The sequence below is a fragment of the Microcella indica genome, assembly GCF_013414345.1.
Lineage (GTDB): Bacteria > Actinomycetota > Actinomycetes > Actinomycetales > Microbacteriaceae > Microcella > Microcella indica.
Genome location: NZ_CP058670.1, coordinates 392,364 through 448,356 on the forward strand (window position 1 = coordinate 392,364; position 55,993 = coordinate 448,356).

At 69.3% G+C, this 55,993-nt stretch carries 53 protein-coding genes, 1 tRNA gene and 3 pseudogenes (2 of these 57 only partly in view); 32 read left to right on the forward strand and 25 right to left on the reverse strand.

The genetic code is table 11. The features are described 5' to 3' along the window. The 5 genes from HUJ41_RS01965 to HUJ41_RS01985 form a co-directional block, all read right to left on the reverse strand. Positions 1-193: the start of an ABC1 kinase family protein gene (locus HUJ41_RS01965; RefSeq protein ID WP_179873825.1), read on the reverse strand. Its footprint begins 1,430 nt before the window's first position; the window shows 193 of its 1,623 coding nt (coding positions 1-193); the start codon lies at positions 191-193; its stop codon lies beyond the left edge, outside the window. Positions 194-269: 76 nt separating this feature from the next. Then, positions 270-812 (reverse strand): PadR family transcriptional regulator, encoded by a 543-nt coding sequence (locus tag HUJ41_RS01970; protein ID WP_179873123.1) that lies wholly within the window; start codon positions 810-812, stop codon positions 270-272. Between the two features lie 124 nt (positions 813-936). Further along, entirely contained in the window at positions 937-1,935 is a 999-nt protein-coding gene (locus tag HUJ41_RS01975) for an LLM class flavin-dependent oxidoreductase (protein ID WP_179873124.1), read from the reverse strand. A 56-nt stretch (positions 1,936-1,991) separates the two neighbouring features. Next, the gene (locus HUJ41_RS01980; RefSeq protein WP_179873125.1) at positions 1,992-4,400 is read right to left on the reverse strand and encodes a glycoside hydrolase family 3 protein; all 2,409 of its coding nucleotides are present in this window, start codon (positions 4,398-4,400) and stop codon (positions 1,992-1,994) included. 29 nt (positions 4,401-4,429) lie between these two features. Next, positions 4,430-5,050 carry a TetR/AcrR family transcriptional regulator gene (locus tag HUJ41_RS01985; protein ID WP_179873126.1) on the reverse strand — a complete coding sequence of 207 codons (621 nt, stop codon included), beginning with the start codon at positions 5,048-5,050 and terminating at the stop codon, positions 4,430-4,432. Between the two features lie 87 nt (positions 5,051-5,137). Between HUJ41_RS01985 and HUJ41_RS01990 the strand changes: the two genes are divergently transcribed. Beyond that, complete coding sequence (locus HUJ41_RS01990; protein WP_179873127.1) at positions 5,138-6,430, forward strand: MFS transporter; 1,293 nt, start codon at positions 5,138-5,140, stop codon at positions 6,428-6,430. A gap of 12 nt (positions 6,431-6,442) precedes the next feature. Here the strand turns inward: HUJ41_RS01990 and HUJ41_RS01995 are convergent, their stop codons facing one another. From HUJ41_RS01995 to HUJ41_RS02025, 7 genes are all read right to left on the reverse strand, one after another. Next, positions 6,443-6,700 carry a hypothetical protein gene (locus HUJ41_RS01995; protein WP_179873128.1) on the reverse strand — a complete coding sequence of 86 codons (258 nt, stop codon included), beginning with the start codon at positions 6,698-6,700 and terminating at the stop codon, positions 6,443-6,445. 76 nt (positions 6,701-6,776) lie between these two features. Then, positions 6,777-7,082 (reverse strand): DUF7882 family protein, encoded by a 306-nt coding sequence (locus tag HUJ41_RS02000; RefSeq protein WP_179873129.1) that lies wholly within the window; start codon positions 7,080-7,082, stop codon positions 6,777-6,779. A 43-nt stretch (positions 7,083-7,125) separates the two neighbouring features. Beyond that, positions 7,126-7,956: an SDR family oxidoreductase gene (locus HUJ41_RS02005; protein ID WP_179873130.1), complete on the reverse strand. Its 831-nt coding sequence runs from the start codon at positions 7,954-7,956 to the stop codon at positions 7,126-7,128. Positions 7,957-8,092: 136 nt separating this feature from the next. Next, a complete protein-coding gene (locus tag HUJ41_RS02010; RefSeq protein ID WP_179873131.1) occupies positions 8,093-8,299 on the reverse strand; it encodes a hypothetical protein in 207 nt (68 codons plus the stop codon). Continuing rightward, on the reverse strand, positions 8,299-8,616 hold the full coding sequence (locus HUJ41_RS02015) for a DUF7882 family protein (protein ID WP_179873132.1): 318 nt from the start codon (positions 8,614-8,616) through the stop codon (positions 8,299-8,301). The genes HUJ41_RS02010 and HUJ41_RS02015 overlap by 1 nt, the downstream gene beginning before the upstream one ends. A 105-nt stretch (positions 8,617-8,721) precedes the next feature. Continuing rightward, positions 8,722-9,417 carry a cache domain-containing protein gene (locus HUJ41_RS02020; RefSeq protein ID WP_179873826.1) on the reverse strand — a complete coding sequence of 232 codons (696 nt, stop codon included), beginning with the start codon at positions 9,415-9,417 and terminating at the stop codon, positions 8,722-8,724. A 79-nt stretch (positions 9,418-9,496) separates the two neighbouring features. After that, positions 9,497-10,201: a FadR/GntR family transcriptional regulator gene (locus tag HUJ41_RS02025; protein WP_246299286.1), complete on the reverse strand. Its 705-nt coding sequence runs from the start codon at positions 10,199-10,201 to the stop codon at positions 9,497-9,499. A 241-nt stretch (positions 10,202-10,442) separates the two neighbouring features. On the opposite strand from HUJ41_RS02025, the gene HUJ41_RS02030 reads away from it, so the two are divergent. The 7 genes from HUJ41_RS02030 (at position 10,443) to HUJ41_RS02060 (ending at position 18,541) form a co-directional block, all read left to right on the forward strand. Next, positions 10,443-11,519: an ABC transporter ATP-binding protein gene (locus HUJ41_RS02030; protein ID WP_179873134.1), complete on the forward strand. Its 1,077-nt coding sequence runs from the start codon at positions 10,443-10,445 to the stop codon at positions 11,517-11,519. 46 nt (positions 11,520-11,565) lie between these two features. Then, positions 11,566-12,735, forward strand: coding sequence for a type 2 periplasmic-binding domain-containing protein (locus HUJ41_RS02035; protein WP_179873135.1), 1,170 nt, complete (start codon positions 11,566-11,568; stop codon positions 12,733-12,735). Between the two features lie 108 nt (positions 12,736-12,843). Next, on the forward strand, positions 12,844-13,758 hold the full coding sequence (locus tag HUJ41_RS02040; RefSeq protein WP_224744531.1) for an ABC transporter permease: 915 nt from the start codon (positions 12,844-12,846) through the stop codon (positions 13,756-13,758). A gap of 10 nt (positions 13,759-13,768) precedes the next feature. Beyond that, positions 13,769-14,581, forward strand: coding sequence for an ABC transporter permease (locus HUJ41_RS02045; RefSeq protein WP_179873137.1), 813 nt, complete (start codon positions 13,769-13,771; stop codon positions 14,579-14,581). A 50-nt stretch (positions 14,582-14,631) separates the two neighbouring features. Continuing rightward, positions 14,632-15,684 (forward strand): agmatine deiminase family protein, encoded by a 1,053-nt coding sequence (locus HUJ41_RS02050; protein WP_179873138.1) that lies wholly within the window; start codon positions 14,632-14,634, stop codon positions 15,682-15,684. Further along, positions 15,681-17,474: an amidase gene (locus HUJ41_RS02055; RefSeq protein WP_179873139.1), complete on the forward strand. Its 1,794-nt coding sequence runs from the start codon at positions 15,681-15,683 to the stop codon at positions 17,472-17,474. The genes HUJ41_RS02050 and HUJ41_RS02055 overlap by 4 nt, the downstream gene beginning before the upstream one ends. Then, complete coding sequence (locus tag HUJ41_RS02060; RefSeq protein ID WP_179873140.1) at positions 17,471-18,541, forward strand: Glu/Leu/Phe/Val family dehydrogenase; 1,071 nt, start codon at positions 17,471-17,473, stop codon at positions 18,539-18,541. The genes HUJ41_RS02055 and HUJ41_RS02060 overlap by 4 nt, the downstream gene beginning before the upstream one ends. A 6-nt stretch (positions 18,542-18,547) precedes the next feature. On the opposite strand, the gene HUJ41_RS02065 is transcribed toward HUJ41_RS02060, so the two are convergent. Then, positions 18,548-18,829: a ribonuclease E inhibitor RraB gene (locus HUJ41_RS02065; protein ID WP_179873141.1), complete on the reverse strand. Its 282-nt coding sequence runs from the start codon at positions 18,827-18,829 to the stop codon at positions 18,548-18,550. A gap of 261 nt (positions 18,830-19,090) precedes the next feature. On the opposite strand from HUJ41_RS02065, the gene HUJ41_RS02070 reads away from it, so the two are divergent. From HUJ41_RS02070 to HUJ41_RS02080, 3 genes are all read left to right on the forward strand, one after another. Beyond that, on the forward strand, positions 19,091-19,564 hold the full coding sequence (locus HUJ41_RS02070; protein WP_179873142.1) for an SRPBCC family protein: 474 nt from the start codon (positions 19,091-19,093) through the stop codon (positions 19,562-19,564). Positions 19,565-19,650: 86 nt separating this feature from the next. Then, positions 19,651-20,400 (forward strand): CDP-alcohol phosphatidyltransferase family protein, encoded by a 750-nt coding sequence (locus HUJ41_RS02075; protein WP_179873143.1) that lies wholly within the window; start codon positions 19,651-19,653, stop codon positions 20,398-20,400. 34 nt (positions 20,401-20,434) lie between these two features. Further along, on the forward strand, positions 20,435-21,319 hold the full coding sequence (locus HUJ41_RS02080) for an SMP-30/gluconolactonase/LRE family protein (protein ID WP_179873144.1): 885 nt from the start codon (positions 20,435-20,437) through the stop codon (positions 21,317-21,319). 3 nt (positions 21,320-21,322) lie between these two features. Here the strand turns inward: HUJ41_RS02080 and HUJ41_RS02085 are convergent, their stop codons facing one another. Continuing rightward, positions 21,323-21,640: a hypothetical protein gene (locus HUJ41_RS02085; protein WP_179873145.1), complete on the reverse strand. Its 318-nt coding sequence runs from the start codon at positions 21,638-21,640 to the stop codon at positions 21,323-21,325. A 35-nt stretch (positions 21,641-21,675) separates the two neighbouring features. On the opposite strand from HUJ41_RS02085, the gene HUJ41_RS02090 reads away from it, so the two are divergent. The 3 genes from HUJ41_RS02090 to HUJ41_RS02100 all read left to right on the forward strand — a co-directional run bounded on the left by HUJ41_RS02090 (position 21,676) and on the right by HUJ41_RS02100 (position 24,857). Further along, the gene (locus HUJ41_RS02090) at positions 21,676-22,518 is read left to right on the forward strand and encodes a putative RNA methyltransferase (RefSeq protein ID WP_179873146.1); all 843 of its coding nucleotides are present in this window, start codon (positions 21,676-21,678) and stop codon (positions 22,516-22,518) included. 265 nt (positions 22,519-22,783) lie between these two features. Beyond that, on the forward strand, positions 22,784-24,193 hold the full coding sequence (locus HUJ41_RS02095) for a sensor histidine kinase (RefSeq protein ID WP_179873147.1): 1,410 nt from the start codon (positions 22,784-22,786) through the stop codon (positions 24,191-24,193). A gap of 10 nt (positions 24,194-24,203) precedes the next feature. After that, positions 24,204-24,857 (forward strand): response regulator transcription factor, encoded by a 654-nt coding sequence (locus HUJ41_RS02100; RefSeq protein ID WP_179873148.1) that lies wholly within the window; start codon positions 24,204-24,206, stop codon positions 24,855-24,857. Positions 24,858-25,097: 240 nt separating this feature from the next. Here the strand turns inward: HUJ41_RS02100 and HUJ41_RS02105 are convergent, their stop codons facing one another. Beyond that, positions 25,098-26,342, reverse strand: a complete 1,245-nt coding sequence (locus tag HUJ41_RS02105) for a hypothetical protein (RefSeq protein WP_179873149.1) — start codon at positions 26,340-26,342, stop codon at positions 25,098-25,100. Between the two features lie 86 nt (positions 26,343-26,428). Between HUJ41_RS02105 and HUJ41_RS02110 the strand changes: the two genes are divergently transcribed. Both HUJ41_RS02110 and HUJ41_RS02115 read left to right on the forward strand, forming a co-directional pair. Continuing rightward, the gene (locus HUJ41_RS02110) at positions 26,429-30,175 is read left to right on the forward strand and encodes a DEAD/DEAH box helicase (RefSeq protein WP_431356473.1); all 3,747 of its coding nucleotides are present in this window, start codon (positions 26,429-26,431) and stop codon (positions 30,173-30,175) included. Between the two features lie 45 nt (positions 30,176-30,220). Further along, on the forward strand, positions 30,221-30,406 hold the full coding sequence (locus tag HUJ41_RS02115; RefSeq protein ID WP_179873150.1) for a hypothetical protein: 186 nt from the start codon (positions 30,221-30,223) through the stop codon (positions 30,404-30,406). A 6-nt stretch (positions 30,407-30,412) separates the two neighbouring features. Here HUJ41_RS02115 and mscL read toward each other — a convergent pair whose 3' ends face one another. From mscL to HUJ41_RS02130, 3 genes are read right to left on the reverse strand one after another with little or no spacing between them, the layout of a single operon-like run. Then, on the reverse strand, positions 30,413-30,832 hold the full coding sequence (gene mscL, locus HUJ41_RS02120; protein ID WP_179873151.1) for a large conductance mechanosensitive channel protein MscL: 420 nt from the start codon (positions 30,830-30,832) through the stop codon (positions 30,413-30,415). Between the two features lie 42 nt (positions 30,833-30,874). Next, complete coding sequence (locus HUJ41_RS02125; protein ID WP_179873152.1) at positions 30,875-31,228, reverse strand: FmdB family zinc ribbon protein; 354 nt, start codon at positions 31,226-31,228, stop codon at positions 30,875-30,877. A 30-nt stretch (positions 31,229-31,258) separates the two neighbouring features. Further along, entirely contained in the window at positions 31,259-31,837 is a 579-nt protein-coding gene (locus HUJ41_RS02130) for a 5-formyltetrahydrofolate cyclo-ligase (protein WP_179873153.1), read from the reverse strand. Positions 31,838-31,877: 40 nt separating this feature from the next. Here HUJ41_RS02130 and galU point away from each other — a divergent pair, with 40 nt between their 5' ends. From galU to HUJ41_RS02160, 6 genes are all read left to right on the forward strand, one after another. Further along, a complete protein-coding gene (gene galU, locus HUJ41_RS02135) occupies positions 31,878-32,762 on the forward strand; it encodes a UTP--glucose-1-phosphate uridylyltransferase GalU (RefSeq protein WP_179873154.1) in 885 nt (294 codons plus the stop codon). A 56-nt stretch (positions 32,763-32,818) separates the two neighbouring features. Further along, the gene (locus HUJ41_RS02140; RefSeq protein ID WP_224744532.1) at positions 32,819-33,469 is read left to right on the forward strand and encodes a GNAT family N-acetyltransferase; all 651 of its coding nucleotides are present in this window, start codon (positions 32,819-32,821) and stop codon (positions 33,467-33,469) included. Beyond that, positions 33,466-34,308 (forward strand): AraC family transcriptional regulator, encoded by an 843-nt coding sequence (locus tag HUJ41_RS02145; protein ID WP_179873155.1) that lies wholly within the window; start codon positions 33,466-33,468, stop codon positions 34,306-34,308. Before HUJ41_RS02140 ends, HUJ41_RS02145 begins: the two co-directional genes overlap by 4 nt. A 79-nt stretch (positions 34,309-34,387) precedes the next feature. After that, the gene (locus HUJ41_RS02150) at positions 34,388-34,786 is read left to right on the forward strand and encodes a DUF1761 domain-containing protein (protein ID WP_179873156.1); all 399 of its coding nucleotides are present in this window, start codon (positions 34,388-34,390) and stop codon (positions 34,784-34,786) included. A 70-nt stretch (positions 34,787-34,856) separates the two neighbouring features. Continuing rightward, positions 34,857-35,813 carry a hypothetical protein gene (locus HUJ41_RS02155; RefSeq protein WP_179873157.1) on the forward strand — a complete coding sequence of 319 codons (957 nt, stop codon included), beginning with the start codon at positions 34,857-34,859 and terminating at the stop codon, positions 35,811-35,813. Positions 35,814-35,872: 59 nt separating this feature from the next. After that, positions 35,873-35,945 (forward strand) — tRNA-Ala (locus HUJ41_RS02160). Between the two features lie 592 nt (positions 35,946-36,537). On the opposite strand, the pseudogene HUJ41_RS12715 reads toward HUJ41_RS02160, so the two are convergent. Both HUJ41_RS12715 and HUJ41_RS02170 read right to left on the reverse strand, forming a co-directional pair. Then, positions 36,538-37,575 (reverse strand): annotated as a pseudogene (locus HUJ41_RS12715) (recombinase family protein); the annotation flags it as partial. Between the two features lie 68 nt (positions 37,576-37,643). Further along, the gene (locus HUJ41_RS02170; RefSeq protein ID WP_179873158.1) at positions 37,644-37,823 is read right to left on the reverse strand and encodes a hypothetical protein; all 180 of its coding nucleotides are present in this window, start codon (positions 37,821-37,823) and stop codon (positions 37,644-37,646) included. Positions 37,824-37,957: 134 nt separating this feature from the next. Here HUJ41_RS02170 and HUJ41_RS02175 point away from each other — a divergent pair, with 134 nt between their 5' ends. Genes HUJ41_RS02175 through HUJ41_RS02190 form a run of 4 tightly spaced genes read left to right on the forward strand, consistent with a single transcriptional unit; the run spans position 37,958 to position 42,223 of the window. After that, positions 37,958-38,770: a hypothetical protein gene (locus HUJ41_RS02175; protein ID WP_179873159.1), complete on the forward strand. Its 813-nt coding sequence runs from the start codon at positions 37,958-37,960 to the stop codon at positions 38,768-38,770. 51 nt (positions 38,771-38,821) lie between these two features. Then, complete coding sequence (locus tag HUJ41_RS02180) at positions 38,822-40,303, forward strand: Eco57I restriction-modification methylase domain-containing protein (protein WP_179873160.1); 1,482 nt, start codon at positions 38,822-38,824, stop codon at positions 40,301-40,303. Next, complete coding sequence (locus HUJ41_RS02185) at positions 40,300-41,259, forward strand: BsuBI/PstI family type II restriction endonuclease (RefSeq protein WP_158039419.1); 960 nt, start codon at positions 40,300-40,302, stop codon at positions 41,257-41,259. Before HUJ41_RS02180 ends, HUJ41_RS02185 begins: the two co-directional genes overlap by 4 nt. 55 nt (positions 41,260-41,314) lie before the next feature. Next, on the forward strand, positions 41,315-42,223 hold the full coding sequence (locus HUJ41_RS02190; RefSeq protein ID WP_179873161.1) for a hypothetical protein: 909 nt from the start codon (positions 41,315-41,317) through the stop codon (positions 42,221-42,223). A gap of 140 nt (positions 42,224-42,363) precedes the next feature. On the opposite strand, the pseudogene HUJ41_RS02195 reads toward HUJ41_RS02190, so the two are convergent. Then, positions 42,364-43,611, reverse strand: a pseudogene (locus tag HUJ41_RS02195) (IS256 family transposase). A 361-nt stretch (positions 43,612-43,972) separates the two neighbouring features. Between HUJ41_RS02195 and HUJ41_RS02200 the strand changes: the two are divergent. After that, positions 43,973-44,197, forward strand: coding sequence for an SHOCT domain-containing protein (locus HUJ41_RS02200; RefSeq protein WP_308409692.1), 225 nt, complete (start codon positions 43,973-43,975; stop codon positions 44,195-44,197). Next, entirely contained in the window at positions 44,194-45,651 is a 1,458-nt protein-coding gene (locus HUJ41_RS02205) for a multicopper oxidase family protein (RefSeq protein WP_179873162.1), read from the forward strand. Before HUJ41_RS02200 ends, HUJ41_RS02205 begins: the two co-directional genes overlap by 4 nt. 65 nt (positions 45,652-45,716) lie before the next feature. Here HUJ41_RS02205 and HUJ41_RS02210 read toward each other — a convergent pair. Beyond that, positions 45,717-46,949 (reverse strand): annotated as a pseudogene (locus HUJ41_RS02210) (IS256 family transposase). A 113-nt stretch (positions 46,950-47,062) separates the two neighbouring features. Between HUJ41_RS02210 and HUJ41_RS02215 the strand changes: the two are divergent. Then, complete coding sequence (locus HUJ41_RS02215) at positions 47,063-48,364, forward strand: ISL3 family transposase (RefSeq protein ID WP_179872018.1); 1,302 nt, start codon at positions 47,063-47,065, stop codon at positions 48,362-48,364. Positions 48,365-48,591: 227 nt separating this feature from the next. Here HUJ41_RS02215 and HUJ41_RS02220 read toward each other — a convergent pair whose 3' ends face one another. Together HUJ41_RS02220 and HUJ41_RS02225 are read right to left on the reverse strand one after the other, a co-directional pair. After that, on the reverse strand, positions 48,592-50,574 hold the full coding sequence (locus tag HUJ41_RS02220) for an ATP-dependent nuclease (protein WP_218925623.1): 1,983 nt from the start codon (positions 50,572-50,574) through the stop codon (positions 48,592-48,594). Between the two features lie 593 nt (positions 50,575-51,167). Next, the gene (locus HUJ41_RS02225) at positions 51,168-51,992 is read right to left on the reverse strand and encodes an aldo/keto reductase (protein WP_179873164.1); all 825 of its coding nucleotides are present in this window, start codon (positions 51,990-51,992) and stop codon (positions 51,168-51,170) included. A 109-nt stretch (positions 51,993-52,101) separates the two neighbouring features. Between HUJ41_RS02225 and HUJ41_RS02230 the strand changes: the two genes are divergently transcribed. Together HUJ41_RS02230 and HUJ41_RS02235 are read left to right on the forward strand one after the other, a co-directional pair. After that, positions 52,102-52,797 carry an RraA family protein gene (locus HUJ41_RS02230; protein WP_179873165.1) on the forward strand — a complete coding sequence of 232 codons (696 nt, stop codon included), beginning with the start codon at positions 52,102-52,104 and terminating at the stop codon, positions 52,795-52,797. 121 nt (positions 52,798-52,918) lie between these two features. Continuing rightward, on the forward strand, positions 52,919-55,015 hold the full coding sequence (locus HUJ41_RS02235; protein WP_179873166.1) for a hypothetical protein: 2,097 nt from the start codon (positions 52,919-52,921) through the stop codon (positions 55,013-55,015). Between the two features lie 54 nt (positions 55,016-55,069). On the opposite strand, the gene HUJ41_RS02240 is transcribed toward HUJ41_RS02235, so the two are convergent. Continuing rightward, positions 55,070-55,369: a Dabb family protein gene (locus HUJ41_RS02240; protein WP_179873167.1), complete on the reverse strand. Its 300-nt coding sequence runs from the start codon at positions 55,367-55,369 to the stop codon at positions 55,070-55,072. Positions 55,370-55,440: 71 nt separating this feature from the next. Between HUJ41_RS02240 and HUJ41_RS02245 the strand changes: the two genes are divergently transcribed. Then, positions 55,441-55,993, forward strand: partial view of a hypothetical protein gene (locus HUJ41_RS02245; RefSeq protein WP_179873168.1) — the 5' portion only. 143 nt of this gene lie beyond the right edge of the window; 553 of the gene's 696 nt are visible here — the first part of the coding sequence; it begins with the start codon at positions 55,441-55,443; the stop codon falls past the right edge of the window.

Sequence of the window (55,993 nt, forward strand, 5' to 3'; positions counted from 1 at the left end):
CGAGGCGCGACGACAGGAACTGCCCGACCTTGATCATGAGCCCGCCCAGGTCGGTGGCCAGCGCGTGGAAGCGCCGGGCGAGCTTCTGCAGACGCCGGATGCGGCCCCGCGCCGCGAACCGCGCGAGCCCGAACCGCGGCAGCACGAGCTCGAACCACCACGCCTGCGCGAGAGCGCGCGCCGCGAAGCGCATGATGCGGCGGTAGCGTGCGCGCGAGGCACGATCGGCCGGCGGCGCCTCGAGCGCGCCGCGGGCAGACGTCACGCGCTCAGCCCTCGGCGAGGATCGCGTAGAGCGCTCGACGCGTCTCGTCGAGAAGCTTCGCCGCGCGCTCCTGCTGCTCCACCGTGCCGCTCTGCGCGACCTGCGAGGCGGCCTGCGCGAGCTTCACGCCCGCCTTCGGCAGTGCGCGCGAGTGCTCACCGAAGCGGGGCATGCGCGACTCCCAGCCGTGATCGCGACCCGTGTCGTGCCTGCTCTCGGAGGCCTCGGCTGCGACCGCGTGCCCGGCCTCGGTGAGGGAGTACACCCGACGCTCGTCGTGCTGCTCGCTGCTCACGAGACCCTCGTCGGTGAGCTGCTGCAGCATCGGGTAGACGGTGCCGGCGCTCGGGGTGCGCGAGCCGGGCATCCGGTCGCCGATCGCCTGCATGACCTGGTGACCGTTCTTCGGGCCGTCGATAAGGGAGACGAGCACTGCGGAGCGGATGTCGGCGTGCCCCATCATCGCCTCCATGTGGGGGCCGAACTGCTCGCGCAGGCCCTCCATGGCCTCCCAGAGGTCGAATCGGGGGTTCGTGGCGCTGCGCATGCGGAATCCTTCGTCTGCGGGGAAAGGCCGACGGTCGCGGTCTTGACCACAGTCAACGCCACCACGCTGAGACTGGGCTCGGTGCTGGTCGAGCGCGCGCTGTGCGCGCGTGTCCTCCGTCGGGTCAGTCGCGGGACGCCCACGCCTCGGCAGTGAGGCGCAGCGAGGCGAGGCGCTGCTCGAGGCTCATCGCCGCGTGCACGGTGATGAGCTCGTGAGCGCCGCAGTCGGCGGCGAAGGCGGCGAGCTGCTGGGTGACCGCGGTCGGAGAGCCCGACGCGGTGTAGCGGCCCATCGCGAGAATCTGCCGGCCCGCGGGGGTGTCCACGAGCACGTGCGACTCCTCCTCGGTGAACTCGCGCTCGCGCCCGCGGCTGAGGAACCGGCGCACGCGCTCGCGCTGCACGGCCTCGAGCTGAGTGGCTGCCGACTCTTCCGACTCCGCGGCGACGACGTTGATGGCCGCCATGGCGTGCGGCGTCGCGAGCTCGTCGCTCGGGGTGAAGCGGCTCGTATAGTGGGCCAGGGCCGCGTGCAGGGCATCCGGAGCGAAGTGCGAGGCGAAGGCGAACGGAAGGCCCAGCTTCGCCGCCAGGTCGGCGCCGAACATGCTCGAGCCGAGGATGTAGCGCGGCACGCGCGTGCCGCGGCCGGGGTACGCGTTGACGCCGCTCACCGGCAGCTCGTCACCGAGGTAGTGGCCGAGCTCGATGACGTCGGCGGGGAAGGATTCCGCCGATTCGGGCGTGCGACGCAGCGCGCGCAGGGTCACCTGGTCGGTGCCGGGCGCGCGGCCCAGACCGAGGTCGATGCGGCCCGGGTGCAGCTCGGCGAGCGTGCCGAACTGCTCGGCGATCACGAGCGGGGCGTGGTTGGGCAGCATGACGCCGCCCGAGCCGAGACGAATCGTCGACGTGTGCGCGGCGACGTGCGCGATGAGCACGGCCGTCGCGCTCGACGCGATCGCCGCCATGTTGTGGTGCTCGGCGTACCAGACCCGCCGATATCCGCTGCGCTCGGCCTCCTTCGCGACCGCGACCGTCTCCGCAAGCGCCTCGCGCACGGGGGCGCCCGTGCGGGTCGGGGCGAGGTCAAGGACGGAGAGGGGGAGGGGCTCGGTCACGGAGTCATCGTGGCACGGGTTCGCAGGTGCTTGCTGACCGGGTCCGTGGCAGTGGCTCAGCGCCGCGAGAGCAATGCCCGCAGCCCCGCAACCGGTTGCCGGTTCGCGAAGGCGAGCACGGCATCCACGTGCTTCCAGGCGACGCGGCCGCCCGACATCTGCGCGAGGCCGCGCACCGGCAGCTCGTCGACGGAGCGCTCGAGCATCGCGATCGTCGCCGGGTCGGCGCGGTCGGCGTCGCTCACCGGCATTGCCCGGCGCAGGCCCGCGCGCAGCCCGCGGCCCACGAGGGTCGCGCTCAGGTCGCCGATCGTGGAATCCCGCGTGAACGGGCGGTCGGCCTTCGGGGCCGGGATGCTGCGCCCCAGCCGAGCGGAGAACGAGGCGTCGCCTGCCGCCACCGCCGGGGTGCTCGGCGGCTCCACCGAGTCGACCGCGTCGCCCTCGAGCCGCACCGCGAGCGTCGCCTCGATGCGCTCCACCGAGCGGCCGACCTCCAGGTCGACCTCCCCGCGGGGCAGGGCCCAGTCGTGCCGGCGCACATCCCAGAACGCGAGGTCGTCGGCGCGCACCTCGACCTCGACCCGGCGGCGCTCGCCGGGTGCGAGGGTCACGTGCGCGAAGCCGACGAGCTCGCGGCGCGGGCGCAGCACGACGTCGCTGCGGTCGTGCGCGTACACCTGCACGACGTCGCTGCGCGCGCGGTCGCCCGTGTTCTCGACCTCCACGGCGACCGTGAGGCTGCCGCCTGGCGCGAGGGCGTCGCTCGAGGCGATCGCGCTCGACCACGCCGTGCTGCCGTAGCCGAGTCCGTGGCCGAACGGGTACTGCACTGCCACGCCCGCGGTCGTCGCGTGCCGGTAGCCGACGAAGAGACCCTCGCGGTACTGCACCTGGTGGGGGCCGCCGGGAAAGTACGGGTCGGCGGCGATGTCGTCGAGGCTCGCGAACCACGTCTCGGTGAGGCGCCCGGCCGGCTCGACCTCGCCGAGCAGCAGGTCGGCGACCGCGCCGCCCGATGCCTGACCGCCGAGGTGGGCGACGACGATCGCGTCGACCTCGTCGCGCCACGGCAGCGCGACGGGCGAGCCGAGGCTCAGCACGACGACCGTGCGGCGGGCGACCCCCGCGACCGCGCGCACGAGGGCGTTGTGCTGCTCGGACAGCTCGAGTGTGTCGCGGTCGAAGCCCTCGCTCTCGGCGGTCGGCGGGAGGCCGACCATGAGCACGGCGACCTCCGCATCGCGTGCCGCCGCGACCGCCTCCGCGAGGAGGACCGCGTCGGTTTCCGAGCCCGCGGGACTGGCGCCGAGGTCGTACCCGGGGGCGTACGTCACGTCGACGCCCGCCGTCGCGAATGCCTCGCGCGCAGTGGTGAGACGGGTCGGCGTGACGAGCGAGCTGCCGCTGCCCTGGTAGCGCGGCGACTCGGCGAAGGCGCCGATGAGGGCGATCCGACTGTCGCGCGCGAGGGGCAGAGCGCCCTCGTTGCGCAGCACCACGGCGCTCGTGGCGGCGGCGCGGCGCGCTAGGGCGTCGTGCGGCTCGAGCAGGGCATCCATCGTCTCGATCGGGGCCGCGGTGCGCGCTCGCTCGGCGCGACGGGCGAGGGCGGCGACGCGGCCGGCGCTGCGCGCCACATCCACGATGCTGAGCCGCCGCTCGTCCACGGCGGCGTGCACGAGCGGCTCGGTGCCGGCTCCGCCGGGCATCTCGAGGTCCATGCCCGCCGCGATGCCCGCGACGCGATCCGCCTCGGCCCCCCAATCGCTCATGACGAGCCCCTCGAAGCCCCACTCCGAGCGCAGGATCGTCGTGAGCAGCTCGCGCGAATCGGTCGCGTGCTCCCCGTTCACGAGGTTGTAGGCGGCCATCACGGTCGCGGGGGAGGACTGCTTCACGGCGCGCTCGAAGCCGCGCAGGTACAGCTCGCGCAGGGTGCGCTCGTCGACGATCGCGTCAATGACGAAGCGGCGGTGCTCCTGATTGTTGACGGCGAAGTGCTTGAGGCACGCACCGACGCCCGTGGTCTGGATGCCGCGCACCGACGCCGCCGCGAACGTGCCGGCCAGCAGGGGGTCCTCGCTCGAGTACTCGAAGTTGCGCCCACACAGCGGGTGGCGCTTGAGGTTCAGTCCCGGCCCGAGAACGACGTCGACGCCGAGGGCGCGCGCCTCGCGGCCCACGGCGGCACCGAGCTCCTCGAGCAGGGCGGGGTTCCAGCTCGCGGCGGTTGTGACAGCGGTCGGGAAGCACGTGCTGGGCGTGCTGCTCACGAGCCCGAGATGGTCACCGCCCTCGGGTTGCGCGCGAATACCGTGCGGCCCATCGCTGAGCATCGCCTGCGGGATGCCCCGCTCGGGCAGCGCGCGGGTGCGCCAGAAGTCGGCTCCGCTCAGCAGCGAGACCTGCTCGGCCAGGCTCAGCTCGCTCACGTCGTGATCGGTGGAGTGGTCGGTCGTCACGGGCGCTCCTCAGTGCTGGTCGGTGGTGCTCAGCGTGATTCGGGGGTGCTGAGCAGGCGCAGCAGCGCCGACAGGTGGGCGGGCATGTCGACGCTGTCGTCGTACAGCCACTGGGCCTGCAGACCGTCGATGGCAGCGAGCACGAGCGCGGCGGCCTGCTCGGGCTCGACATCGGCGCGCACGCTGCCGGACTGTTGCAGGCGCGCGACGGCGGTGGCGAGCATCCGCCGTAGCCGCGCGTAGCGCTCGGCGAAGAAGTCGTGGGCCGCGTGGCCGTCGTCGACGCCCTCGGTGGCGAGGTGGGCGAAGAGCCGCACGAGGCCTGCGCTCTCGGCGTTGCGGCGCACGACCGCGAGCAGTGGCTCCGCGAGCTCGTCGAGGGTCGGGTCATGGTCGTCGAGAGAGGCTGCGAGCGCGTGCTCGTCGACGCCGCCGCTGTCGAGCTCGTCCCGCCGACGCAACGCCTCGACGAGCAGCTCGTCCTTCGACGCGAAATAGTGCAGGAGCCCGTTGGAGCTCATCTGCACGGCGTCCGCGATTGCGGCGACCGTCGCCCCGGCGTAGCCCTCGGCCGCGATGACGCGCAGGGCGGCGTCGAGAATCTCGCGGCGTCGCTCGACGCCCTTCGCGTAGGGGCCGCGGGTGCTCATGGTGGGCGATGCTAGCGCTTGCGCGCGAAAACCGCATCCCATACTGTTTTGGCAGCGCGACGGTGCGCGACGAGAGTGAGCGAGACGATGACGTCGACGACGAACACGGGCCCTGAGTCGGTCGGGCCCGAGCAGGAAGCGCCCGCGGCGACGGGCACCGCGCGGCCGGGCATCCAGGGCCCCCTGCGGCGCCTGCTGCTGTGGTTCCTGCCCGGCACGCTCAGCATATACGTGCTGTGGGGAGCGATCCCCACGATTCTGCTTCCCCTCCAGGTAGAAGACATCGACCCGGCGGCGAAGGTCGCCAACCTCGCCCTCGTGACGACGATCGGAGCCTTCGCCGCGATGGTGGCCCAGCCCATCGCGGGGCGCATCAGCGACCGCACGCGCACACGCTACGGCCGCCGCGCCCCCTACCTCGTCGGAGGAGCGCTCATAGGCGGGCTTGCCCTGATCGCACTCGGGTTCTCGAGCTCCCTCATGCTCATCACGCTGTGCTGGGTGCTCGTGCAGATCTCCTTCAACATCGTGCAAGGGCCCTTCACGGCGATCCTGCCCGACCGCGTGCCCGCCGCCGTGCGTGGCACCTTCGCCGCCGTCATCGGCTCGATGACGATGCTCGGCGCCATCGGCGGGGCGATCCTCGCCTCGAGCCTCGCCGAGAGCATCCCCGTCGCCTACCTGCTGCTCGCGGGGTTCGCGATCGTCGTGCTCACGAGCTTCGTGATCGCCAACCCCGACCCGGACAACCGTGGCGAACCGGCGCCGCCGTTCCACGTGCGCAGCTTCCTCTCGACCTTCTGGGTCAACCCCATCGCCCACCCCGACTTCTTCTGGGCGTTCACCGGCAGACTGCTGCTGTACACGGGGTACTTCGCCGTCTCCGGCTACCTGCTCTACTTGCTGCAGGACTACATCGGGCTCGGCGACGACGCCGTCGGCCTCGTGCCGCTCGTGACCGCGGCCGGTCTGCCCGCCATCGTGCTCTCGATCGCCATCTCGGGCCCGTGGAGCGACCGAGTCGGGCGTCGCAAGCCCTTTGTCGTCGCCTCGTCGCTGCTCGTGGGCGCCGCCCTCATCGTGCCGTGGGTGTGGCCCACTCTCGAAGGCATGATCGCCTTCTCCGTGCTCGCCGGGCTCGGCTTCGGCGCCTTCCAGGCCGTCGACACGGCCCTTGTCTCGCAGGTGCTGCCGAGCGAGCACGCCCACGGCAAGGACCTCGGGGTCGTCAACATCGCCGCAACGCTGCCGCAGACCCTGGCCCCCGCAGTCGCGGGCAGCATCGTGCTGCTGTTCGGGTTCGCCGCACTCTTCCCCTTCGCGATGGTGCTCAGCGTGCTCGGGGCGATCGCCGTTCTGCCGATTCGCTCCGTGCGGTGAGGCGCACCGTCGTCAGAAGTCGAGCTCGAGGCTCTGAGCCCACCCGTTCTCGGGCGGCACCATGTCCAGTATCGGTTCTGACTGCGTGATCATCGCCCGCGAGTGCGGCGTCACGAGCACCTCGAAACTCTGGCCGCGCGTGTCGTCCACGTGGATGAAATTCCCGCCGCCGCGGACCGCCTCGACTATCTCTTCGGTGAGCGCCGCGACATCGATGTCGTCCCGCAGGGGGATGCGGTGCTCGTTGATCGTCAGTGTCACTGTCGTCATGGATGCCTCCGTCCGCGGGCCACGCTAACCCGTCAGCCTGACGAGGGACACACCTTGCTTTTTCGACGGTGAACGGCTAGCCGTCCTCGTGCTCGGGAGGCTCCTCGCTCAGGTGAACTCCGCCGGTTGCGGAGGACAGGATGAGCGACTCGACCCACTCGCGGTTGATGGCGGGTGCGCGCGATCCCGAGTAGCTGATGTGGATCGGCACGCCGTTATCGATCCACAGCGCGTGGCGACCGCTGCCTGCCGACGATGGCAGCGACCAGGTCAGGAAGAAGTTCTCGCCACGCCGGAGCTTCGTGCTGATGACGATCTGCACGTGCGCGAGCACGCGGTCGTCAAAGGAGAACTCGTCCATCTCGTACCGCAGTGTCCCCATGATTCCGATCCCCCTGACATTCGGTGAGTGCGACCGCCGCAGCTCACAAGTGCTTGCCCCCGGTGACGGGCACGACAGCTCCCGAGATATACGAGCCGCCGTCCGAGGCGAGCAGAACGTACGTCGCCGCGAGCTCCGCCGGTTGACCGGCGCGGCCGAGCGGCGTGTCCTGCCCGAACTCCTCCAGCTTTCCCTCCGGCCAGTCTGTAGCAGGAATGAGCGGAGTCCAGATCGGGCCGGGAGCGACGGCGTTGACACGGATGCCGCGTGGGCCCAGGTCATCGGCGAGTGCGCTCGTGAACGCGACCTGCGCCGCCTTGGTCATCGCGTAGTCGACGAGGCCCGCCGAAGGATTCGCCGCCTGGATCGACGACGTCGTGATGATGCTCGAACCCTCGCCGAGGTGCGGCAGAGCTTCGCGCGTAAGCCACATGAGCGAATACAGGTTGGTGCGGAAGACGCGGTCGAACTCCTCGGTCGTGATGGCGTCGAAACTCTCGCGGAACTGCTGGTACGCCGCGTTGATGACGAGGATATCGAGCCCGCCCAGGGCGTCGACCGTCGTCGCGATGATCATGCGGCAGGCGTCCTCCTGCTGAACATCAGCGGGGATGAGCGTCGCCCTGCGCCCGGCCGCCTCGATCTGGTCGGCCGTGACGCGTGCGTCCTCCTGCTCTTCGGGCAGGTAGACGATCGCGACGTCGGCCCCTTCGCGTGCGAACGCGATGGCCACCGCGCGACCGATGCCTGAGTCGCCTCCCGTGATCAGGGCGCGTCGGCGGTTCAGCTTGCCTGCGCCGACGTAGCTCGACTCGCCGTGGTCGGGAGTCGGCGTGGTCGCCGTCGTCGTGCCGGGTTGCTCTTGCTCTGCCATACGGGGCTCCTGACTACCCTCGAGATACTCGACGAGCACTCAGAGTCTACGCTGGCATGGCCCCCGTTCGGGGGACAACATTTCCGGGCCCCCTTGACAGCGGGCGCTCAGGAAGGGCGGGGCCCAGAAGAGCGGGTCACTCCGGATCGCTCGAGTCGACGAGGCCGATCGGAACGCCGCGGTCGACGAGGATGTCGGCCTTCTGCAATTGGCCTCGGCCGTGGTTCACGCGCAACCAGCCCGGCGCTCCCGTCGCAAGAATCGTGGCGATCTCCTCCTGAAGCTCCGTCGCGTGGCGGGCGACGACGTACTCTTTGCCGTCGTAGTGGATGGTCGTGCGCATCAGGACTCATCCTCGCTCGGCACGGGCGGCTCGGGAAGGATGTGGAGCCCCGCGGGAGTGTTGGCCGAGAGCATGAGGTCGTCGACCCAGGTGCGGTTGATCGACGGGGGCCGGCTGCCGAAGAACTTGAACGAGATCGGAATCGTCGGGTGCACCCAGATCACGCTGCGGCCGTTGCCGATCGAGGCATCGTCCTTCCAGCTGAAGTAGAACGCCTCGTTGCGGCGCAGCTTCGCACCGATCACGATCTGCAGGTGCGCAAGCGTGCGGTCATCGAAGTCGGCCGACAACGTCGAGTCGTAGGTCAGTGTGCCCATGGTGCCCCCCGGTACTGGGTTGATGTGTGAGCATGTCTAGCGGGTGGAGCGCCTCGGCGGCAAGTTGCGTCGCTCACCACGACAGGCAGCTCTCGGCCGGCGATCTCAGTGCAGCAGCACCTCGAGAGCCATGCCCGGGCAGGGGTGCCGCTCGAAGGCGTCGAGGTCGCTTCCCCGCAGGGTGTCGCCGGTCTCGCGTCGCGCATCGGTCGACAGCAGCACGCGCCCGACGCCGTTGATGATCGTCACGTGGGCGTCGAAGACGGCGAGCCGTGGCGTGAGGTCGTGCTCGACCCTGTCGATGAGCAGGTCGAGCCCCGCGACGCCGACGAAGTCGTCGTCGATGGCGACGGGAGCGGCGACCGTGATCGTGTACTCGTCGCTGCACAGGTAGTCCACGTAGGGGCCGGCGACGTGCGCCTCGCCCGTCGCCTGCGGCACCCGGTACCACTCGAGCTCGCTGTAGTCGATGTGCTCCTTGTTGACCGACTGGCTCGCGAGCACGAGCTTGGTGCGCTCGGCGCCCTGCCACCAGGCGAGGTGGCTGCCGGCGTCGGCGAGCGAGTCGAGGGCGGCGATGAAGCCGGCTCCGTACACGGGCAGCTCGAGCGAGTCGAAGGTGCGGTGCGCGTAAGGCTCGACGAGGTCGTCGAGCTTCTCGCTCGTGAACGGCCCGGCAGCGCGTGCCGCGGCGATGTCGGCGGCGAGCAGCGGCTTCCACGACTCGAGACTGGAGATCGCGCGGCCGAAGTAGTCTGCGACGAGTTCGACGGGGGACTGGGTCACGGGAATCGTCGTCATGGTCGGGGCCTCCAGGTCGGTCGCAGTGCGCTCGTGGTGGGGAATGCTATCGATGCTCGGGATGCCCGGCCACCGTCGCTCATGACGCACCCAGCGTCTCGCGCAGGTCGATGAGCCACTCGACTGCGTCACGCACGGCTGCGCGGCTGAGGTGGACGGCGGTCGTGGGGTCGCCGCGCTCGACGGCGTCGAGCAGAGCCCAGAATCGCTCGCGCGTGGCGGTGCGCCTCTCGGGCTCGCGGTCGGCGAGGGCGAAGAGCGGTGAGAGCTCGGCCTGCAGTCGCATCTGCTCGCGCGTGAGCCGGGCCGACTGGCTGAGAGCGGAGAGCTCGATCTGGGCATCGTCGCTCGCCCTCCTCCAGTCGATGGGGTCGGCGGGGTCGACGCGCTCGAGGCGCTGACGGATGAGGGCGATCTCGCTCGGGTCGGCGCGACGGGCCGCCAGTTCGACCGCGGCGGCGGTGATCGTCGCGTAGTGCGTCGCCGCGTCTCGGAGGGCCACGCGCGAGGTCGCGGCGAGCGCGTCGAGGGCGAACGTCGTGGGGTCGGCTGTGTCGGCGACGAAGCTGCCGCCGTGTCGCCCACGGCGGGTGGTGATGAGCCCACGCTCCCGGAGGGCGAGGAGCGCCTCGCGCGCGGTGGCGGGGGCGACTCCGAAGGATTGCGCGAGGTCTGTCTCCGCGGGGAGCCGCTCTCCGGCGTGAAGCACTCCGCCCATGATCGCGTCGGCGATGCGCCGTTCGACGAGGGCGGCGCGCCCCTGATCGCCGATCGGCTGAAACACCGCTCGAACGAGGCGGTGGGGTCGCCCGGATCGCCCGGAGCTCTTCTGCCCAGCGGGGGGAGGGGGTACGACCATGCCCTCATTGTGACGTACGCACCCCGGTGCGGGGCCGCGAACCGACAGCCGCGAACGATACGTCGATGACGCGGTTCCGTTACACACTGGAAATAAAAGCTATGAAACTATATCTTTAGAGGTTAACGCCTCGATCCAATGACGCTCGTAAGGAGTCCCCGCGCTCATGCCCGGTACTGAAAGCCCCGCTGCCACCCTCGATTCGGACGCTCCCGCGAGTGTCGACTCCGGCGTCGAGCTGCGCGGCGTCGCCAAGCACTACGGCGACACGGTCGCCGTGACCGACCTCGATCTCGTGGTCGAGCCTGGCGAGTTCTTCTCCATGCTCGGGCCCTCGGGGTCGGGCAAGACGACCGTGCTGCGCATGATCGCGGGCTTCGAGGACGTCACGCGCGGGCAGATCCTGCTCGACGGGCAGGACGTCACCTCGGCGGCGCCGTTCGACCGCACCGTCAACACGGTGTTCCAGGACTACGCGCTGTTCCCGCACATGACGATCGCGGAGAACGTGGCCTACGGCCTCCGAGTGCGCAAGACGCCCAAGAGCGAGATCTCGCACCGGGTTGCGGAGGCGCTCGAGCAGGTCAAGCTCGCGCACGTTGCCGACCGGCTGCCGCACCAGCTCTCCGGTGGCCAGCGCCAGCGCATCGCGCTCGCGCGCGCGCTCATCCTGCGTCCTCGCGTGCTGCTGCTCGACGAGCCGCTCGGCGCCCTCGACAAGCAGCTGCGCGAACAGATGCAGATCGAGCTCAAGCAGATTCAGCGCGAGGTGGGCATCACCTTCATCTTCGTGACGCACGATCAGGAGGAGGCGCTCACCCTCAGCGACCGCATCGCGGTCTTCAATGAGGGTCGCGTTGAGCAGGTCGGCACTCCCCGGGAGGTCTACGAGTACCCCGGTACCGCGTTCGTCGCGAGCTTTCTGGGGCTGTCGAACCTCATCCCCGCCCCGCTCGCCCGCGAGCTCTGCGGCGCGACCGCCGCCCTGAGCGTGCGCCCCGAGCGCGTGCGCGTCACGGCCCCCGATGACCTTCCGCGCGAGAACGAGACGAGCGTGCGCGGAACGATCAGCGAGACCGTCTACACCGGCCCGACGACGCGCTACATCGTCGAGACCGAGTTCGGCCTGCAGCTCATCGCCGAGCGCCACAACGACCACGCCCCCGACGACACCTCGGCGTTCCACCGCGGCGACCCTGTGCGTGCCGTGTGGTTCACCGAGCACGCCGCGATCGTGCCCTGAGACCCTTCCCCGCCCTGCACCACCCCACAGAAGAGAGAGAACAGCCATGAACAAGAAATTGCTCCTGCCCGCCTTCGCGGCGGCAGTGACGCTCGTGCTCGTCGGATGCAGCACGGACGCCCAGACCGGAGACGGTCTCTTCATCGACGTGCCGGATGTGCCGATGCTCGAAGAGCTCGGCGAGGCCGAGGGCTCGGTCGACATCGTCGCCTGGTCGGGATTCGTCGAGCCCGAGTGGGCCGACACCTTCACCGAGGAGACCGGCTGCGTCGTCAACCGTCGCGTCGCCGGCACGAGCGACGAGATGGTCACGCTCATGCGCACGGGCGAGTACGACCTCGTCTCCGCCTCGGGTGATGCGAGCCTGCGCCTCATCGCCGGCGGCGACGTCGCCCCGATCAACCTCGACTTCATCCCCAACTTCGGCGACGACATCGTCGAGGGCATGAAGGGTCAGGTCTACGACACGATCAACGGCAACAGCTACGGCGTGCCCATCGGCCGTGGCGCGAACATCCTGCAGTACAACAGCGAGGTCATTCCCGAGGCGCCCGAGAGCTGGGACGTCGTGTGGGAGGCCGACAGCCCCTACGCCGGGCAGATCATCGCCTATGACGCACCAATCTACATCGCCGACGCCGCCGTGTACCTCATGGCGACGCAGCCGGAGCTCGGCATCACGAACCCCTACGCGCTCGACCAGACGCAGCTCGACGCCGCGATCGCGCTCCTGCAGCAGCAGAACGACATCGTCTCCGAATACTGGGCCGACCCGGTCGCCCAGATCACGTCGTTCGCCGGCGGCACGACCGTCGTCGGAACGTCGTGGGAGATCCTGCGCAAGCTGACGGGTGACGACAAGTTCCAGGGCACCCTGCCCGCCGAGGGCTCGACCGGATGGTCGGATGCCTGGATGATCTCGTCCGAGTCCGACTCGCCGAACTGCGCCTACCTCTGGATGGACTACACGAGCGCCCCCGACGTCAACGGCGCCATCGCGATGAACTTCGGCATGGCCCCGGCCAACGCCGCGTTCTGCGAGACGAGCGACGAGGCTGCCGCTCACTGCGAGGAGTTCAACGCGACCAACGAGGACTACTTCGACCAGGTCTGGTACTGGACCACGCCGATCGAGCAGTGCGTGGACGGCCGCACCGACGTGCAGTGCACGAACTTCCAGCATTGGACCCAGGCCTGGCTGACCGTCAAGGGCTGATGCACCACCAGTGAAGCGCTGGGAGCCGGCGCCCGACCGATGCCGGCCCCCAGCACCACCACCCCACCCCTTCCACCTCTCCGCACCATCGATCAGGGAGTTGTCACCGTGACGTCGACCGTTGCCGCCTCGCAGCGGCGCCCGGGGCCGAGCTCGACGCTCGTGCGCCGCCCGCTCTCGACGGCGCTGCACCGTCGACGGCGTGTGCGCCTCGCCGGCTTGCTCGCTCTGCCCATGGCCTGGCTCATCGGGCTCTACATCTTCTCGCTCGCGCTGCTCCTCATCACCGCGTTCTGGATCGTCGACCCCTTCACCTCCCTCGTGCGGCCCGGCTTCACGCTCGACAACTTCGCGCTGCTCGTGAGCAACCCCGCCTACGTGAGCACCTCTCTGCGCACGCTCGGCATCGCGCTCGCCGTCACGGCGATCAGTGCTCTCTTCGCGGTGCCCCTCGGCATCTTCATGGCCAAGCTCGCCTCGCCCTGGCTGCGTGCCCTGCTCGCGATCGCCATCACGCTCCCGTTGTGGGCCGGGTACCTCGTCAAGGTCGTCGCCATGCGCATCACCTTCACCGAGGAGGGCTTCTTCAACTCGATCGCGGGCCTCGTCGGGGGCAGCGGGCCCGGGTTCGGCATCCCGACCGTCATCCTCACCCTCACCTACCTGTGGTTCCCCTACATGGCGCTGCCGGTGTACACGGCGATCCGCCAGATACCCCCGAACCTCTTCGACGCCTCCGCCGACCTGGGTGCCGGCGGATGGACGACCATCCGCACCGTCGTCATCCCCCTCCTCACGCCCGCGCTCCTCGCCGGCTCGATCTTCACCTTCTCCCTCAGCCTCGGCGACTACCTCGCCGCCCGCTTCGTCGGCGGCCCCAACAGCCAGATGATCGGCTCGATCATCGCCTCCAACATCAACCTCAACCCGCCCGTTGCGGCCGCGTTCTCGGTCGTGCCGATCGCCTTCGTCGTCATCTACCTGCTCGTCACGCGTCGCACCGGCGCGCTCGAGCGGATGTAGGGAGAGGCCCATGCTCAGACTCAACCGCCGCTCCAAGGCCCTGCTCGGCGTCATCGTCGGCGTCGTGCTCGTCTTCATGTACGTGCCGCTCGGGCTCGTCATGCTCAACGCCTTCAACGATGCGCAGATCGCGGCGTGGCCCGTCGACGAGTTCTCGCTGCGCTGGTGGAGCGTCGCGCTCACCTCCGAGCCGATCCGCGCGGCCGTGCTCAACTCGGTCATCATCGGGCTCGGGGCCACGGTCATCGCGCTCCTCCTCGGCACGCTCGCGGCGTTCGCGCTCTCCCGCTACTCGTTCTTCGGCAAGCAGACCGTCAACCTGCTCATCGTGCTGCCCATCGCCCTCCCCGGCGTCGTCACGGGTGTGGCGTTCAGCAACACCTTCACGTCGATCCTCGACCCCATCGGCATCCAGGTCGGCTACCTGGGCATCATCATCGCCCACGGCACCTTCTGCATCGTCATGGTGTTCAACAACGTGTTCGCCCGGCTGCGGCGCATGAGCCCCAACCTCCAGGAGGCGTCGATGGACCTCGGCGCGGGTCTCGGGCAGACCTTCCGGCTCGTGACCTTCCCGCAGTTCCGCACGTCGTTCGTCGCGGGCGGCCTGCTCGCCTTCGCGCTGAGCTTCGACGAGGTCGTCGTCTCGATCTTCACCGCTCCCCCCGGCGTGGACACCCTGCCGCTGTGGTTCCTCAACACGATGGCGCGACCCAACGAGGGCAACCTCGTCAACGTCGTCGCGACCGTGCTCATCCTCTTCTCCTTCATTCCCGTCTACATCTCGCAGCGCCTCTCGCGGGCCGAGGAAGAGGAGCGGTAGGGCCAGGCGGCACGCTCGGTAGGCTCTCGACAGGCCCGGAAGGAGCATCCATGACCTGGCGCATGCCCGCCGAGACCACGCCGCACGACCGCATCTGGATGGCGTTCCCGCGCGAGGGCGACGTCATGGGCGACAGCTCGGCCGCGCGCGAGGCGACCTACGCGGCGTGGACGGCGGTCGCCCACGCGATCCTGCCGTTCGAGCCCGTGACGATGGTCGTCGACCCCAGCGAGTGGTCACGCGCACGTCAGCTGCTGAGCGCCGAGATCGAAGTCGTCGAGGCCCCGCTCGACGACTTCTGGATGCGCGACATCGGCCCCACGTTCGTCGTCGACGACGAGACCGGCGAGCTCGGCGGCGTCGACTGGATCTTCAACGCCTGGGGCGACCAGGGCGGCGCGTTCGCCCGCGACGCGCTCATCGCCGAGTTCGTGCTCGAGCAGGCCGGCTGCACGCGCATCCCGAGTCTGCTCGTCAACGAGGGCGGGGCCATCCACGTCGACGGCGACGGCACCGTCATGGTCACCGAGACCGTGCAGCTCGACCCCGGCCGCAACCGCTACGCCACGAAGGAGCGCGTCGAGGCAGAACTGGCGCGCACACTCGGAGTGACCCAGACGGTCTGGCTGCCGCGCGGCCTCACGCGTGACTACGAGCCGCTCGGCACGCGCGGGCACGTCGACATGATCGCGACCTTCGCGTCACCCGGCGTCGTGCTCGTCCACGAGCAGCCCGCCGAGTCGCACCCCGACCACGCCGTCATGCGCGAGGTGCGCGGGGTGCTCGAGCGGGCGACCGACGCCGCAGGCCGCAGGCTGACGCTCATCGATCTGCCCGCCCCGAGCCAGCTGCGCGACGACGAGGGCTTCGTCGACTGGAACTACGTCAACCACCTCACCGTGAACGGCGGGGTGATCGCGTGCGGGTACGACGACCCGGTCGCGGATGCCCGCGCACGCGACCTGCTGGGCGCCGCCTACCCCGGCCGCGAGGTCGTGACGGTCGACGCCCGCGAGATCCTCGCGCGCGGCGGCGGCATCCACTGCATCACGCAGCAGCAGCCCCGCAGCGGGCTGCCCGTCGGCGACAGCGGTGCGGCGTGAGCCGCACGCCGCTCGTCGAGACGAGCATTCCCGACCTCGCGGCCGCACTCGCCGCCGGCGAGCTGACCGCGGTCGAACTCGTGCAGGGCTACCTCGACCGCATCGCGGCGTACGACCGCGAGCCCTCCGGCGACGGTGCGCGACCCGCCCTGAACGCCGTCGTGGTCGACAACCCGGCAGCTCTCGACGAGGCGCGCGCGAGCGATGAGCGGCGCGCGAGGGGCGCATCCCTCGGGCCTCTCGACGGCATCCCGTACCTCGCGAAAGACAGCTACATGGTGCGCGGCCTCACCGTCGCGAGCGGCTCGCCCGCCTTCGCCGACCTCGTCGCGCAGCACGATGCGTTCACCGTCGAGCGTCTGCGCGCGGCCGGGGCGATCTGCCTCGGGCTCACGAACATGCCCCCCATGGCCAACGGCGGCATGCAGCGCGGGCTGTACGGGCGGGCCGAGAGCCCGTACAACCCTGACTTCCTGCCGGCACCCTTCGGCTCAGGGTCATCGAACGGCTCGGGGGCCGGGCTGGCAGCCTCCCTCGCCGCCTTCGCCCTCGCCGAAGAGACCTGGTCGAGCGGCCGCGGCCCCGCCTCGAACAACGGCCTGTGCTGCTACACGCCCAGTTGGGGCGTCATCTCCGTGCGCGGCAACTGGCCGCTCGTGCCCACCATGGACGTCGTCGTGCCCTACACGCACACCGTGGGAGAGCTGCTGCTCGTGCTCGACGCGATCGTCGCCGACGACGCCGGGGTCGAGGGTGCGGGCGTGCGGGGCGACTTCTGGCGCGCGCAGCCGTGGTTGCCCCTCCCCGCGTCGAGCGAGGTGCGGCCGGCCTCGTACCCCGCCCTCGCCGACCCGGATGCCCTGCGCGGGCGTCGGCTGGGCATCCCGCGCCTCTACATCAACGCCGATGAGGCGACCGACGACCCGATCATCACGCGACCGAGCGTCGTCGCGCAGTGGCGGAAGGCGCGCGCCGTCCTCGAAGCCGCCGGCGCCGAGGTCGTGGAGGTCGACCTGCCCGTCGTGGCGAACTACGAGTCCCGGGGGCGCGCCGTCGACCGCTCGATGGTCGCGCGCGGACTCGTGCCCCCCGCGTTCGCCGACCACGAGCTCTACGAGCTGTCGATGTGGGGCTGGGACGAGTTTCTGCAGGCGAACGGCGATCCCGCCCTGCACCGGCTCGTCGACGTCGACCCCGACCTCATCTTCCCCACCCCGCCCGGATCCCTGCCGGGCCGGTATGACGACCACCTCAGCCGCTTCGCCCCCGAAGACGTGCCGTTCGAGGACTACGTGCACCGGGCTCGGGCCAGCGGCGTGCCGACGCTCGAGCAGATACCCGACCTCGCCGACGGCGTGCGCGGGCTCGACGCCACCCGACGTCAGGACTGGGACGCCTGGCTCGACGCTGAGCGTCTCGACGCGATCGTGTTCCCCGCCGTCGCCGACATCGGCCCGGCCGACGCCGACGTGAACCCCCGCAGCGCGGAGCTCGCCTGGCGCAACGGCACGTGGGTGGCCAACGGCAACCTCGTGTGGCGGCACCTCGGCATTCCGACCGCGCAGGTGCCCATGGGGATGCTCGACGACATCGCGATGCCCATCGGGCTCACGTTCGCCGGCCGCGGATGGGACGACACGGCGCTGCTCGCGTACGCGTGGGCATTCGAGCACGCCGCCGCTGCGCCGGGGTCGGCACTCGGCGCCCCACGGGTCGCCCCGCCGTTCACACCCGAACTGAGCGCCGCCCCCGAACGCGACGCCGCCGAGCACGGCACACTGGAGGCATGACGCCCACCAGCCTCGCCCTGCCCGAGCTCACCCACGAGCGCGTCGAACTCGTCACGGGCGCGCGCTCCGGCCTCAGCCTCGGCGTGGCCCTGCACTCCAGCGCGCTCGGCCCCGGCCTCGGCGGCTGCCGCCTGTGGCGCTACGGCCACTGGAGCGACGGACTCGGCGACGTGCTGCGGCTGTCCAGCGCGATGACCCTCAAGAACTCCCTCGCCGGCCTCGACTACGGGGGCGGCAAAGCGGTCATCATCCTGGGCGAGGGCGACGCGCTGGAGGACGGCCGACGACAGGATGCCCTGCTCGACCTCGGCGACCTCGTGGCGAGCTTCGACGGCACCTACATCACGACCGAAGACGTCGGAGTGACCGAGCACGACATGGTCGTCGTGCGCGAGCGGACGCCGCACGTCGTCGGCCTGCCCACGAGCCTCGGCGGCGCGGGCGAGCCCGCCGAGGGCACCGCCATCGGCGTGCACGCCAGCCTCGAGGTCGTGCTGGAGCGGCTGTTCGGCTCACGCGACGTCGCCGACCGCTCCTTCGTCATCTCGGGGCTCGGACAGGTGGGGTCGCGCCTGGCCAGCCGACTCGCCGCCGCCGGCGCCCGACTGATCGTGACCGACATCGTCGACAAGCGGAAACTCGCCGACGAGCTCGGCGCGACGTGGATCCCGCCCGAGGAGGCGCTCACGACACCGGCCGACGTGCTCGTGCCCGCCGGTCTCGGGGGAGCGCTCACGGCCTCGGCGATCGAGCAGCTTCCCGTGCGAGCAGTCGTCGGCCCGGCCAACAATCCGCTCGCCGAGAGGGTGGGGGCCGCGCAGCTCGCCGAGCGGGGCATCCTGTACGCCCCCGACTTCCTCGTCAACGCTGGAGGCGTCATCCACCTCGCACTCTCGGCGGAGGGCGCCACGTCCGTCGTGCTGGATGCCCGGCTGCGCGCCATCGGCGACACGCTCGCACGCGTGCTCGACGCGGCCGAGGCCGACGGCGTCACGCCGCTCGACGCGGCCGAAACGCTCGCGGTCGAACGGGTGCGGGGCGCGACAGGCGCCCGCGGAAGTCGGTAGCTCGGCTCAGCCGCGCGCCAGGACGGGCGCGCCCCAACCGTCGTAGTCGCCGCGGTGGTCGCACACGATCGTGTAGACCTCCTCGGTCATCGCGTCCGCGGTGTCCACATCGACCGCGGCCGTCTTCGTCGCGGTGAGCGTCGCCCTGGTGAGCTTTCGACGCGTCACCTCGGCGTGGTAGCCGTGCGACTCGAGGTCGCGCGCCGCCTCCGCGGCGTCGCGCATACGGCGGAACAGTGCGACGTGTTCGACCTCGCGGGGAGCGTCGACGTCGTCACGCATCTTCATGCGCTGACAGTACTGCTCGACGTTCGTGCTGAGGTGCTGACGGATATCACCCACGAGGGGCGATAGTAGGACACATTGTCACCGTCCGCATCTCGTGAGCTTTCCCCGCCTGACGGTGCGGCGCGGCGCACCGCAGAACTCTTCCTGAGAAGTCAACCCCCTGCCTGAGCGCCGTCTGCGCGCCTACCGTGGGGGCGACCGCACGTCGACGACCTCGACGCGGCATCGAGCCAGACACATCGAGACAGACAGGATCACACCATGAGCACTGTTCGAGCAGAGATCGACATCGACCTCCCCATCTCCACCGTCTACAACCAGTGGACGCAGTTCGAGACCTTCCCCCAGTTCATGTCCGGGGTCGACGTGGTGCGCCAGGTCGACGACACCCACACTCACTGGGAGGTATCCCTCGCGGGCGTCTCCCGCGAGTTCGACGCCGAGATCGTCGAGCAGACCCCCGACGAGCGCATCGCGTGGAACTCGACGGCGGGTGAGGAGCACGCGGGCGTCGTGACCTTCCACCGTCTGAGCGACGACACGACGAAGGTCACCCTGCAGCTCACCTGGGAGCCGAAGGGCGCCGTCGAGCGCATCGGCTCGCTCCTGCAGATCGACGACATTCAGATCGACCGCGACCTGCGCAGCTTCAAGGACCTCATCGAGCACAACGGCTTCGAGAGCGGCTCCTGGCGAGGTGATGTCGACCGCGCTCCCGACGCGACCGGCCGCTGAACCGGCCGAACAACCGTCGCGGCCTCCCCGGCCCCTCTTCTTCGCGGCATGCACCGAAGATAGGGTGACGAGCGAGGGAGGCCGCGATGACGGACGCCGCAGCAGCGCGCGCGAGAGTGCGTGCGCGGGCTCTCCGGCGAGTCGAGCATGCGCGGCTCGCCGCCCTCGCCGGCGCGGACAGCCGCGCGGCCACCGAGGCTCTCCTCAGCGGGCTGCGCGCGCAGGGATTCGGGCCGAGGGCGCTGGGTCGCTTCGTGTACGACGCGACCCGCCGCAGCATGCTCGAAGCCCGCAAGCGACCCGTCGCGGTCGCCGAGGCGACCGCCATCCACCTCGCGATCGGCGCGCTCGCGCACCCGCGCGGCCGCGCCTGGCTCCTCACCAGCTGGATCATGACCGTCACGCATCTCGGGATGCTCGAGCAGCGTCGCACGCTCGGCGCACCCAATCTGCTCACCGTCGCCCGGGCCGCACTGCCCGCCGCCGCGCACCGGCTCGGCGCCGCCGTGCCCGTGCTCGCCCTCGCGACCGACTTCGTCGACGGCAAGCTCGCGCGCAGCACCGGCACGGTCACCCGATTCGGCACGCAAGGCGACTACCTCGCCGACGCCGCACTGTGGACCTGGTTCACACTGCGCTACGAGACCAGCCGTGCGTGGCAGGTGGCCACCTTCGCGGCGTGGGCGATGCCCGTCGGGGCGCTCACCGTCGCGAGCTTCGCCCGGGGCGGCATGGTCGACCTGCCGCGCTCGCGCTGGATTCGCCCCGCCGCCGTCATGGAGGTGCTCATCGGGGCGCGCGTCGTCGTGCGCCTCGCGCAGAGTCGCCGCCGCTGAGTCGCCGGCGAGCGCGAGCTTCTAGGGTGGAGGCATGACCTCCGTCACGATGCTCTCCACCGACCGCCACGTGCTCGCCGAAGGGCCCGCGTGGGATACCGCGACGGCGACCGTCAGCTGGATCGACATCGAGGCCGGCCGCGTGTTCGTCGGCCGCCTCGACTCCGACGACCGGGTCGAGGTCATTCGCACCCTCGACTTCGAGAGCCACGTCGGCTGCGCCTTCCGGCTCGGCAACGCGCAGTTCCTCGTCGCCCTCGAGCGTCGTCTTGCGCTCGTCGACGCTCTCGGCAACGTCACGACCTCGCGCGAGCTGCTGCCCGAGGGGCGCCGCTTCAACGACGGCGTGATCGACCCGGCCGGGCGGCTCATCGTGGGCGGGCTCAGCATGACCGGCGACCACTCGGGCAACGTGCTGCTGCGCCTCGAGCACGACGGCGCCGTCACGACCCTCGACGATGATCTGGGCCTCTCGAACGGCCTCGGCTTCTCGCCGGATGGCGCCACGCTCTACTCGATCGACAGCACCGCGAACGTCGTCTACGCCCGCTCCTACGACTACGAGTCTGGCGACGTCGGTGCCCGTCGCGAGTTCGCGCGCATCGAGGACGCCACGCCCGATGGCCTCGCGGTCGACGCGGAGGGCGGCCTGTGGGTGGCGCTGTGGGGTGGCGGCGGAATCCGCCATCTGGATGCTCTGGGCCACCCGCACGGAGACATCGAGCTCGACGTGCCGCACGTCACGAGCCTCGCGTTCGTCGGCAGCTCGCTCAACCGGGCACTCGTGACGACCGCGAGCCGCGACCTGTCGCCGGCCGAGGTCGAGCGCCACCCCGGTGCTGGCATGCTCTTCCTCGTCGACCTGCCCGTCGCCGGCCAGCCGGCGCACCGCTGGCGCCCGGTCGCCCTGCCCCAGTAGGGCTCAGACGACCGGCTTCGGCCGCCGTGCGAACAGGATCGCGAGCACGAGCCACAGCACGGTCGTGGTGGCGATGAGCACGATGCCGAGCGCGCCGATGCCGTTCAGGCTGATGTGGATGAGGTTGAGCGCGAGATTCCACCCTCCGGCGGCAATGGCGACCCACACGCGGCGCAGTCTCGGCAGCAGCAGAACGCCGAACACGCTGACGAGCACGATGATGTTGCCCGCGATGCGCCACGGCTCGACCAGATCGGTGACCACGTGGATGACGATGTCGAACACGGTGATGAGGCCGAGCACGCTGGTCACGATGAACATGCTTCGACTCTACTGATACCGATAGCGTTGCGCGCGTGACTACCCTCGACGCGGCCTATGACCTTCTGCAGTGCCCGAGCTGCGGCGAGCCGCTCACCCCCGCCGACGGGGGAGCGGAGTGCGGCAATCGGCACCGCTTCGACCGCGCCCGCCAGGGCTACCTGAGCCTGCGCGCCGCGCACAAGGGCAAGGGCGCTCCCGCGACGGGCGACACCCCCGAGATGCTCGAGGCGCGCGAGCGGTTCCAGGCCGACGGTTTCCACGACGCGATTCTCCACGCGGTGCTCGAGGCGGTTCCCGAGGACGCGCGGGGCTGGCTCGCCGACCTCGGCGGCGGCACCGGCTGGTACGCCTCGCAGGTGCTGGATGCCCGCCCCGACCTGCGCGGCATCGTGCTCGACGCCTCCGCCCCCGCCGTGCGCGTCGCCGCGCGCGCCCACGACCGCCTGGCAGCGGTGAGCGCCGATGTGTGGACGGGCATCCCGTTGCGCGACGCGAGCGTCGCCGTGGCGCTGCGCATCTTCTCGCCAGGCTCCGCTGCCGAGGTGCGCCGCATCCTCGCCCCCGGCGGCCGCGCCGTGCTCGTCGTGCCGCACGGCGACCACCAGCGCGAGCTGCAGCACGGGCTCAAGCTTCTGCGCGTGCCCGCTGGGAAGGCGGAGGAGGTCGCGGCGAGCATCCCGGATGCCCGGCTCGTCTCCGCGCGGGAGGTGCGCAGCCGGGTCGCACTCTCGATCGAGCAGGCCCTCGACGCCGTGTTCATGGGGCCCAACGCGTTCCACCAGGACCGCGAGAAGGTGCGCGCCGTGCTCGAGGAGTGGGCCGCGCCCGTCAACGTCACGATCGCGGTCACGGTCGTGACCCTCGAGCTCGAGTAGTCCGGCCGCGCGGCGCGCGCCGCCGCCCCACGTGTCGTCGCCCCGCGCCGCCCGGCCCCGCGCCACGGCTCGCCCAGATTTGCCTCGAACTGTGCTCCACGGGCGCCACGAGCGCCCATTCGCGTCAGATCTGGCGCGAAGCGTGCGGGGGATAACCCCCGTACTGCTCGTGGGTGGGCCGGATGGCCCGTGCGAGGGCGAGTCACGAGGCTGGAGTCACCGCGCCGCACCCCGCGCCGTGGCAGTCTGACCCCAGGAGAAACCCATGACCACCGCATCCCCGACCCCCGCGCCGGCGGCCCCCGCCCCCACGGCGCCGGCCGTACCCGACAGCTGGAGCTACGGCGCCGTGTGGCGCCGGGTGCCGCGCGCTCTCGGCTACCTCGTTCCCACGTTCCTCATTGCGATCGCGGTGAGCGCGATTCTCACGTCGCTCGTCTCGGGCGCAGCAAGCCTGCTCGTCTTCGTCGTCGGCATCTTCGTGCTCTCCCTCACCCTCTTGCTGTCGCGGTACGCGGGCGCGTTCGAGATCGCTCGCCTGCGCTTCTCGGGTGAGGCGCCCATCACACCGCCCGAGTGGCAGAGCGACCCGACCGCCGTGTGGTGGAAGCGCTGGTTGCGCCCCCTCGCGAACGGCCGGTACTGGCTCGCCCTGCTGCACGGGGCCGTCATCGCGCCGATTATCGCGACGGTGAGCTTCGTCGTGCTCACCGTCTGGCTGAGCCTGACCGTCGTGGCCATCGCCGTGCCCATCGCCCTCGCGACGAGGGGGTTGCAGTTCTCGGTCGAGGGTTACACCACGGCCGACTGGGTGGTCGCCGAGGGGCGGCTGGAGAGCCTCGCGCCGGCCATCGCGGCCACCGCCATCGTGCTCGGCGTCGTCGCCCTCGTCACACTGCCCTACGTGCTTCGCGGCTTCACGTGGCTGCACGCCGCCATCGCGCGCCCGTTCCTCGGCCGCTTCAGCAACGAGCAGCTCGAGCGCCAGGTATCGAGCCTGTTCACCTCCCGGCAGGCGGCCGTCGCCGCCGAGGGCAGCGCCCTGCGCCGCATCGAGCGCGACATCCACGACGGCCCGCAGCAGCGCCTCATCCGGCTGCAGATGGACCTCGCCGCGGCCGAGCGCCGCATCGCCGAGAACCCTGAGGAGGCGCGCGGCCTCGTCGCGGATGCCCGGCGTCAGGCGCAGGACGCGCTCGACGAGTTGCGCAACCTGTCGCGTGGTTTCGCGCCGCCCCTGCTCCTCGATCGCGGACTGTTCGCCGCGCTTGAGTCGCTCGCGAGCCGCTCGAGCATCCCGGTGGCGCTCGAGTCGCAGCTCGGCGCGACCGCGAACCTGCCGGACGAGGTCGCCCGCAACGCGTACTTCGTGGCGAGCGAGCTCATCGCCAACGCTGCCAAGCACTCGCAGGCGACGCGCATCCGGCTCGCGGTGGTCGCTGCCGACGGCGCACTCACCATCACGGTGAGCGACGACGGCATGGGCGGCGCGGTCGAGCGCACGGGCCACGGCCTCGAGGGGCTGCGCGACCGCACTCACGGGCTCGGTGGCGAGCTCACGATCGACAGCCCCGAGGGCGGCCCGACCGTCGTGCGGGCGACGCTGCCGCTCGCGGGCGTGAGCGGAGCATCCGCCCCCGCCGACCGTGCCGCCGACCGCGAGCCGCGTGCCTAGGCTTGCCCCCATGCCAGCCCTTCGCGTTGCCGTCGCCGATGACTCGGTGCTGCTGCGCGAAGGGCTGGTGCGCGTGCTGCGCGACGCAGGCCTCGACGTGGTCGGTGCCTACGGCGACGCCGAGGCGCTGCTCGCCGAGGTCGCGGAGCTCGAGCTCGACGCCGTCGTGCTCGACGTGCGCATGCCGCCGACCTTCCGCGACGAAGGCGTGCGGGCGGCCCTCGAGCTGCGGAGTCGGCACCCGCGCCTCGCGATCCTGCTGCTGTCGCAGTACGTCGAGCTCACCTATGCGCACGAGCTGCTCGCCGCCGGCAGTGCAGGGCTCGGCTATCTGCTCAAAGACCGCGTCGTCAGCCTCGACGATGTGCGGGATGCCCTGCACCGCATCGTCGCAGGCGGCACCGTACTCGACCCCGAGGTGGTGAGTCAGCTCATGGCACGACGGCATGACCCGCTCGAGGCGCTCACACCGCGTGAGCGCGACGTGCTCGAGCTCATGGCGCAGGGCCGCACGAATACCGCGATCGCGCAGGCCCTGCACATCGGGGTCGGCGCCGTCGAGAAGAACGTGTCGGCGATCTTCGCCAAGCTCGGGCTCGACGACACGGGGGAGGACCACCGCCGCGTGCTCGCCGTCGTCGCCTACCTGCAGAACGGCGCATAGCGCGCACGCGCACGGCGCACGCGCGCGGCGCACGCGCACGGCGCACGCGCGCGCACCGCGCACCGCGCACGCCCGCCGCGCGGCCCGCGCCGCACAGGTACACGCGCGCGCCGCGCAGCCCAGACTTGCCCCAAAGTGGGTTGAACGACGGCGCCGAGCGCCCCTTTGCGCCAGATCTGGCACAAAGGGGCGCCTCGCGCTGGGCGCTCGGCGCCGCGCGCCGCGCGCCGCGGGCGCGGGCTAGTAGCGGGCGAGCACCTCGGCGTCGCGCGCGTGCGTGATGGCGCGGCGGGCGGCGTCGAGCGCCTCGACGGGGTCGGTCGAGCGCTCGGCGAGGGCGAGCTCCTCCTCCGCCTCGGCGAGGCGCGCGCGAGCACCCGCGCTGCCTCCGCGGCCGAGTGCGGCGCGCGCGGCGGCGAGCTGACTCTGCGCTGACACGCGCGCCCCTGCGTAGGCCTCGCGCGCGTGGGCGAGCCGCTGCGCCTGAGTGCGGCTCGCGGCGAGGGCGACCTCGAGCTGATCCATCGCCGCGCGGATGCGGTCGAGTGCCGGAACGGGATGCCTCGCCTCGTCCGCCCCGGTGGCCACGATCGCGGCGTCGATCCCGGCGACGGCGGACGTGATGGCGGCTGCTGTGCCGGCGTCCGGTGCGTCGTCGAGGTCGGCGAGGGCCTCGGTGCGGGCCGTGCGGGCGTCGGCGCGCAACGCCTCGAGCGCGGCGAGCGCGTCATCCAGTCGCGCGGCGGTGCTCGGCACGAGGTCGAGCAGCTGGTGCGCCTCGTGGGCGAGTCGCTCGGCGTCGGCGAGCAGCGGGCCGACGGCGCTCGCCGCGGCCACCGCGAGTTCGGCGCTCGCCTCGGCGGCGAGGGCATCGGCGCGGTCGAGAAGAGCCGCGGCCCGCTCGGGCGCCGTCGATGCCGCGCCGAGCGCCGCCTCGGCGAAGAGCTCGCGCAGGGCATCCCGCTCGAGGGCGCGCTCGCGCGCCGCATCCCGCAGCGCCCTCACCCGCTCGGACAGCCCGTGAGCACGGGCCTCGGCGCCGCTCTCGACCGTGCGGCGATCTCGGAAGCGCGCCGCCTCGGCATCGAGGGTGCTCTCGATGCGGTCGGCGAGCATGACGATGCGGTCGGCGCGCTCGCGGTGGCGCAGTCGGGCTCCCGGCTCGTCTTCGAGCATGCGGTGCAGGCGGAAGAGCTCGGCGCGGTCCTCGCGCGCCCGCGACAGGGCGGCGCGATAGTCGGCCGTCTCGCGCTCACCGAACTGGGCGAGCGCGAAGTCGATGTCGGTCGCGGCCGCATCCACGCGGTCGTCTGCGCGGACGAGCGCCGACCCTGCGCGGCGACGCACGACATCGATGGCTGCCTGCGGCCGGGCGCGCCGCCGTGAGACGACGATGATGCCGGCCACGAACACGGCCGCGACGACGACGAGCACGGTGCCGACGCCGGTGACGATGATCGACACGAGGCCGTCGAAGAGCTCCACGGTGGCGAGTCTACGGTTGCGGCCGATTCGACGGCAGACCGCCCGGAATCCCCAGTATTTCGCGGCGACGGTCATAGGGTGACGGCGTGTGGCGTGCCGACAGTTACGACGATCATGAGATCGACGAGCCTGCGACCGTGAACGGCGGTCCGCAGCCTTCGTCGATCAGCGTCGGCGACCCCCGCGTGCTGCCTATGAATGTCGCGGCACCGACGTGGGAGCGCTGGCGCGCCGACCTCGCCGCGCTCGGCGGACGCAGCACGCTGCTGCACTTCGAGGACGACCCGCGCGGCCGCATCGAGCTCGGCACGAGCCACCCCGGCGGCCTCGCCCGCTTCATCGCGGGCAGCCCCACACTGTTGAGCAACCTCGTGCGTGACGACGTGGCCCTGCGCTCGGCGCGCATCGCGGCCGAGCGCATCGTCGACAAGGGCCTCGAGCTCTCGAGCGTGCGCGGCATCGACGCGATCGCCCTCGGCATCGGCATGGTCGCCTGGAGCTACGACGGCATCGACCACCGTGCGCCCCTGCTGCTGCGCCCCCTCGCCCTGCGGCGTCGCGGGCGCGACGTCGAGCTCACCCTGCGCGGTCGGGTGCGCCTCAACCCCGCCCTCGTGCGCACGCTGGCCGAGCAGTTCGCGTTGCACCTCGACGAGGCGGCGTTCGTCGCGCTCGCCCACGACGGCGACGCCTTCAAGCCGAACCCGCCGCTCGACCGCCTGCGCGGCCTCACCGCGCACCTCGACGGCTTCACCATCACGCCGCGCCTCGTGGTCTCCACCTTCGCCGAAGTGGGTGCGCCGATGGCGGCGGATGCGCACGAGCTCGGGCATCCCATCCTCGACGCGGCCGCCGGCAATACGAGCGCGCGCTGGGCCGTGCAGGAGGGCGGTGAGCCCGTCGTGCCGGTTCCCGCCGACGAGCGGCCGCCCGAGACCGACCTGCTGCTTCTCGATGCCGACGCCGAGCAGGAGCAGGTCATCGCGACCATCGCCTCGGGTGCCTCGCTCGTCGTCAAGACGCTCCCCGGCACCGGCAGCACGCAGACCGTCGTCAACGCCCTCGGCGCCCTCGTCGCCCAGAACAAGCGTGTGCTCGTCGTGAGCCCGCGCCGCGCGAGCCTGCGCAGCATCTCGCAACGCTTCGCCGACATCGGCCTGCCCGGCATCACGGCGACCGCGCCGACGCTGCGCCGCGACCTGATCCGCGCGATCGGTCGCAACGAGAAGGCGAAGCGCCCCCGTGTCGTCGAGGTCGACGAAGCCCTCGTTCGGCTCCGCGGCGTGCTGCTCGACTACCGCGAGGCTCTCGCCCGCCCCGACTCGGTGCTCGGCATCAGCGTGCTCGACTGCGTCACCGAGCTCAGTCGGCTCGCGCTCCTGCCCACGCCGCCTTCCACGCGAGCGCGCCTCAGCAGGCAGGCCGTCGAACTGCTCGCGACCGATCGCCGCCCCGCGGCCGAGGCCATGGTGCAGGCCGCCGAGCTCGGGCAGTTCAGCTACGGCCCCGGTGACTCGCCCTGGTACGGCGCGCGGTTCTCGAAGGCGGAGGACGCGACGCGCGCCCAGGAGCGCGCCCGCCGCCTGCACGCCGACCTCCTGCCGCGCCTCGTCGAGCGCGGTCGCGCGCTGATCGCCTCCACGCCGCTGCGCCCGTTCGAGACGCTCGCCGAGCTCGGTGTGTACCTGCGGCTCCTCACCGACATCCGCGACACCCTCGACCGGTTCCAGCCGGCCGTCTTCGACCGCTCGCTCAGCGAGCTCATCGCGGCGACCGCTCCGCGACGAGAGGGCTCGACGATGCCCGCCGCGACGCGCCGCCGCCTGAAGGGCCTCGCCAAGGAGTACCTGCGGCCGGGCGTGCACGTGGGCGATCTGCACGACGCGCTCACGCGCATCCAGCAGCAGCGCGTGCTGTGGCAGCGCTTCGTTCCCGCCGGTCTCACCCCGACGGTGCCGGTGGGCATCGCGGACGTGCACCACGCCTACCAGCAGGTCGAGCAGGATCTCGAGGAGCTGGATGCTCCGCTCGGGCACGACAGCCGCGACCGGTCGCTCGTGCATCGACCCCTGGCCGAGCTGCACGCCCTGCTCGAGGGCCTCGCGGCCGAGAGCGACGTGCTCGCCAACCTGCAGGAGCGCACCGAGCTGCTGCGCCTGCTCGAGGGCTGGGATGTTCAGCCGCTGCTCGCCGACCTCGCCGAGCGCCACGTGCCGCAGTCGCAGGTCGCCGCCGAGCTCGAGCTCGCGTGGTGGCGCTCCGCTCTCGACAGCCTGCTGCAGCAGGACCGCGCGCTGCTCGGTGCCGACACGGCAGTGCTCGACCGGCTCGAGGCCGACTTCCGCCTCGTCGACGAGGCGCACGCCGCCGGCAGCGCCTCGCTGCTCGGCTGGCAGCTCGCGGAGAACTGGTCGATCGGCATCACCGACTGGCCGGAGGAGGCCGACGCCCTGCGGGCCCGGCTGAAGAGCGGCTCGATCACGCCGCACGAGCTCCAGCACGAGGCTCCCCATCTGTCCCGCCCGATCGCGCCCGTGTGGCTCGCCTCGCCGTACGACGTGCACGAGATTAGCGACGAGATTCCCTTCGACACGGTCATCGTGCTCGACGCGGGTGCCGTGACGGTGCCCGAGGTTGCCGGCGCTGTGCGCCGCGGCCGGCAGGTGGTCGCCGTGGGCGACCCCGTCACCCAGACCCCCGCACCGTTCTCGGTGGCCGTGGACGCTGCGGCTCCCGCAGCCGGCCGCGATGCGGCCGGGGCCTCGAGCGCCGATGAGGATGCCCGGCACGCCTCCTCCGCCCTCTTCCAGCTCGCCGACCTCCTGCCGGTGCAGTCGCTCACGCGCTCGTACCGCGCCGGCGGCGAGGACCTCGCCGAGCTCGTCAACCGCCGCTTCTACGCTGGTCGCATCGACTCGCTTCCCTGGGCCGGCTCGTTCCTCGGGCATCCGTCGATCGCCGTCGACTACCTCGATGAGGGGCACGGTATGCCCGACGATGAGACGGGCGCGATCGAGAGCGTCGACGCGGAGGTGAAGCGCGTCGTCTCCCTCGTGCTCGAGCACGCCACCGCGCGCCCCGCCGAGTCGCTCATGGTCATCACCGCGAGTCATCGGCACGCCGCGCGCGTGCAGGACGCCGTGCTCGAGGCGATCGGTACCCGACCCGACCTGCAGGAGTTCGTGCTCGGCGACCGGGCGGAGCCGTTCGGCGTGCTCACGATCGAGCAGGCCGTCGCCCAGTCGCGCGACCGTGTCATCTTCTCCATCGGCTACGGTCGCACCCCGCACGGTCGCGTTCTCAGCGAGATTGGCGCGCTCGGCCGCCCGGGCGGCGACCGCCTGCTCGCCGTCGCCATGACGCGCGCTCGCCGCTTCGTGCGCATCGTCAGCTGCTTGCGCGCGGGCGACCTCGACGACGACCGGCTGTCGCACGGGGCTCGCGCTCTCGGCGATCTGCTCGCCGACATCGAGGCGCGGCGTTCCGCGGTCGAGCTGCAGGACGACAGCGACCCGATGCTCATCGACCTCGCTCGGCGCCTCGAGGCTCGCGGGCTCAAGACCGCGCTGGGGCACCGCGGCAAGCTCAGCCTCGTCGCGAGCCGCGGCGGCTACTGCATCGCGATCGAGACCGACGCGTCGCTCGCGGGCACGAGCCTTCGCGAGTCTCTGCGCCTCCGCCCCGACCTGCTGCGGCGCCTCGGCTGGCATTACGCGCGCGTGCACGTCTTCGAACTGTTCAGCGATCCGGACGGCGTCGCCGACCGCATCGTCGCCATGGCCGGCAAGGCTCTCGCACCCGAGACGCCGCGCCCGCGCCCCGCGGTCACCTGAGCCGAGCATCCCGCCCCGTCAACCCGAGGTGGGTAGCCTGGGCGCATGAGCGATGAGGATGCGCAGGGCCGGTTCAGTGCGGCCCGTCGCGCTCGCCGGAGGGTCACCACCCCGCCCCCGCCGGGGTCGGATCCGGCTCCGAGCTCTGACCCGCACGGCGCCGAACCCGCGCGCAACCGAGGCACCGAGAACGACGAGCGGCTCACGGCCGACAAGCCGCCCCACTACTGAGTGGACTCAGGCCTCGCGCTTGGTCAGCAGGTCGCGAATCTCGGTGAGCACATCGAGCTCGGTCGGCGGCGCGTCGGCCGACACCGGAGGCTCGCCCGCCTTGCGGCGCTCCTCCGCGCGCTTCTTGAGCGTGTTGATCGGCAGCACGAGCGCGAAGTAGACGACGAACGCGACGACGATGAAGTTGATGAGAGCCCCGATGACGGCGCCGAAGTACATGGTCGCCTCGCCACCGGAGACGGTCGGGATCACGACCGGGAGGGCCGTGGCCAGCGTCTCGGCAGAGAAGAGCGCGCTGATCGCGGGGTTGATGACCGAGCCGACGATCGCCTGCACGACGGCAGTGAACGCGGCCCCGATGACGACCGCCACGGCGAGCTCGACGACGTTGCCGCGCAGGATGAATTCTTTGAAGCCCTTGAGCATGGGTGCCTCCTCAGCCGATGATGCGGTTCGTGATGGTCGTGATTAGCTCGCGGCGGCGGTCGACGTCGAGGTGCTGGAGCCGGAGCTGGTCGTCTCCTTCTTCGCCGGGGTCGATGAGGAGCTCGACTCCTTCGTGCCGGAGCCGGAACCCGACGACCCGGAATCCTTCGACCCTGAATCCTTCGAGCCTGAGCCACCGCCCGAGCTCGATCGCTCCGCCGCCCGGCTGTCGGTGCGGTAGAAGCCCGAGCCGTTGAAGGTCACGCCGATGGACGAGAACACCTTGCGCAGTCGCCCTTCGCAGGTCGGGCACTCGGTGAGGGAGTCGTCGGTGAACGCCTGCTGAATGTCGAACGCGGTCGAGCATTCCGTGCAGCGGTAGGAATAGGTGGGCATGTGAACCTCCGCCGACAAGGATACGTCGGCTCAGAAGCGCTGGATGCCGCCCGGAGTCACGACGCCGTCGACGGGCTGGTCGTGCTTCTCGCGCGGCAGCTCGTCGACGAGCTCGTCGTCGAACAGCACCGCGAAGACCGGCGGGCGCCGATCCATCGACCCGAGGGTCTTGTCGAAGTACCCGCGCCCCCATCCCATGCGCATGCCCGTGCGGTCGACCGCGGCGGCCGGCACGAGGATCAGCCCGACGTCGTTGATCGCGATGGGTGCCACGATGTCGCTCGTGGGCACGGGCATCCCGATTACGTCGCTGCCCTCGTCGCTCGCGTCGTAGGGGGCCCAGTCGAGGAGGCCGTCGTCGCGGGAGATCGGCAGCAGCACGTCGAGGCCCTGCTCGGCGGTCCACGCCAGAAACGGGCGGGTCTCGGGCTCGTCGGGGGTCGAGAGGTAGCACGCGAGGGTTCGGGGGCCGAGCGCCGAGGTGAGGGCGATGAGCTGGCGGGTGAGCTCGACCGAGGCCGCGTCGCGCTCCGCCGAGGGGCGAATCCGCCGCCGTTCGCGCAACTCGGCGCGCAGTGCGCGCTTGGCACCTGCGGGTTCGCTGATCATACGCACCATGCTAGGCGCCCTCCCCCGATACGCTGAGGCCATGTCGCTCACGAAAGCCGTCATTCCCGCCGCGGGCCTGGGCACGCGATTCCTCCCCGCGACCAAGGCGATGCCGAAGGAGATGATGCCCGTCGTCGACAAGCCGGCCATCCAGTACGTCGTGGAGGAGGCTGTGCACGCGGGCCTCACCGATGTGCTCATGATCACCGGTCGCAACAAGAACGCTCTCGAGAACCACTTCGACCGGGTGACCGAGCTCGAGAACACGCTGCAGATCAAGGGCGACCAGGAGAGGCTTGCCAAGGTCATGCACTCCACGAACCTCGCCGACATGCACTTCGTGCGGCAGGGCGACCCGAAGGGACTCGGGCACGCGGTGCTGCGCGCGAAGATGCACGTCGGGCACGAGCCGTTCGCCGTGCTCCTCGGTGACGACCTCATCGACGAGCGCGACCCGCTGCTCGAGCGCATGATCGAGGTGCACGAGGAGCGCAACGCGACGATCGTGGCCCTGCTGGAGGTCGAGCCCGACCAAGCGCACCTGTACGGCGTGGCGACGGTCGAGCCGACCGACACCGACGACGTGGTGCGCATCACGGGCCTCGTCGAGAAGCCTGCCCCCGGCACGGCGCCCTCCAACCTGGCGATCATCGGCCGCTACGTGCTGCGCCCCGAGATCTTCGGCATTCTCGAGAACACGCCGCCGGGCAAGGGCGACGAGATTCAGCTGACGGATGCCCTGCTTGAGCTCGCCGGCAATGTCGAGCACGGCGGCGTCTACGGCGTGGTGTTCCGTGGTCGCCGGTACGACACGGGCGACCGGCTCGACTACATCAAGGCGATCGTGCAGCTCGCCTCCGAGCGCGACGACCTCGGCCCGGAGCTTCGGCCGTGGCTCGTCGAGTTCGCCGACACTCTGCGCTGACGAGACCCTGCGCTGACCGGACCCCGCAGCCCCTCACCGACCGACCTCGAGGCGATGTGAACGCGATCCCCACCCTGCGCGACGGGGTCACCGTGCTGCGCCCGATCCGCGTGCGAGATGCCCGCGCGCTCGAGCGCGAGCTCATCGAGAGCCGGACGTGGCTGCGCCCGTGGGAGGCGACGAGCCCCGTCGCCCCGATGTCGTGGGACACCAAGGGCAGCATCCGCAGTCTCCTCGTGGCGGCGCGCTCCGGGCAGGGCCTGCCGTTCATCATCGAGACGGAGGGCCGGCTGGCTGGCCAGCTGAACGTGTCGGGCATGAGCTACGGCTCGCTCGCGTCGGCGACGATCGGCTACTGGGTGGGGGAGCGGTTCGCGGGTCGCGGTCTCACGCCGACGGCGGTGGCCCTCGCGACCGACCACGTCTTCTTCACTGTCGGGCTGCACCGCATGGAGATCTGCATCCGGCCCGAGAACGCGGCGAGCCTGCGCGTCGTCGAGAAGCTCGGCTTCCGCTACGAGGGGCTGCGGCGGCGCTACATCCACATCAACAACGATTGGCGCGACCACTTCTGCTTCGCGCTCACCGTCGAGGAGGTGCCTACGGGGGTGCTGCAGCGCTGGCGCGCCGGCCGCGTGCCCGCGGGGGCGGCGACCGTGCCCGAGACGGACGTCATCGCGGCGCGGCGGGGGCTCCCGCTGCCGTGACGGCACCGCTCTTCGTGCCGCGCGCGGTGCCCGAGGATCTGGCACCGTTCGTGCAGGCGCTCTGGTACCTCCACGCGGCGCCGCAGCGCCGCTTCGAGAAGATCCTTCCCAGCCCCCGCGCGCACCTCATCGTCAACCTCTCCGACCCCTATCGTCAGCTGGCGCGCGGTGCGACGACGACGGGCGTCGAGCTCGCGGGGCCGTTCTTCGCGGGAGTGCAGACCCAGTACCTGGTGAATGAGAATCCGACCGACCTGCGGATGCTCGTGGCCCAGTTCACCGCCGACGGTGCGGGCCTCTTCGCCCGCGCGCAGCCAGCTGAGCTCGTCGACGCCGTGCTGCCGGCCGAGCCGCTCGTGCCGGGTGTCGACGCGCTCGCTGCGCGGGGCCGGCTGAGCGACGACCCGGAGGGCCTGCTCGACGACCTCGTGGGTCTCCTCGACGCAGCGCGGCACGGCCCCGACCCCGACCCGGTGGTCACGCGTGTGCGCGTGGCGCTCGAGTGCGATCGACCCGCGTCGATCGCCGGGCTCGCGGCGGCGGAGGGACTGAGCCCGCGTGCCCTGAGCGCGCGCTTCTCGCGGGTGTGCGGAGTCACACCGAAGCGCTTCGCCGACGTGGCCCGGTTCGACGCCCTCCTCACCTCGCTCGCCTCGCGCGATCCGTTGCCGAGCTGGGCCGAGCTCGTCGCCGAGTACGGCTACTACGACCAGCCCCACATCACGCGCGCCTTCACGCGGTTCGCGGGCTCGCCGCCGGCGCGGTTCCTGCACGACCTGGGCGAGTTCGGCCTCGAGTACGCCACCTTCGTGCCGCTCGACCATCCCGCGCACCGGTAATTCCGTACAAGACGAACCCGCTTCGCTCTCACTAGAGTCATCGCCGAGCCCCTCGGGGCGCGTGCGTGAAGGAGGAGTCATGGAAGCAGCGGTCAATGTGTGGGGAATCCTGCTCGCCGCCGTGTCGATGTTCGTCGTGGGCGGGCTGTGGTTCGGGCTGCTCTTCGCGCGACCGTGGCAGCGTGTAGCGGGAGTGAGCGACGATCAGCTGGGTCGGGGCGCCCCGCTCGTCTTCGGCGGCTCGTTCGTGCTGTCGCTCGTCGCGGCGACAAGCCTCGCCTTCCTCATCGGTTCTGCGGGGCCGCTCTTCGGCACGATCGCCGGTCTCGTCACCGGCGCGACCCTCGTGTCGACGCTGCTCGGCGTCGTGTACCTGTTCGAGCGCCGCCCCTTCCGGCACTTCGCGATCAACGCCGGATACGCGATCGTCGCGTTCACCGCGATGGGCGCCATCGTGGGCGCGCTGCAGGCCGGGTAGGCGGGGTGCGTCCGGCGGACACGCGCTGAGCATCCCGCCCGGAGGCGCGCGGCAGACGTACCGTTGCGGCGTGGACACTTCGGGCGGCGGCACAGCGATCCTCATCGCGCTCGCTGCAGGACTGTGGCTGCTCTACCTCGTGCCCATGTGGCGCCGCCGCAGCGAGTACCTAGCGACCGAGCGCAACGCCGTGCGCCTGCAGCAGACCCTGCGCATCATGGCGCAGACGACCGAGCTGCCGGAGGCCGTGCGCGCGGAGATGACGGCGCGCGAGATCGCCGCGCAGGAGCGCTCGCTCGCCGCGCGGCAACGTGAGCAGCTCGCCATCGAGCGCGCGCGCGAGGCTGCCCGGCAGCGTGCCCTGCGGGCTCAGCTCGCCTCGACCGCTCCCGGTCTCGTCGCCGAAGTGGACGCCTCCCGTCTCGGTCAGCGCCGCCTGCGCCGCTCGCGCGCCGGGACGAGCCTGCTGACCCTTGCCGCTCTCGTCGGTGTGGGCGTCTCCGTCGCGTTCGGCGCGTGGGCGTGGACGGGCCTGGCCGGCTTCGTCGCCCTGAGCGGCATGCTCTTGCTGCGCGGCCTCGCCCGCGCGAGCCGCCGTCGCACCGCCGCGGTCGCCCCGGCCGCACCCCGGTTCGTTGACTACGCGCCAGCCGCGCCGGCCGCCGGGCGTCAGGCGCCGCGCGAGCGCGCATGGACCCCCGTGCCGCTTCCGCGCCCCACCTACCTCGACGCGCCCTCGGCTCCGGCGGCGGTGCGGGATGCTCAGCCCACGATCGACCACGCCGCCGTCCTCGCGGCCGCCGCCGCGGAGGCCGAGCGGGCTCAGCGCCTCGCGCAGCCTCCCGCCGCGCCGACCGAGGCGCCGGGCCCAACAGTTCGCGAGGCTCCCGCCGCGCGCGTCTCCCGTGCAGAGGCCGACGCGGAGCGTGGCGACTCGCGGTTCGCGCGCATGGGCATCGTCGACGGGCTGCCGACGCGGGCGCCCGACCTCGACGAGGTTCTGCAGCGCCGTCGCGCCGCCGGCTGAGGAGACTCTCGCCGTTTCGGTGGCCCCGCGCGCCGGTGGTAGTGTTGTCGACGGTTCACGGGCCTGTGGCGCAGTTGGTAGCGCGCTTCGTTCGCAATGAAGAGGTCAGGGGTTCGATTCCCCTCAGGTCCACCCAAAGTGTCTTACGGGAACACGCGACATCGGAAGATGTGGAGTGTTCCCGTTTGGCGTCCTTGCCTCCGGTCGCCTCTCGGACGATGGTCGCGAACGGTTCGGCGAGGCGCGGGTGTAGCTGCTCGTCCTCGGTGATCTCCAGGCGCGTGTAGAACGCCTGATTCGCCAGTCTCCTGCTCCCGTCGTCGGAATGGGCGTAGGCGCGGTGAGCGTCGGTCAGGAGCCGTAGGCTGTCGTGGAGGAACGCCCGGCCACCGACGTGGTGTTCGTCGTGCTTGCGCAGGCGGTGCTCGATGTCGGCGAGCCCGGCACGGATGCGGTCTTGGTGCCGCTTGAGTGTTGGCAGGTCGATCGCGTCGGCGAAGTGCGCGGCAAGCAGCTTGTCGCTCTCGGCGTCGAGCCGCGCCCGGTTCGCGGTGAGGTCAGCGAACTCCTGATCGCGGCCAGCGCCGCGCTTGTCGAACGCGGCATCGACCTCGGCGGCGAGGTGCCGGTAGTCGTCTTCGCTGATCGTAATGTTGGTGTAGGAGTCCGCGACCAGCCGCTCGGCAACTTGGACGGGCACGGCCCGTCGGGTGCAGGTTGTCCGTTTCGCGGCTCGGCCGGAGCAGACGAAGTAGGCGTAGGTCGTGCCGCGCGGATTGGTGGCGAAGTCGAGCAGCATCCGCGACCCGCAACTGCCGCAGTGCAGCAGCCCTTTCAGGTGGTGCGCGTGCTGCACGTGCCGGGTTGCGTGCGCGTTGCGCGCCTTCAACAGTGATTGCACCTGATCGAAGAGCGCGGGCTCCACGATGGGCTCGTGCGCGCCAGCATGCAACGCACCCCGGTAGCGGATCACACCCGCGTAGTAGGGGTTCGTCAGCACGCGGTAGAGGGCGTTCTTCCCCAGCGGCTTCGCCGGGCGCTTCGGAGTCGGCACAGACACCAAGCCTCGCGCGGTGAGGTCGCGCAACAGCGCGGTCACGGAGGTCTCGCCCTTGGCGTAGGTCTCGAATGCCCACGCGATGAGCGCGGCTCGTTCGGCATCGACCTCGACCGTGCGTACCTCGCGACCAGCGTCGTCGGTGCGGCGCACGTTCAGGTAGCCAATGGGTGCGCGTCCGGGGGTGCCGCCCTGAGCGACCTTCTGCGTCAACCCCTTCGTGACTTCGGTGGCGAGGTTGCGGCTGTAAAACTCCGCAATCGAGGACATGATGCCGTGGACGAGCATCCCGGAAGGCGTCTGGTCGATGGACTCGGTGGCCGAGACGAGGGTGACCCCGGCGTTGATGAGGGCTTCGTGAATCTTCACGTCGTCCGCGCGGTTGCGGGCGAGCCGGTCGAGCTTGTGCACGATGCAGAACGCGACGCGGGTGGCGGCGATGAACGCCAGCATGTCCTGTAGCCCGCCACGATCCGCAGACCGTGCCGACTCCCCGGCGTCAACGAACTCACGCACAATCCGCGCGCCCAACTCGTCGGCCTTCCGCTGGTTCGCTTCGCGTTGGGCGGGGATCGAGAAGCCCTCGTCGGTGCCGCCACGCTCGGCCTGCTCCCGCGTCGACACACGCAGATACGAGACGGCCAGGAGCACCGGCGCTTCGGCGGCCTCATTGGAAGTCTTGGTGCTGAGTGTCGCGGTGCTCATGGTGGGCCTCCTTGCCGGGGTACTACTTGGTGTCGATTCTCTCGCGCACCCCTGACAAGACGAAGGGCTCAGTGGCACGCAGACGCCAGGTCGTCGGGCGGTGGCAGACCGAAGGGGTCGGGCTCGCCGTTCTCCCACGCACGGTGGCGGGCCTCGGCGACGTCGAGCACCCACTCGATCAGCTTGCTGAGGTCAGGCTCTTCACGCCGCGTCACCCGCAGCCGCAGATGCCTCTCTTCGCTTCGCATGCCAGACAGGTGCACAAGCCTCCGCGCGATGCACACTTTCGCCCGTCCGCCCGTCACCACTTTGAGGTCACACGCATCTTGCAGATCGAGGAATCGCCACTTACGTCGGTGACGAAACCGACGTAGCGTAGAACATGGCCACCAAACGCTACGACCCCACAGCGACCGACTTCAACGGCCGCTACTCCCGCTGGGTCGCCGCCCTCGAATCCGGCACCGAAGCCGAGCTACTCGAAGCCACCATGGCACTCCCGACGCTCAACAGGCGCGTGCTCAAGAAGCTCGCCGCGGTTGATCGGGACGAACCAGACTCGACGGTGCGGGCGGAGCAGAAGCGCGTGATCGTGCTGCTCAGCGAGATCAACGCCAACCAGGCCGCACGCCTCCGTGAACGGAAGCAAGCGGAGCAGCGTCGCCGCGACCGGACCGTGCGTGTCGAGCGCCGAGTCGAGCTACCCGCCACCTGCGCCAGATGCGGCACCAAGCTCAAGGAAGTGAAGTCCACGGGCAGGCCGCGCCTGTACTGCTCGCCCGCCTGCCGCAAGGCCGCCTACGAAGACCGCCGAGCCCACCGCGACGGCGCGGTCAAGGTGCAGATCGTTGAGAGACTCGTCACCGAGGTGCGGGAGCGCCGCATCGAGGTACCTCATCCGAGGAGCGACTGCATCGATGCTGTGCTCTACGACAACGATGCTCTCGTCCAGGCCATGTGGGTGCTCATCGACAACGTCGCCGACGAGAACTACGAAGCACTCAACCCCGACCAGCCAAGGTTCTGGGATCTCTACAACAACGTCGAAGTCCTCTACGAGGCGCTCGTGAAGCGTGCAGCAGCCGATGACCGTCGCCCTGCCGCGCCCGACGAGTCGACACCGAGGAACAAGCACAGGCGCAACATGCAGCTCATGACCCGGCGGCATCCGTCGATGGGAGCGATTGACCAGTAGCACGCGGCGTGCTCCCCGGTCGCTGTCGGTGGTCCCAGATACGATGAGAGGGTGTTGGCGACAGACCTCTTAGGCATCGCCGAGGTCGAGCGAGTCGCCGCCCTCGGCGGCCTAGACGCGCGTACGCAGAGCGACCTGGGGCAGTTCTTCACCCCCGCCGCCGCCGCTCAGCTGATTGCCTCCCTGCCGAGCCTGCCATCGACCGGCACACTGCGCGTGCTCGATCCTGGAGCCGGCTCAGGCGTGCTCACCGCAGCTTTAGTGAGCCGCGTGTTGACAGAGCGGCCGGAGTTGTCGGTAGAGATCGTCGCAGTCGAACGAGACCCTGCCATGCTGCCACACCTTCAGGCAACCCTCGCCGAGTGCGAGCGCGCTGGGGAAGGTCGAGTGGTGGCGGAGGCCGTCGTGGCCGATTTCATTCTCGATTCCACGGGCTTAGATGCCTCACTCAGTCTGGATGCACAGTTCGATCTAGTAATCGAGAATCCGCCTTACGGCAAGCTCGCGGCGTCAAGCACACACCGAACCGCCATGCGTGCCGCCGGAGTCGATACTCCGAACCTCTACGCTGCGTTCCTTGCCCTGTCTGTCGCAGCGCTGCGTCCTGGTGGGCAGGTTGTTGCGATCACACCCCGATCATTCTTCAACGGCCCGTACTTCGGCGGTTTTCGCTCCCACTTGCTCGACTCCATCGCGCTTGACCGGGTACACGTCTTCGACTCCCGCTCGACTGTGTTCGCCGACACGGGCGTGCTTCAGGAGAACGTCATCTTCTCTGGAACTCGGGGAGCTAGTGCCGATGTCGTTGAGCTTTCGGTCAGCCGCGACCACACCGACGACATCGCGTCGCGCCTCGTACCCTACGACGATGTCGTCTTCCCAGATGACCCCAACCGATTCATCCGACTGGCAACCGATGTCGAGGACACCAGGGTTGCCGAGCTGGTGCTTTCCCAGCCTTGCGCACTGACCGATCTTGGCGTACAGGTGTCGACCGGGCGGGTGGTGGACTTCCGTTCACGCCATGCGCTTAGCGGCGTCGAACTGCCGGAGGCGGTACCGCTGATCTATCCGGGCAATCTCCGGGACGGTGGAGTGCTCTGGCCTCGGGCAATCCGCAAGCCTCAATGGTTCCAACCGATCGACGACAAACACCGGGCGATGATCCTCCCGGAGGGCTGGTACACCGTCGTCAAACGGTTCAGTGCGAAGGAAGAGCGCCGACGGATCGTGGCATCAGTCTGGTCGCCTAACGACAACCCTGGTGAAGTGGCCTTCGAGAACCACCTCAACGTGTTCCACATCGGAGGTCGCGGGCTGGACGAAGACCTCGCTAGAGGCATCTCGGTCTGGCTCAACTCGTCGGTAATCGACAAGTTCTTCCGCACCTTCTCGGGCCACACTCAAGTCAACGCCACCGATCTCCGCACCCTGCGGTTCCCAAGCATGGAGACCCTGCGTTGCCTCGGGCGGAACGCCGTCGTGTCGCAGGTCGAGGTCGACTCTCTTGTCAAGGAGTTGGTTGCCGCATGAGCGAGCTGAGCAACGACGCCTACGAACGAGTCGAAGATGCCCGCATCGCCCTGGAGACGCTCGGCATGGATGCAGAGCGCAGCAACGAACGTTCCGCGCTCGTGCTCCTGGCCCTCCTACGGCTCACACCCGCTGAGTCATGGGCAGAGGCAGCCAACCCGATGCTCGGAACACGGGCGATCATGGACTTCATCCGCGACGAGTACGGCAAGGACTACGCGCCGAACACTCGCGAGACCGTCCGACGGTTCACACTCCACCAGTTCGTGGAAGCACGACTCGTTGTCCAGAACCCTGACGAGCCGCAACGCCCTGTGAACTCACCCAAGTGGAACTACCAGGTCACCGCCGAGGCACTGGACGTTCTGCGCGCCTACGGCACCGACGCCTGGCAATCCGCAACCGACCGATACCTTGCTGACCTTCCCGGACTCAAAGCACGCTACGCGGCTGCGCGCGAGATGGATCGCATCCCGCTGACCCTCCCGGACGGCTCGATCTTCACCCTTTCGCCCGGCGGGCAGAACGTGCTCCTCAAAGCGATGGTCGAAGACTTCTGCCCTCGCTTCACACCCGGTGGGCAAGTGCTCTACATCGGCGACGCGGGTGACAAGTGGGCACTCTTCGAACGAGAGACCCTGTCCTCACTCAACGTCGAGGTCGATGAGCACGGCAAGATGCCCGACCTCGTCATCTACCTCCCCGACCGCAACTGGCTCGTGCTCCTGGAAGCAGCAAGCTCACACGGCCCGGTCGACTCGAAACGCCAAGCCGAACTCGCCGGCCTGTTCGCACAGTCAACGGCAGGCCTCGTCTACGTCTCCTGCTTCCCCAACCGGGCAGAGTTTCGCAAGTACGTCGACAAGATCGCCTGGGAATCCGAAGTCTGGTGCGCCGACCACCCCACGCACATGATCCACTACAACGGCGAACGCTTCCTCGGGCCATACGAATGAGTCAGTTGGCCGTCAAACTAGGGATCGAACCGGAGCAGCCATGGTTGATCGTCGGATGACCTTGCCCACTTCGGGTGAAGTTGTGGCCGCCCTGCGCGACGCTGGTTGGCTCTTGGAGCAGGACACTGCTCGCGCTTTGGGCGCCGGTGGATTCCACGTGATGCAGGGTAAGGCGTTTCCTGATCCAGACGACGCGACCGTATCACGCGAGGTAGACGTTCATGGCTATCGACAGCTCTATCGCGACGATGAACTATCGTTCAGCGTCGGCCTTCGGGTTCTTGCCGAGTGCAAGCAGAGTTCGATGCCTTACGTAGTGGTAGGCGGCCCCGCGAGCCGCTACGAGTTGGAGCGGGACCGAAAGGAACAACACTTCCGGTTCCCGACCGTCGAGACTGGGCGGACGGAACTTGGGGACGGTCGAGCGCAGCTTCACTGCACGCGTGCTCGTGAGTATCTCGGGATCGACAAGCTGCCAGGCAATCCGTGGGAGGGCGGTTTCCTCGGGACTCAGCTGACCCGCCTGGACCGTAAGCAGACCTGGCTCGCGGACAACCGGGGGATCTTCACGTCATTGGTCCACCCGCTGGCAAAGGCGTTGACGTACTTTCGTTCGCAGGCGAATAGGACCTCCTACGTCATGCACCGGCCAGGTCAGGAATGGGCAAGCATCGACTTCTATTACCCCGTAGTCGTCACCTCTGCACCAGTATTCGCGGTTGACGTCATGAGCGAGAATGTTGAAGCCGTTGAGGTCCCATGGGCTGCCGTGACCCGCGAGATCAAGTCGGCAAAGGTCGATGGACAGTTCAACATCGACGTCGTGTCTGCCGGGTCGCTCTCCACCTACCTGGCGGACCGTGTAAACAAGTTTGGCAACGCAGTCGCGGAGATCGCGAGCAACGACCCTCAGCGCTTTGTCAGCCATCAGGATCATGAGTACGCGCCTCGCCTCAACAGCTAACAGCAGTCTTCGTCCAGGCGGTGCCACGGTGAACGCCGAACTGCTCGTCAAAGTGGTGACGCTGATGCCGCACTTGCGGGACCGTACGTACGGCGGCCGGGTCAAGTCCCTGGAAGTGGTGTAACGGCTGATCCTTCGCTTTATGCGCTGAGCGCGATGAAGGTGTCGGCGACCACCTCGCTTTCGGTGTCGGGCAGGACGCGCATGCGGGAGCGGGCCAGAACGTCCAGCCCGAGGTAGCGGCGCCCCTCGGCCCACTCGTCGGTCTGCTCGGCCAGGACGCCGCCGACCAGGCGGATGATCGCATCGCGGTTGGGGAAGATGCCGACGGAGTCGGTGCGGCGGCGGATCTCGCGGTTGAGGCGCTCGTTGGGATTGTTCGACCAGATTTGGGACCACACGTCTTTGGGGAACTCGGTGAAGGCCAGGATGTCGGCCCTGGCGGTATCGAGGTGCTCGGCGACCGCGGGCAGCTTCTCGGTCACGTAATCCAGGGTGCGGTCGAACTGGGCGTGCACGTCGGAGGCGGTGGGCTGGTCATAAACGGAGTGCAGCATCGCCTTCACTGCCGGCCACATGCTCTTCGGGCTCACGCTCATCAGGTTCGCCGCGTAGTGGGTGCGGCAACGCTGCCAGGTCGCGCCGGGCAGGTTCGCGGCAATCGCGTCCTTCAAACCGGCATGCGCGTCACTGGTGACCAGCTGCACGCCGGTGAGGCCGCGGGCGACGAGGTCTGCGAAGAACGCATTCCACGCCGACCCGGTCTCAGCTGTCGCGGTTTGCAGGCCGAGCACTTCGCGGCGGCCGTCCCCGTTGACGCCAGTGGCGATCAGCACGACCGTGTTCACCACCCGGCCACCCTCACGAACCTTCATCGTCAGAGCGTCGGCGGCGACGAACGTGAACGGGCCCGCCTCAGCCAAAGAGCGGTGCCGGAACTGGTTCACGTGCTCGTCGAGCTCGGCAGCCATCCGGGACACCTGCGACTTCGACAGGGCGTGAATGCCGAGGGTCTTCACCAGCTTGTCCATCCGCCGCGTGCTGACGCCTGCGAGGTAGCAGTCGGCGATCACGGTGATCAAGGCCGCCTCGGAGCGCTTGCGACGCTCCAGAAGCCACTCCGGGAATTACGTGCCCGATCGCAGTTTCGGGATCGCGACATCGATCGTGCCAGCCCTGGTGTCGAGATCGCGGTGGCGGTAGCCGTTGCGGTGAGTGAGGCGGTCAGGGGACGGCTGTCCCCATTCGGCGCCGACCACGGCGTCGGCGTCGGCGGACAGGAGGGCGTTGATCATGGTTTGCAGCAGGTGTCGCATCAAATCCGGGGAAGCGTCGGCAAGGGCTTCACCGAGCACCGTTGCAGGGTCGACAATGTGGGGAGCGGTCATCGTGTTGATGCCTTTCGAGAGGGTTGTAGGAGATTCCTCGAAGGATCACACGGTGACCGCGTTCACGTCAGCAACGACGTGCGCGACCACCGTGGGTTACACCACTATGCGGGACTCCACTTACGAGAACTCGAATAGATGCTGACGCATGGTCAGTTTCGCGGCACTTGATTCACCCGCAGCAGTTACACACGGTCGGTGAATCGGGTCTCGACTAGAATTGAGTCCAATGACTCGATGACTGTTGGAACAATTACTGTTTCGCCGAGATCATCTCAACAGTTGCCGCGCCGTCTTTGGATACAGCACCTCGGAGGTGATGGAAATGGGGTCGAATGGGGGCCACATGGGCTGGTGGGGTATGGGCTGGAGTTGGGTCTTCCTCGTCCTGCTCGTGGTGGGAATTGTCATACTGATCGTGGTTCTTGTTCGAGTCTTCGCCGCACGTGGGCCTCGACAGACACCTCATCGCATCGGGACCAGTGGGGCTCGTGAGTTGCTGGATGAGCGCTATGCCCGTGGAGAAATTGACACCAGTGAGTACGACGAGCGACGTCAACGACTCGACGGAGCACCTGACGCATGAAACCGATCACCCGTCGACAGGCGCTCCAGCTCGGGGCTGTGGGAGGGCTCGGTGTCGTTATTGGAGGGATCGGTCTCTCTCAGACAGGTCTTCCCTGGGGTGGGCGCGTGGCTGATGGTGATCTGCTGGTTGAGCCAGAGGTGTTACGCAGCAGCGGTGGTTTGCTGCAGGTGGATCTTGTCGCCGCTCGTCGCGAGGTGACCATCGCCGGGCGACAGGTACAAGCCTTGACCTACGGGGGCACATTGCCGGGGAGAACCTGGTGGGTGCGACCGGGGGACACCATCGAGGTGCAGTTGCGTAACGAACTGGACACCCCAACCAACCTGCATACCCACGGGCTACAGGTTTCTCCCTCGGGGAATAGTGACAACCCCTTCCTCTCTATAGACCCTGGGCAGAGTTTTGGTTACCGGTTTACCTTGCCAGAGGATCACCCGTCTGGTGTGTGCTGGTATCACCCTCATCGGCATGGCTCAGTCGCTGACCAGCTATTCGGCGGCTTGTACGGTGCACTTATTGTCGAGGATGAAAAAATGCCGGTCAGTCGAGAGCGGGTGCTCGTCGTCTCCGACATTTCACTCACCGCTGGAGGACAGATCGCGACCGCCTCGGGCATGGACGTGATGATGGGCCGTGAAGGTGATCTCCTATTGGTCAACGGCCAGCACCGCCCACACATGTCGGCACGACCTGGGGAGCGGGAACGCTGGCGAGTGATCAATGCGTGCACTTCCCGTTACCTACGTTTGGCCTTGCCCGGGCAGCGCCTGGAGTTGCTGGGGATCGACGGGGGTCACGAACAGGCTCCCCGGGAAGTGCGGGACGTGCTCCTGGCTCCCGGTAATCGCGCCGACCTTCTCGTGAGCATGAGCGCCGGTAGTGGTGAGTTTCAGACACTGGGCTACGACCGTGGTGGAATGGGAATGGGAATGATGGGAGGTCGAAACCTCTCCGGAGCTGAGGCCATTGCCACGCTCACTGTCTCCGGGCAAGAGACTTCTACGCCAGATACGGTGCCAGTTCGCGCGCCGGTTCTTCGGGATCTACGCGAGCAGCCTGTTGCGCGGCGGCGGGAGATTGCCTTCACCATGGGAATGGGGTCGATGATGCGCGGTGGCGGGAGCATGATGGATCTCGGATTCGACGGTCGTACTTTCGACATCGACCGAGTTGACCAACGCGTTGCTGCGGGAGCCGTGGAAGAGTGGCTCATCACGAACCCCACACCCATGGATCACCCCTTCCATTTACACGTATGGCCGATGCAGGTGATCGAGACGGACGGGCAACCGGTCAGCGAACAGGTTTGGCGTGACGTCGTCAATGTTCCTGCCCAAGGTCGAGTGCGGGTGCTCATCGACTTTGCTCGTCACCCGGGGCGCACCGTATACCACTGCCACATCCTTGATCATGAAGATGCTGGCATGATGGCCATCGTCGATGTCGGCTGACCAGTTGCAGCGGCGTTGCGGCCGGGTCAAGTCCCTGGAAGTGGTGTAACGGCTGATCCTTCGCTTTATGCGCTGAGCGCGATGAAGGTGTCGGCGACCACCTCGCTTTCGGTGTCGGGCAGGACGCGCATGCGGGAGCGGGCCAGAACGTCCAGCCCGAGGTAGCGGCGCCCCTCGGCCCACTCGTCGGTCTGCTCGGCCAGGACGCCGCCGACCAGGCGGATGATCGCATCGCGGTTGGGGAAGATGCCGACGGAGTCGGTGCGGCGGCGGATCTCGCGGTTGAGGCGCTCGTTGGGATTGTTCGACCAGATTTGGGACCACACGTCTTTGGGGAACTCGGTGAAGGCCAGGATGTCGGCCCTGGCGGTATCGAGGTGCTCGGCGACCGCGGGCAGCTTCTCGGTCACGTAATCCAGGGTGCGGTCGAACTGGGCGTGCACGTCGGAGGCGGTGGGCTGGTCATAAACGGAGTGCAGCATCGCCTTCACTGCCGGCCACATGCTCTTCGGGCTCACGCTCATCAGGTTCGCCGCGTAGTGGGTGCGGCAACGCTGCCAGGTCGCGCCGGGCAGGTTCGCGGCAATCGCGTCCTTCAAACCGGCATGCGCGTCACTGGTGACCAGCTGCACGCCGGTGAGGCCGCGGGCGACGAGGTCTGCGAAGAACGCATTCCACGCCGACCCGGTCTCAGCTGTCGCGGTTTGCAGGCCGAGCACTTCGCGGCGGCCGTCCCCGTTGACGCCAGTGGCGATCAGCACGACCGTGTTCACCACCCGGCCACCCTCACGAACCTTCATCGTCAGAGCGTCGGCGGCGACGAACGTGAACGGGCCCGCCTCAGCCAAAGAGCGGTGCCGGAACTGGTTCACGTGCTCGTCGAGCTCGGCAGCCATCCGGGACACCTGCGACTTCGACAGGGCGTGAATGCCGAGGGTCTTCACCAGCTTGTCCATCCGCCGCGTGCTGACGCCTGCGAGGTAGCAGTCGGCGATCACGGTGATCAAGGCCGCCTCGGAGCGCTTGCGACGCTCCAGAAGCCACTCCGGGAATTACGTGCCCGATCGCAGTTTCGGGATCGCGACATCGATCGTGCCAGCCCTGGTGTCGAGATCGCGGTGGCGGTAGCCGTTGCGGTGAGTGAGGCGGTCAGGGGACGGCTGTCCCCATTCGGCGCCGACCACGGCGTCGGCGTCGGCGGACAGGAGGGCGTTGATCATGGTTTGCAGCAGGTGTCGCATCAAATCCGGGGAAGCGTCGGCAAGGGCTTCACCGAGCACCGTTGCAGGGTCGACAATGTGGCTCTTCGCAGTTGAGGGGGTAGGTCGGTAGCGCGTCGGGGTCTGGAGACAGGGTCGAGGTCTTCCAGGATGGAAGTTCTTCAGGCTCACCATCCGAGAAAGACCTCGACGTGCTCAACGCTACCTTCGACCCCGCCGATCTGACTGTCTTCTGCCGTCTCGAGGAGCTCGGACTCGTGGTCGCCGGGCAGCGGATCGAGGCACATCGGGCGGTGTTGGAGTGCCGGATCGTGGAGCCGGACCAGTGGTGCCGGTGGTGCGGGGCGGAGGGTGTCTCGCGCGGCACCGAGGCGAGACGGCTCGCGCATGTCCCGTTCGGCGAGCGGCCGACGACGTTGCTGGTGCGGGTGCGCCGCTACCGGTGCTCGGGATGCGGCAGGTCGTGGCGGCAGGACAGCACCGCGGCGGCTGAGCCGAGGTCGAAGCTGTCCCGTGGAGCGCTCACCTGGGCGCTCACCGCGCTCGTCGTGGACCATCTCACGATCAGCCGAGTCGCAGCTCGGCTCGGGGTGTCCTGGCACACGGCCAACAGTGCTGTTTTGGAGGAAGGCCGTCGGAGGCTGATCGGCGATCCGGCCCGCTTCGATGGGGTCACCGTGATCGGTGTCGATGAACACGTCTGGCGGCACACGAGGTTCGGGGACCGCTACGTGACCGTGGTCATCGACCTGACCCCGGTGCGTGACGGGACGGGTCCGGCGCGGCTGCTGGACATGGTCGAGGGCCGATCGAAGCCGGTGTTCAAGACCTGGCTCGAGCAGCAGTCCCCGGCGTTCCGGGCCGGGATCGAGGTGGTCGCGATGGATGGGTTCACCGGCTTCAAGACCGCCGCCGCCGAAGCCCTCCCCGACGCGATCGAGGTGATGGACCCGTTCCACGTCGTCCAGCTCGCCGGCGACGCCCTCGACCGCACCCGGCAACGCGTCCAACAGCACACCCTCGGCCACCGCGGCCACGCCGGCGATCCGCTCTATGGTGTTCGCCGCGCCCTGCACACCGGGGAAGCGTTCCTCACCGACCGACAGCGCGCCCGCATCGAGGCGGTGTTCGCCATCGACGAGCATGTCGAGGTCGAGACCACCTGGGCCGTCTACCAGAGCATCGTCGCCGCCTACCGGCACCCCGACCGAGCCGCCGGGCGCCGAGCCCTGCAAGCGGTGATCGACTCGCTGCGTCACGGCGTTCCCGAAGTCCTCGTCGAGCTGGGCAAGCTCGGCCGCACCCTGCATCGCCGCGCCGGCGACGTGCTGGCCTATTTCGACCTGCCCGGCACCTCGAACGGTCCAACCGAGGCGATCAACGGCCGACTCGAACACCTCCGCGGCAGTGCGCTCGGCTTCCGCAACCTCAGCAACTACATCGCCCGCAGCCTGCTCGAAAGCGGCGGATTCAGACCCCACCTACCCGCTTGATTGCGAAGAGCCGACAATGTGGGGAGCGGTCATCGTGTTGATGCCTTTCGAGAGGGTTGTAGGAGATTCCTCGAAGGATCACACGGTGACCGCGTTCACGTCAGCAACGACGTGCGCGACCACCGTGGGTTACACCACTATGCGGGACTCCACTGGCGCCCGCTTCCTTGTCAGATCGAGCTGAGCTATTGAGTGAGCGTCTGTCGTTGCAAGAGTCAGTCACTCGCCTATGCGAGCGACCTGTTCGCGGCTGCGACGAGCGACGCCCAGGACCTCTGCTCATCGCCGGTCAAAGCGTCAGCGCCATTGGTAGCGAGCCATCGGACGAAAGCGCGAGCAAGCTTCCACTTCGATACTCCGGTGTGTTCGTCGGCCAGAATCTCCATGATCGGCCGCTGCGATTGTGCTGCGATCGTAGCGACACTGTCCCATCCGCACTCGTCTCGCGCAACGAGGCCGAGGCTGACACGAAGCAGGTCCTCAATCTCGGCTCGCTGAACCCCGGTGATGTGATCGCCGGTTCGGAGGATGCGCTTGTTGGTAAGGAGCTGCCAGAGGGCTTCCTGTTCCGCGGCTTTGTCCCCGGCGGCGTCCGAGTCCAGCAACGCGGCAACTTTCAAATCTTGGCTGGTGAGAATCGTGCTGTAGTAGACGACCTTGCTGGCGCTACCCGCCGGCACGAGCGCTATTCCGTTGTCTAGCGTGGCACCGCCTTGCGCGGCGAATGCCGAGTTCAGGGCTTCGACGTAGAGCAGGTCTGTCACGCCTTCGACCACCAGATTCTTCTGGTGTGTGAACATGCTCTGCGCGAGGTCGTAGCCCAAAGCTGCCTGGAGGGGGTAGATCGACTTCGGATCATCGACTGCGAGACGGGTGTGGACCTTCGTGCCCGTCTTCCGATCGGTCATTTCGACTATGCGAACTAGATCGAGTTCGTCCGAGCCGACCATAAAGGGCGAGTGGGTCGTGTAGACAATCTGGTTTCCCTCGGCGAGCCGCGAGACCGTCTTGCGGAACTCCTGCTGCTTCAGGGCGTGGAGACTCAGGCCGGGCTCGTCCAGAAGGAGGATCGCGTCCTTCAGATCGTCCTTGGCCTGGGCATGGAAGACGACAAAGAACGAGACGAGCCAGCGAAAACCCTCGCTCCGCTGATCCAACTCGACGGGAATGCCGAGCTCGTCCTCGACCAAGGTCTGGAGGTACTGGCCATCTACATCCAAACGAATGGTCAGCCTATCGTCGTTCCAGACTCTCCGAATTTCCTCAGTGAGCCGCGCTCCCGCCGTCTGGAGCGCCCTCTTTCGCTCAGTGACGCGGCGTTCGTGGGCGGCCAACTCCTGCTTGTACTGATTCTGGACGTTGACATCATTGTCGTAGTTGTGCCCCTTCTCGGGCGCTTCGGATGCCATGTCGGAGAGTTCCTTGGCGGTGAATCCCAAGAACTTTAGCAGTTGCAGGTTCCCGAAGTCGTAGTCCAGGTCGATTTCTCCAGACGCTTCGCGCTCGGCCAACCGATTGAGGTGAATGCGCGGGCGGACCGCGAAGTACGAGGAGTAGTAGACGAAAGGAGGCATGCGATCCGCTAGGTGCTTGCCGATCTTGTCGCGCGCAAGAGCACTCTTGAGCACTCCGCTCAGCGCATCCCAATGGGTCTCGGCGGCAGACCCCTCTGCGAACAACGGCAATGCTGCATCAAGGTGCGTCTTCAGTCCAGCGGCTACCTCGCCACTGATCGCGGCATCTGAGGCTTGTGCGTCTTTCCAATCCGATATCGCCTTGGCGACTTGCTTCGCATCTTCGTCGGACTGCTTGTTCATCGCGCCCGCGAGGCGGAGGATCGCCTTCTCGGCATCACCCATGGTTGGCGCCGAGGGAAGCCCTGTCACCGAATAGGTCCGCTTCTTGTTCATCCAGGCGGTCATGACGAGCCGGATGTCATCGGAGCCTTCTGGCAGGCTCAGACCGGCTAGGTCTTTCGGCTCCGGGCGCATCACGACGCGGGCCACAGCCAGCGTTGCCGGGTCAAGGTTCTTCCGGCGGATGTCGTCAACCATGGCCGCGGGCGCGTCGAAGAGCCAGTCGATCGAGGCGGTGTCATCGGTGGGGCTGGCGTGCTGTAACGCCTTCAGCAGAGCGGTCTTACCCGCCTCGTTGATGCCTACGAGGATTGTCTTGTCGGGCTCCACCTCGAACTGACTGCTGTCGATCACGCAACGAAAGTTGCTGACCGTGGCGGACTCAACGCGCATCGTGACACCTCCCTTGTGCGCGGGCTCGGCATCGCCCTGGGAGTTTCAAGGGTATCGGTGAGGAGCGACACAGGCGGGGTGGCAGCGCGCGCGTCTATGAGATGAGTTCACGGGTTGCCTCCCTCGTCAGCCCTTGCGTGTCTTCGCCCACACCGTGCCCCGATGCACACCGAACCGGCGTGCGAGCACGATCACGCTGACGCCCTGCGCGCGGGCTGTTCGCATAGCGTCCACTTCCTCGTCGGTGAGGCGTGTTCGAGGTCGTTTCTTTGGTTCGGCTGACGCGCCGATCAGAGGGTCGTCGGCCTCGCACTCGGACTCGGCATCCTCGCGGATGCCTTGATTCCACGCGGAAACGAGCCTCTCGACCCGTGGTCGCCTGTTCCCGCAGCGCTCCGTTGCGTCCACCCTCCCACCGATTTGTTGCGCGACTCTAGCGCGACGCGTGACCGCATAACCTGCGGTCACAGGGTTCGACTCCCCTCAGGTCCACCATCCCACCGCTCTGTCGCACGGCTCGTGCTCTACGCGTGACCGCATATCGCGCGGAGCGCCTACATCTCCTCGTGGGTCTCCGGGTCACCGCCAAACAGGCGGCCGTCGGGGCGCCCCAGCGCGGTCATCGCGGCGACCTCGTCGTCGGTGAGCGTGAACCCGCCGAGGTCGAGGTTCTCGCGCTGACGGTCGGGATCGCCCGACTTCGGGATCGGCAGGGAGCCGATCTGCTGGTGCCAGCGCAGGATCACCTGCGCTGCCGTCACGCCGTGGGTCGCGGCAGCTCCCGCCACGGGAGCGGACTCCTTGACGGGTGCGGCTCTACCGAGCGGGCTCCAGGCCTCCGTCACGATGCCGTGCTGCGCGTGGAACGCGCGCAGCACGACCTGCGGGAAGAACGGATGAAGCTCGACCTGGTTGAGAGCGGGCATGACCCCGGTCGCGTCGGCGACCCGGGTCAGGTACTCCGGCGTGAAGTTCGAGACGCCGATCGACCCGACACGGCCCTCCTCCTGCAGGCGAACCATGGCGCGCCAGGTGTCGACGTACTGGTCGACGCGCGGGTTCGGCCAGTGGATGAGGTACAGGTCGATGTGCTCGAGCCCGAGAGCGTCGGTGGATCGGTCGAACGAGGCCAGCGTGCTGTCGAAGCCGTGGTCGCGGCCGGGGATCTTCGTCGCGACGATGATCTCGTCGCGGGGCACGTCGGTGCGCGCGATCGCGCGCCCGACGGCATCCTCGTTCCGGTAGTTGACGGCGGAGTCGATGAGTCGGTAGCCGGCCTCCAAGGCACTGAGCACCGCGCTCGTGGCCTCCTCGTCACACAGCGGGTACGTGCCGAAGCCGATGTCGGGCAGACTCGTTCCGTCGGTGAGTGCAGGCATGCACGGCACGGTACGGCATCCTCCGGAGAGCTGCGCCGCCGGTGCTGCGCAGGCCACGCGGTCCCGGGTGGCTCTCGCCCGGCACTGGCGTGCCTGCCAGGCTCGAGGCATGAGTGACCGTGCGACCTTCGCCGCCCTGCCGACCGCCGCGATCGCCGACGCGGCGGTGCGGCTGCAGCTCGACGTGCCGAGCGCGCCCCCGACGATGAGGATGCTCGGGGCCGGGCATCCCGTCGCGGGGCTCGCACTGCCGGTCACGCACGAGGGCAGCGTCGACGCGTTCCTCGCCATCATCGATGATGCGCGCCCCGGGTCGGTGCTCGTCGTCGACAACGGTGGCCGCGACGATGAGGCCTGCGTCGGCGACCTGATCGCCCTCGAGGCCCACCGTGCGGGGCTCGCTGCGATCGTCATCTGGGGGCGGCACCGCGACACGGAGCAGCTGCGGCAGATCGGGCTGCCGATCGTGAGCTGCGGCGCCCACCCGTACGGTCCGCGCCGTGCACCCGCGACGAGCGTCGTGCGCCGCAGCGCTCGCCTCGGCTACGTGCCCGTCACCCCCGACGACCTCGTGGTGCTCGATGAGGACGGCGTGCTCGTCGTTCGCCCCGATCGCCGCGAGGAGCTGCTCGAGCTCGCGGCGAGCATCCGCGAGACGGAGGCCGCGCAGGCCGACCGCATGCGCCAAGGAGTGAACCTGCGGGCGCAGGTGCGGTACACCGAGTACCGGAAGCGCCAGCGCGACGAGCCCTCGCTGACCCTGCGGGAGCACCTGCGCGACATCGGCGGCGCTGTCGAGACCTGATGTGTGTCGGTGCAGGCATGCGAGAGCGCCGCGGGTTCCCTGGGCGCACGGATGCTGGTAATGTCGGCGCGCACGAGGGTGACCAGCCCGAGTCGCCCCATCAACGACTCTGGAGTGGGCGATGTCTGCCACTGCTGCCCGTGTAGGTCATGGAATCGCTTCGTTCCTCATCCAGGCGGTCTTCTTCGCGCTGGTGACGATTGCCACGCTCGTCTGGGGCTGGGTCGGCCTCGCCGTCGTAGCGGTGGTGTCCTTCGTTGTTCAGTTCTTCGTGCGGCGCGCATTCGCGGTCGCGCGTGCGAAGCAGTATCCGCCGAAGCGCGACCCGGGGTTACCCTTGCGCTGGACTCCGAGAGTCAGCGTCGGCGGCATCCTCTCCGGCCTTGCGCTCGGCATCGGCGGCGCCATGATCCTGCAGCAGTTCGGCCTTGCGGTCTTCGACGTCGGTCGGCTCATCCAGGCGCTCGTGGCAGGCCTCCTCGTCGGCATCATCGTGCCCTCCCTGCTGTGGGCCGTGACCGTCGCCCGCTACAACGCACGGTTGCGCCGAACGTCGCCGGTCCGTGCGGCGGCGGGAATGAGCGTAGTGACGGTCCTGGCGTGGATCGTCGTCGGCGCCAGCGGGATGCTCGGCCTCGACGCGGGCGCCGCATCGCCCGCGCGTGCCGACCTCAGCGGGTCGTGCGAGATGAGCGTCAACGGGCAGTCGCTCGCCGAGCTGACCGTCGCGAATCCGGTGATCGTCGCCGACCGCGACGCGACGATCGCCTACAGCTTCACGAAGCCCTCGGGCATCACGAGCGGGTGGGGCGGTCTCACCTACATGGGTGCCAACATTCCGGTATTCAGTCAGGGCGACGACGATGTCGACCCAGACGGCGACGGTGCAGGTGTTGAAACGGGAGTGCTCCCCATCGGGCAGCTTCTCAACGCCGGCACCGGCCTCTACGAGGGGAGGCTGGAGTGGAGCTTCGCCGACGGCAGTTCGTGCTCCGGCTCGGTCGTCTTCGACCTTCTCGGAGACCCCCTGAGCACGCCACTCGGGGCGGGAGCCGCTGCCCTCGTCGCCGGCGGATTGGTGGGACTGCTCGCGGGCGCGGGCGGCAGCGGCGCAGGCGCGCACACCGCACTGCGCCGCACGACGGCGGTGACGGTTTCTGCTGGTGCGGCTGCGAGCGGGCCGGCGACGCCACCCGGCGTCGGCACGCGCACGGTAGTTCTCTCTGGCGCAGAAGCACGCGCGGCGCTCGAACGAATGCGCGCGAGCGGGCAGGGCGCGGTCATCGAGCTACCCGAGAGTGAGCGATGGGATTTCACGGCCGACACGGAGGGTCGAAGCCACCGAGAGGGCTGGGTGGGAACGCACGGGGCCGTCATGCGCGTCGGCGCCGTCATCGAGGGGGACGACGGCGAGATCACGATCTCGCTCGACGTCACCCCGAGCACGAGTACGGGTGACCCTTCAGCGCACGCGGCTGAGCCACCAGAACCCTCCGAACCGGTCGACTCTCGAGGGCCCGATACGACCGCCCCCGAGCCACGTCCTGCCGACGAGCGTCCTGAATCGGTGGACCCTCCCGACGCCGTCTCGTCGACGGCACCCGCCGAAGGCGACGTCGCCGATTCGCCCGCGCCGACCGGCACGCCGCCCACCACGCCGACCGATCCGGATGCGACCGCGTCGGAGGCCGAGAGCGCGACTACGGAGGCTCACGCGAGTGCTCCCGCGGCCCCGGGCGCTGCTGGGCCGCCCGGCTCAGCCGCGACGGAGCCGCCGCCGCCGCCAGCTCCTGACCCCAGTGCCGCGCCATCGGCGGAGGTGACCGCTGCGTTGGAGGAGCTTCGGGCGTCGGTTCCGCATTCGCTCCGCCCCGTCGTCGACTATCTCGAGCCGCTCATCACGTCGGGCGCCCGGGAGGCGACGATTCCGGCAAGCCTGCTCGACCTCCCCGGGGTGGACATTCGAGACGGATACTTCTCCTACGATCTCGGCTTTCTGGACGTGCGGATCGCACCGGCGGTCGGGCAGGACGGCGGGCTCAGCGCCGAGGCGAGCGCCGTGGTGTACGGCATCGAGGCGGAGGTGCCGTCCGAGGTTCTCGGTCTTTTGGACGACGGGCTCGCGGGAGTCAATGCCGTGCTGCGTGACGCTGGCGTGACGCTCACCGACGTGACCGTCGACTCCGCGGGGGTTCACATCACGGGCGCTTCGACGTAGACACCGTGCTCGCCGGATGGTGCTCGCCCGCACGAAGACCGGGGCGACCGCGACTCACACCGCGTAGTCGACCACCGCGCGATCGCTGACGACGGAGGCGATGAATGCCGCAGCCTCCTTGTGCAGGGGGTGCACCTGGTAGGCCTCGAGGGCAGCGTTGTCCTCGTGCTCGGAGACGAGCGCGAGGTCCCAGTGCCCGTCGACGAGCCCGAGGTCGCGGTCGACTCGAATGCTCTCGATGCCGGCGATCTGCGAGTGCAGGGCCTCGAGTCGGCTCGCGATCTCGGCCGCGTCCTCGCGGCGCTGGGTGTCGTCCTCGGCGGCGAGGCGGAACAGCACGATATGTCGGATCATGCGCTCAGCCTAGAGCCACGCCCGCTCGGGCTGCCCTCGCGCCGGGGGCCGTCGCGGGTAAGGTGCGAGACATGAGGCCGCCGAGCTGCGAGGTGTGCGGGGTCGACCTCGACGACACGGCCGATCGGCTCGTGACGTTCGTGCTCGCGCGCGGCTCAGGCCGCTCGACTGCGGCGAGGGCCGAGCGCGCGGTGGGGCATCCCGAGAATCAGGGCTGGTTCTGCGATGTGCACGTCGCGGCGGCGCGCGCTCTGTCTGCGACCTCCACACTCGCTGACGCGGTGCGCGCTGCGCGCTCCGGTGATGCGAGCGGGATGCCCGAGCCGAGCCCGCCGCCCGCCGACCCTGCCGAGCCCTCGTGGGAGACCGTCGCGCAGAGCCTGCGCTCGACCCTCCCGGCGCTCGCCGCGGCGATCGGTCTCGACGACGTGCGGCCGGTCACGGAGTCGACGCGCGAGTGGACGCCCATGGACGGAGCCGGGCCGCCGTGGTGCCCCTACATCGACCGGGTGACGACGGTCATCGAGCACGACGGCGCACGCGTGAGCCTGGCCATCGAGCGAGCCCACTGGAACGACGACGAGCTCGCCCGCGCGGACGTGCGCCTCGCGGTCGACGCGCCGG

Coding starts and splice junctions, on each gene's coding strand:
- HUJ41_RS01970 (WP_179873123.1), bottom strand. CDS start 812: ATGCGCAGCGCCACGAACCCCCGATTCGACCTCTGGGAGGCCATGGAG.
- HUJ41_RS01985 (WP_179873126.1), bottom strand. CDS start 5,050: ATGAGCACCCGCGGCCCCTACGCGAAGGGCGTCGAGCGACGCCGCGAG.
- HUJ41_RS01990 (WP_179873127.1), top strand. CDS start 5,138: ATGACGTCGACGACGAACACGGGCCCTGAGTCGGTCGGGCCCGAGCAG.
- HUJ41_RS01995 (WP_179873128.1), bottom strand. CDS start 6,700: ATGACGACAGTGACACTGACGATCAACGAGCACCGCATCCCCCTGCGG.
- HUJ41_RS02000 (WP_179873129.1), bottom strand. CDS start 7,082: ATGGGGACACTGCGGTACGAGATGGACGAGTTCTCCTTTGACGACCGC.
- HUJ41_RS02005 (WP_179873130.1), bottom strand. CDS start 7,956: ATGGCAGAGCAAGAGCAACCCGGCACGACGACGGCGACCACGCCGACT.
- HUJ41_RS02010 (WP_179873131.1), bottom strand. CDS start 8,299: ATGCGCACGACCATCCACTACGACGGCAAAGAGTACGTCGTCGCCCGC.
- HUJ41_RS02015 (WP_179873132.1), bottom strand. CDS start 8,616: ATGGGCACACTGACCTACGACTCGACGTTGTCGGCCGACTTCGATGAC.
- HUJ41_RS02020 (WP_179873826.1), bottom strand. CDS start 9,417: ATGACGACGATTCCCGTGACCCAGTCCCCCGTCGAACTCGTCGCAGAC.
- HUJ41_RS02030 (WP_179873134.1), top strand. CDS start 10,443: ATGCCCGGTACTGAAAGCCCCGCTGCCACCCTCGATTCGGACGCTCCC.
- HUJ41_RS02035 (WP_179873135.1), top strand. CDS start 11,566: ATGAACAAGAAATTGCTCCTGCCCGCCTTCGCGGCGGCAGTGACGCTC.
- HUJ41_RS02045 (WP_179873137.1), top strand. CDS start 13,769: ATGCTCAGACTCAACCGCCGCTCCAAGGCCCTGCTCGGCGTCATCGTC.
- HUJ41_RS02050 (WP_179873138.1), top strand. CDS start 14,632: ATGACCTGGCGCATGCCCGCCGAGACCACGCCGCACGACCGCATCTGG.
- HUJ41_RS02060 (WP_179873140.1), top strand. CDS start 17,471: ATGACGCCCACCAGCCTCGCCCTGCCCGAGCTCACCCACGAGCGCGTC.
- HUJ41_RS02065 (WP_179873141.1), bottom strand. CDS start 18,829: ATGAAGATGCGTGACGACGTCGACGCTCCCCGCGAGGTCGAACACGTC.
- HUJ41_RS02070 (WP_179873142.1), top strand. CDS start 19,091: ATGAGCACTGTTCGAGCAGAGATCGACATCGACCTCCCCATCTCCACC.
- HUJ41_RS02075 (WP_179873143.1), top strand. CDS start 19,651: ATGACGGACGCCGCAGCAGCGCGCGCGAGAGTGCGTGCGCGGGCTCTC.
- HUJ41_RS02080 (WP_179873144.1), top strand. CDS start 20,435: ATGACCTCCGTCACGATGCTCTCCACCGACCGCCACGTGCTCGCCGAA.
- HUJ41_RS02085 (WP_179873145.1), bottom strand. CDS start 21,640: ATGTTCATCGTGACCAGCGTGCTCGGCCTCATCACCGTGTTCGACATC.
- HUJ41_RS02095 (WP_179873147.1), top strand. CDS start 22,784: ATGACCACCGCATCCCCGACCCCCGCGCCGGCGGCCCCCGCCCCCACG.
- HUJ41_RS02100 (WP_179873148.1), top strand. CDS start 24,204: ATGCCAGCCCTTCGCGTTGCCGTCGCCGATGACTCGGTGCTGCTGCGC.
- HUJ41_RS02115 (WP_179873150.1), top strand. CDS start 30,221: ATGAGCGATGAGGATGCGCAGGGCCGGTTCAGTGCGGCCCGTCGCGCT.
- mscL (WP_179873151.1), bottom strand. CDS start 30,832: ATGCTCAAGGGCTTCAAAGAATTCATCCTGCGCGGCAACGTCGTCGAG.
- HUJ41_RS02125 (WP_179873152.1), bottom strand. CDS start 31,228: ATGCCCACCTATTCCTACCGCTGCACGGAATGCTCGACCGCGTTCGAC.
- HUJ41_RS02130 (WP_179873153.1), bottom strand. CDS start 31,837: ATGATCAGCGAACCCGCAGGTGCCAAGCGCGCACTGCGCGCCGAGTTG.
- galU (WP_179873154.1), top strand. CDS start 31,878: ATGTCGCTCACGAAAGCCGTCATTCCCGCCGCGGGCCTGGGCACGCGA.
- HUJ41_RS02150 (WP_179873156.1), top strand. CDS start 34,388: ATGGAAGCAGCGGTCAATGTGTGGGGAATCCTGCTCGCCGCCGTGTCG.
- HUJ41_RS02170 (WP_179873158.1), bottom strand. CDS start 37,823: ATGCGAAGCGAAGAGAGGCATCTGCGGCTGCGGGTGACGCGGCGTGAA.
- HUJ41_RS02175 (WP_179873159.1), top strand. CDS start 37,958: ATGGCCACCAAACGCTACGACCCCACAGCGACCGACTTCAACGGCCGC.
- HUJ41_RS02185 (WP_158039419.1), top strand. CDS start 40,300: ATGAGCGAGCTGAGCAACGACGCCTACGAACGAGTCGAAGATGCCCGC.
- HUJ41_RS02190 (WP_179873161.1), top strand. CDS start 41,315: ATGACCTTGCCCACTTCGGGTGAAGTTGTGGCCGCCCTGCGCGACGCT.
- HUJ41_RS02200 (WP_308409692.1), top strand. CDS start 43,973: ATGGGCTGGAGTTGGGTCTTCCTCGTCCTGCTCGTGGTGGGAATTGTC.
- HUJ41_RS02205 (WP_179873162.1), top strand. CDS start 44,194: ATGAAACCGATCACCCGTCGACAGGCGCTCCAGCTCGGGGCTGTGGGA.
- HUJ41_RS02225 (WP_179873164.1), bottom strand. CDS start 51,992: ATGCCTGCACTCACCGACGGAACGAGTCTGCCCGACATCGGCTTCGGC.
- HUJ41_RS02230 (WP_179873165.1), top strand. CDS start 52,102: ATGAGTGACCGTGCGACCTTCGCCGCCCTGCCGACCGCCGCGATCGCC.
- HUJ41_RS02235 (WP_179873166.1), top strand. CDS start 52,919: ATGTCTGCCACTGCTGCCCGTGTAGGTCATGGAATCGCTTCGTTCCTC.
- HUJ41_RS02240 (WP_179873167.1), bottom strand. CDS start 55,369: ATGATCCGACATATCGTGCTGTTCCGCCTCGCCGCCGAGGACGACACC.